General features: G+C 48.3%; 58 protein-coding genes, 1 other RNA gene and 1 riboswitch (2 of these 60 running past the window's edge). Of the genes, 5 read left to right on the forward strand and 54 right to left on the reverse strand.

Going from position 1 to position 57,671, the window contains the following annotated elements; translation table 11 throughout:
* The 3 genes in view from K0036_RS17465 to K0036_RS17475 are tightly spaced (at most 32 nt apart) and all read right to left on the reverse strand, a layout consistent with a single transcriptional unit that may run on beyond the window.
* Nucleotides 1-527, reverse strand: partial view of an energy-coupling factor ABC transporter ATP-binding protein gene (locus K0036_RS17465; RefSeq protein WP_025641666.1) — the 5' portion only. The gene continues 319 nt to the left of window position 1, outside the view; the window shows 527 of its 846 coding nt (coding positions 1-527); it begins with the start codon at nt 525-527; its stop codon lies beyond the left edge, outside the window.
* Nucleotides 512-1,309: an energy-coupling factor transporter transmembrane component T gene (locus K0036_RS17470; RefSeq protein WP_025641664.1), complete on the reverse strand. Its 798-nt coding sequence runs from the start codon at nt 1,307-1,309 to the stop codon at nt 512-514. Before K0036_RS17470 ends, K0036_RS17465 begins: the two co-directional genes overlap by 16 nt.
* A gap of 32 nt (nt 1,310-1,341) precedes the next feature.
* A complete protein-coding gene (locus K0036_RS17475; RefSeq protein ID WP_025641662.1) occupies nt 1,342-1,962 on the reverse strand; it encodes a hypothetical protein in 621 nt (206 codons plus the stop codon).
* Between the two features lie 327 nt (nt 1,963-2,289).
* On the opposite strand from K0036_RS17475, the gene K0036_RS17480 reads away from it, so the two are divergent.
* Nucleotides 2,290-3,264: a DnaJ C-terminal domain-containing protein gene (locus K0036_RS17480; protein WP_220430279.1), complete on the forward strand. Its 975-nt coding sequence runs from the start codon at nt 2,290-2,292 to the stop codon at nt 3,262-3,264.
* A 74-nt stretch (nt 3,265-3,338) separates the two neighbouring features.
* Here the strand turns inward: K0036_RS17480 and K0036_RS17485 are convergent, their stop codons facing one another.
* Together K0036_RS17485 and K0036_RS17490 are read right to left on the reverse strand one after the other, a co-directional pair.
* Complete coding sequence (locus tag K0036_RS17485) at nt 3,339-4,514, reverse strand: GNAT family N-acetyltransferase (protein ID WP_220430280.1); 1,176 nt, start codon at nt 4,512-4,514, stop codon at nt 3,339-3,341.
* Between the two features lie 100 nt (nt 4,515-4,614).
* Complete coding sequence (locus K0036_RS17490) at nt 4,615-4,902, reverse strand: hypothetical protein (RefSeq protein ID WP_220430281.1); 288 nt, start codon at nt 4,900-4,902, stop codon at nt 4,615-4,617.
* A 150-nt stretch (nt 4,903-5,052) separates the two neighbouring features.
* Here K0036_RS17490 and K0036_RS17495 point away from each other — a divergent pair, with 150 nt between their 5' ends.
* Nucleotides 5,053-5,337, forward strand: a complete 285-nt coding sequence (locus K0036_RS17495) for a helix-turn-helix transcriptional regulator (RefSeq protein WP_310593068.1) — start codon at nt 5,053-5,055, stop codon at nt 5,335-5,337.
* Between the two features lie 31 nt (nt 5,338-5,368).
* Here K0036_RS17495 and K0036_RS17500 read toward each other — a convergent pair whose 3' ends face one another.
* The 10 genes from K0036_RS17500 to K0036_RS17545 all read right to left on the reverse strand — a co-directional run bounded on the left by K0036_RS17500 (nt 5,369) and on the right by K0036_RS17545 (nt 14,119).
* Nucleotides 5,369-5,878: a helix-turn-helix domain-containing protein gene (locus K0036_RS17500; protein ID WP_220430282.1), complete on the reverse strand. Its 510-nt coding sequence runs from the start codon at nt 5,876-5,878 to the stop codon at nt 5,369-5,371.
* Between the two features lie 179 nt (nt 5,879-6,057).
* The gene (locus K0036_RS17505) at nt 6,058-6,576 is read right to left on the reverse strand and encodes a GNAT family N-acetyltransferase (protein WP_025641649.1); all 519 of its coding nucleotides are present in this window, start codon (nt 6,574-6,576) and stop codon (nt 6,058-6,060) included.
* Nucleotides 6,577-6,669: 93 nt separating this feature from the next.
* Nucleotides 6,670-8,478 (reverse strand): M14 family metallopeptidase, encoded by a 1,809-nt coding sequence (locus K0036_RS17510; protein ID WP_162148324.1) that lies wholly within the window; start codon nt 8,476-8,478, stop codon nt 6,670-6,672.
* 11 nt (nt 8,479-8,489) lie between these two features.
* Nucleotides 8,490-9,209: a hypothetical protein gene (locus tag K0036_RS17515; RefSeq protein WP_220430283.1), complete on the reverse strand. Its 720-nt coding sequence runs from the start codon at nt 9,207-9,209 to the stop codon at nt 8,490-8,492.
* Between the two features lie 224 nt (nt 9,210-9,433).
* Nucleotides 9,434-9,583, reverse strand: a complete 150-nt coding sequence (locus K0036_RS17520) for a hypothetical protein (RefSeq protein ID WP_155855056.1) — start codon at nt 9,581-9,583, stop codon at nt 9,434-9,436.
* Between the two features lie 24 nt (nt 9,584-9,607).
* Nucleotides 9,608-10,549: a zf-HC2 domain-containing protein gene (locus K0036_RS17525; RefSeq protein ID WP_025641643.1), complete on the reverse strand. Its 942-nt coding sequence runs from the start codon at nt 10,547-10,549 to the stop codon at nt 9,608-9,610.
* Nucleotides 10,550-11,059, reverse strand: a complete 510-nt coding sequence (locus K0036_RS17530; RefSeq protein WP_025641640.1) for an RNA polymerase sigma factor — start codon at nt 11,057-11,059, stop codon at nt 10,550-10,552.
* A 140-nt stretch (nt 11,060-11,199) separates the two neighbouring features.
* The gene (locus tag K0036_RS17535) at nt 11,200-11,652 is read right to left on the reverse strand and encodes a helix-turn-helix transcriptional regulator (RefSeq protein WP_025641637.1); all 453 of its coding nucleotides are present in this window, start codon (nt 11,650-11,652) and stop codon (nt 11,200-11,202) included.
* 144 nt (nt 11,653-11,796) lie between these two features.
* A complete protein-coding gene (locus tag K0036_RS17540; RefSeq protein ID WP_220430284.1) occupies nt 11,797-12,108 on the reverse strand; it encodes a DUF3784 domain-containing protein in 312 nt (103 codons plus the stop codon).
* A gap of 73 nt (nt 12,109-12,181) precedes the next feature.
* The gene (locus tag K0036_RS17545; RefSeq protein ID WP_220430285.1) at nt 12,182-14,119 is read right to left on the reverse strand and encodes an FAD-dependent oxidoreductase; all 1,938 of its coding nucleotides are present in this window, start codon (nt 14,117-14,119) and stop codon (nt 12,182-12,184) included.
* 254 nt (nt 14,120-14,373) lie between these two features.
* Between K0036_RS17545 and K0036_RS17550 the strand changes: the two genes are divergently transcribed.
* Nucleotides 14,374-15,606 (forward strand): helix-turn-helix domain-containing protein, encoded by a 1,233-nt coding sequence (locus tag K0036_RS17550; RefSeq protein ID WP_220430286.1) that lies wholly within the window; start codon nt 14,374-14,376, stop codon nt 15,604-15,606.
* Entirely contained in the window at nt 15,593-16,111 is a 519-nt protein-coding gene (locus K0036_RS17555; RefSeq protein WP_220430287.1) for a hypothetical protein, read from the forward strand. The genes K0036_RS17550 and K0036_RS17555 overlap by 14 nt, the downstream gene beginning before the upstream one ends.
* 87 nt (nt 16,112-16,198) lie before the next feature.
* Here the strand turns inward: K0036_RS17555 and lysS are convergent, their stop codons facing one another.
* From lysS to K0036_RS17735, 36 genes are all read right to left on the reverse strand, one after another.
* The gene (gene lysS, locus K0036_RS17560; RefSeq protein ID WP_420341578.1) at nt 16,199-18,136 is read right to left on the reverse strand and encodes a lysine--tRNA ligase; all 1,938 of its coding nucleotides are present in this window, start codon (nt 18,134-18,136) and stop codon (nt 16,199-16,201) included.
* 9 nt (nt 18,137-18,145) lie between these two features.
* Nucleotides 18,146-18,628, reverse strand: coding sequence for a transcription elongation factor GreA (gene greA / locus K0036_RS17565; RefSeq protein WP_025641421.1), 483 nt, complete (start codon nt 18,626-18,628; stop codon nt 18,146-18,148).
* A 217-nt stretch (nt 18,629-18,845) separates the two neighbouring features.
* A complete protein-coding gene (gene dusB, locus K0036_RS17570) occupies nt 18,846-19,802 on the reverse strand; it encodes a tRNA dihydrouridine synthase DusB (RefSeq protein WP_220430289.1) in 957 nt (318 codons plus the stop codon).
* 130 nt (nt 19,803-19,932) lie between these two features.
* Nucleotides 19,933-20,703, reverse strand: coding sequence for a type III pantothenate kinase (locus K0036_RS17575; protein WP_025641411.1), 771 nt, complete (start codon nt 20,701-20,703; stop codon nt 19,933-19,935).
* Between the two features lie 11 nt (nt 20,704-20,714).
* Nucleotides 20,715-21,044 (reverse strand): DUF6145 family protein, encoded by a 330-nt coding sequence (locus tag K0036_RS17580; protein ID WP_220430290.1) that lies wholly within the window; start codon nt 21,042-21,044, stop codon nt 20,715-20,717.
* Nucleotides 21,037-22,020, reverse strand: a complete 984-nt coding sequence (locus K0036_RS17585; protein WP_220430291.1) for a biotin--[acetyl-CoA-carboxylase] ligase — start codon at nt 22,018-22,020, stop codon at nt 21,037-21,039. The genes K0036_RS17580 and K0036_RS17585 overlap by 8 nt, the downstream gene beginning before the upstream one ends.
* 6 nt (nt 22,021-22,026) lie before the next feature.
* On the reverse strand, nt 22,027-24,120 hold the full coding sequence (gene argF / locus K0036_RS19610) for an ornithine carbamoyltransferase (RefSeq protein WP_081724505.1): 2,094 nt from the start codon (nt 24,118-24,120) through the stop codon (nt 22,027-22,029).
* Nucleotides 24,121-24,140: 20 nt separating this feature from the next.
* Entirely contained in the window at nt 24,141-25,082 is a 942-nt protein-coding gene (locus K0036_RS17595; protein ID WP_004606508.1) for an SPFH domain-containing protein, read from the reverse strand.
* On the reverse strand, nt 25,076-25,519 hold the full coding sequence (locus K0036_RS17600) for an NfeD family protein (protein ID WP_025641398.1): 444 nt from the start codon (nt 25,517-25,519) through the stop codon (nt 25,076-25,078). Before K0036_RS17600 ends, K0036_RS17595 begins: the two co-directional genes overlap by 7 nt.
* Nucleotides 25,520-25,594: 75 nt before the next feature.
* A complete protein-coding gene (locus K0036_RS17605) occupies nt 25,595-26,386 on the reverse strand; it encodes a TrmH family RNA methyltransferase (protein WP_025641396.1) in 792 nt (263 codons plus the stop codon).
* 15 nt (nt 26,387-26,401) lie between these two features.
* Complete coding sequence (locus K0036_RS17610) at nt 26,402-27,043, reverse strand: potassium channel family protein (protein WP_025641393.1); 642 nt, start codon at nt 27,041-27,043, stop codon at nt 26,402-26,404.
* Nucleotides 27,044-27,057: 14 nt separating this feature from the next.
* Nucleotides 27,058-28,437: a TrkH family potassium uptake protein gene (locus K0036_RS17615; protein ID WP_173694411.1), complete on the reverse strand. Its 1,380-nt coding sequence runs from the start codon at nt 28,435-28,437 to the stop codon at nt 27,058-27,060.
* Between the two features lie 196 nt (nt 28,438-28,633).
* Complete coding sequence (gene grdF, locus K0036_RS17620) at nt 28,634-29,941, reverse strand: sarcosine reductase complex component B subunit beta (RefSeq protein ID WP_220430292.1); 1,308 nt, start codon at nt 29,939-29,941, stop codon at nt 28,634-28,636.
* 15 nt (nt 29,942-29,956) lie between these two features.
* Nucleotides 29,957-31,243, reverse strand: a complete 1,287-nt coding sequence (gene grdG / locus K0036_RS17625; RefSeq protein ID WP_025641385.1) for a sarcosine reductase complex component B subunit alpha — start codon at nt 31,241-31,243, stop codon at nt 29,957-29,959.
* 206 nt (nt 31,244-31,449) lie between these two features.
* The gene (locus K0036_RS17630) at nt 31,450-31,674 is read right to left on the reverse strand and encodes an HPr family phosphocarrier protein (protein WP_025641383.1); all 225 of its coding nucleotides are present in this window, start codon (nt 31,672-31,674) and stop codon (nt 31,450-31,452) included.
* A gap of 147 nt (nt 31,675-31,821) precedes the next feature.
* Nucleotides 31,822-32,511 carry a response regulator transcription factor gene (locus tag K0036_RS17635; protein ID WP_025641381.1) on the reverse strand — a complete coding sequence of 230 codons (690 nt, stop codon included), beginning with the start codon at nt 32,509-32,511 and terminating at the stop codon, nt 31,822-31,824.
* Nucleotides 32,508-34,001 (reverse strand): sensor histidine kinase, encoded by a 1,494-nt coding sequence (locus K0036_RS17640; RefSeq protein WP_220430293.1) that lies wholly within the window; start codon nt 33,999-34,001, stop codon nt 32,508-32,510. Before K0036_RS17640 ends, K0036_RS17635 begins: the two co-directional genes overlap by 4 nt.
* Nucleotides 34,002-34,080: 79 nt before the next feature.
* Nucleotides 34,081-35,268: a methionine adenosyltransferase gene (gene metK / locus K0036_RS17645; protein WP_173694408.1), complete on the reverse strand. Its 1,188-nt coding sequence runs from the start codon at nt 35,266-35,268 to the stop codon at nt 34,081-34,083.
* Nucleotides 35,269-35,431: 163 nt separating this feature from the next.
* Nucleotides 35,432-35,531, reverse strand: a riboswitch (SAM riboswitch).
* A gap of 103 nt (nt 35,532-35,634) precedes the next feature.
* Nucleotides 35,635-36,846: an MFS transporter gene (locus tag K0036_RS17650; protein WP_220430294.1), complete on the reverse strand. Its 1,212-nt coding sequence runs from the start codon at nt 36,844-36,846 to the stop codon at nt 35,635-35,637.
* Between the two features lie 80 nt (nt 36,847-36,926).
* Nucleotides 36,927-38,219 carry a UDP-N-acetylglucosamine 1-carboxyvinyltransferase gene (locus K0036_RS17655; RefSeq protein ID WP_025641377.1) on the reverse strand — a complete coding sequence of 431 codons (1,293 nt, stop codon included), beginning with the start codon at nt 38,217-38,219 and terminating at the stop codon, nt 36,927-36,929.
* 141 nt (nt 38,220-38,360) lie between these two features.
* Entirely contained in the window at nt 38,361-38,861 is a 501-nt protein-coding gene (locus K0036_RS17660) for a shikimate kinase (RefSeq protein ID WP_025641376.1), read from the reverse strand.
* 126 nt (nt 38,862-38,987) lie between these two features.
* Nucleotides 38,988-39,344 (reverse strand): hypothetical protein, encoded by a 357-nt coding sequence (locus K0036_RS17665; protein ID WP_004606519.1) that lies wholly within the window; start codon nt 39,342-39,344, stop codon nt 38,988-38,990.
* A 218-nt stretch (nt 39,345-39,562) separates the two neighbouring features.
* The gene (locus K0036_RS17670) at nt 39,563-40,222 is read right to left on the reverse strand and encodes a V-type ATP synthase subunit D (RefSeq protein ID WP_025641374.1); all 660 of its coding nucleotides are present in this window, start codon (nt 40,220-40,222) and stop codon (nt 39,563-39,565) included.
* Between the two features lie 227 nt (nt 40,223-40,449).
* On the reverse strand, nt 40,450-41,823 hold the full coding sequence (locus K0036_RS17675; RefSeq protein ID WP_025641368.1) for a V-type ATP synthase subunit B: 1,374 nt from the start codon (nt 41,821-41,823) through the stop codon (nt 40,450-40,452).
* Between the two features lie 2 nt (nt 41,824-41,825).
* Nucleotides 41,826-43,592, reverse strand: coding sequence for a V-type ATP synthase subunit A (locus tag K0036_RS17680; RefSeq protein ID WP_025641366.1), 1,767 nt, complete (start codon nt 43,590-43,592; stop codon nt 41,826-41,828).
* Nucleotides 43,593-43,619: 27 nt separating this feature from the next.
* Nucleotides 43,620-43,940: a V-type ATP synthase subunit F gene (locus tag K0036_RS17685; protein ID WP_025641364.1), complete on the reverse strand. Its 321-nt coding sequence runs from the start codon at nt 43,938-43,940 to the stop codon at nt 43,620-43,622.
* Nucleotides 43,933-44,901, reverse strand: a complete 969-nt coding sequence (locus tag K0036_RS17690) for a V0D/AC39 family V-type ATPase subunit (RefSeq protein ID WP_025641363.1) — start codon at nt 44,899-44,901, stop codon at nt 43,933-43,935. The genes K0036_RS17685 and K0036_RS17690 overlap by 8 nt, the downstream gene beginning before the upstream one ends.
* Before the next feature lie 24 nt (nt 44,902-44,925).
* Entirely contained in the window at nt 44,926-45,519 is a 594-nt protein-coding gene (locus tag K0036_RS17695; protein WP_025641361.1) for a V-type ATP synthase subunit E, read from the reverse strand.
* A gap of 53 nt (nt 45,520-45,572) precedes the next feature.
* On the reverse strand, nt 45,573-46,058 hold the full coding sequence (locus tag K0036_RS17700) for a V-type ATP synthase subunit K (RefSeq protein WP_025641359.1): 486 nt from the start codon (nt 46,056-46,058) through the stop codon (nt 45,573-45,575).
* Nucleotides 46,055-48,076, reverse strand: coding sequence for a V-type ATP synthase subunit I (locus K0036_RS17705; RefSeq protein WP_025641358.1), 2,022 nt, complete (start codon nt 48,074-48,076; stop codon nt 46,055-46,057). The genes K0036_RS17700 and K0036_RS17705 overlap by 4 nt, the downstream gene beginning before the upstream one ends.
* Before the next feature lie 49 nt (nt 48,077-48,125).
* Nucleotides 48,126-48,434 (reverse strand): hypothetical protein, encoded by a 309-nt coding sequence (locus tag K0036_RS17710; RefSeq protein WP_025641357.1) that lies wholly within the window; start codon nt 48,432-48,434, stop codon nt 48,126-48,128.
* A 149-nt stretch (nt 48,435-48,583) separates the two neighbouring features.
* Complete coding sequence (locus K0036_RS17715) at nt 48,584-49,075, reverse strand: tRNA (cytidine(34)-2'-O)-methyltransferase (RefSeq protein ID WP_220430295.1); 492 nt, start codon at nt 49,073-49,075, stop codon at nt 48,584-48,586.
* Nucleotides 49,076-49,170: 95 nt separating this feature from the next.
* On the reverse strand, nt 49,171-50,076 hold the full coding sequence (locus K0036_RS17720; RefSeq protein WP_220430296.1) for an AIR synthase-related protein: 906 nt from the start codon (nt 50,074-50,076) through the stop codon (nt 49,171-49,173).
* A 22-nt stretch (nt 50,077-50,098) separates the two neighbouring features.
* Nucleotides 50,099-51,676: a VanW family protein gene (locus K0036_RS17725; RefSeq protein WP_025641352.1), complete on the reverse strand. Its 1,578-nt coding sequence runs from the start codon at nt 51,674-51,676 to the stop codon at nt 50,099-50,101.
* Nucleotides 51,677-51,838: 162 nt separating this feature from the next.
* Nucleotides 51,839-52,465, reverse strand: coding sequence for an endonuclease III (gene nth / locus K0036_RS17730; RefSeq protein WP_173694402.1), 627 nt, complete (start codon nt 52,463-52,465; stop codon nt 51,839-51,841).
* A complete protein-coding gene (locus K0036_RS17735) occupies nt 52,462-54,228 on the reverse strand; it encodes a B12-binding domain-containing radical SAM protein (protein WP_220430297.1) in 1,767 nt (588 codons plus the stop codon). The genes nth and K0036_RS17735 overlap by 4 nt, the downstream gene beginning before the upstream one ends.
* A 153-nt stretch (nt 54,229-54,381) precedes the next feature.
* Here K0036_RS17735 and ffs point away from each other — a divergent pair.
* Nucleotides 54,382-54,644: signal recognition particle sRNA large type (ffs, locus tag K0036_RS17740), an RNA gene on the forward strand.
* Between the two features lie 42 nt (nt 54,645-54,686).
* On the opposite strand, the gene tadA is transcribed toward ffs, so the two are convergent.
* The 3 genes from tadA to K0036_RS17755 form a co-directional block, all read right to left on the reverse strand.
* Nucleotides 54,687-55,160 (reverse strand): tRNA adenosine(34) deaminase TadA, encoded by a 474-nt coding sequence (tadA, locus tag K0036_RS17745; protein WP_025641347.1) that lies wholly within the window; start codon nt 55,158-55,160, stop codon nt 54,687-54,689.
* Nucleotides 55,161-55,187: 27 nt separating this feature from the next.
* A complete protein-coding gene (locus K0036_RS17750; protein WP_220430298.1) occupies nt 55,188-56,186 on the reverse strand; it encodes a hypothetical protein in 999 nt (332 codons plus the stop codon).
* 63 nt (nt 56,187-56,249) lie between these two features.
* On the reverse strand, nt 56,250-57,671 hold the 3' portion of the coding sequence (locus K0036_RS17755) for a deoxyguanosinetriphosphate triphosphohydrolase (RefSeq protein WP_173694399.1). 6 nt of this gene lie beyond the right edge of the window; 1,422 of the gene's 1,428 nt are visible here — the last part of the coding sequence; its start codon lies off the right edge, out of view; the stop codon is at nt 56,250-56,252.

A 57,671-nucleotide genomic window follows, 5' to 3' on the forward strand; every position in this document is an offset into this window, starting at 1 on the left:
GACGTAGGCTCATCGATAACCAGTATCTCCGGGTCCAGCACCAGAACGGATGCCAGTGCCACCCTCTGCTGCTGTCCACCGGATAGTTCATAAGGGTTCTTTAGAAGCAGCGCTTCAATATCCGTCTTCTTTGCGATCGCTACAACGCGCTCTTCCATCTCCTCGGGGTCTACGCCCAGGTTTTCAAGCCCATAGGCAATCTCTTCCAGCACGGTCTCTCTTACTCCCGATATCTGGCTGAACGGATTCTGCAGGACATACCCGATCATCCGGGATACCTCGCCTTCCTGGTATTCGTCAATGTCCTTGCCTTTTATCAGAACCTCTCCTTTTAATGTTCCTTTCTCGAATTTGGTGGCAAATCCGCATATCGTCAGGCAAAGAGTCGTCTTGCCCGAGCCGTTTCCCCCCACCATTCCATAGAGTTTTCCTGCTTCCAGGCTTAAGGAAATATCTTTTAGCGCCGGTGCGGAATTTAACGGGTATGTATAGGTTACATTCTTCAGTTCAATTATCTTCTCAGCCATAATATGGTTCCTCCTATCGCACAGACCACTATCACCGCAGTCACGGCCAGCGCCCTCTTTTCATACCCGTTGCGTGTGGCAGGAATCATGATCGTCTTCTGGCATTTTACCGAAAATGCCTTGGATTCCAAAGTCAGGGCCCTCTCCCCCACTTCCAGCATGGCATTTACCACCAGCGGGATTATGATGGGGACAAAGGCTTTCGCCCTTACGAATATATTTCCTTCTGTCTCGACGCCCCTGGCTCTCTGCGCGTCCATGATCTTAAAAGTATTCTGCCTCATTACATCAATCATCTTGAATGTGGAAAGGAATACATAGGCGGCCTTGTGATGCAGCCCGCTTTGCTCCATTGCCGCGCTGATTTCCTGGTAGGTCGATGTCTTGAAAAGCCAGTAAAAAATACCAGCAAAATTCAGGATGTTGAAACTAAGGGTCAATCCTTTATCCAGCCCGCCTCTGTATATGTGCAGGAACTTCCACTGCCACATGAGCACCGGATCAGTCCCTTTGATCAGAAACGCCTGTATCACAAACAGGAAGCAGACCAGAAAACTGACCATCTTTATAAAAGACAAATAATCCTTCAGCTGACCGCTCAATGCAAATATAAGCGGAATGCATAGAGACAGCGGAATCAGCAGCAAAGGCAGTCCGTATATCTGTATCATGTTTGCCAGGACGATGAGTATCACATACATTCCCAGCATCTCGATCTTGCACATCGGATATAATCCGGCTATTTTGTTCTTCTTTTTTTCCATCAATTGTTCTCGGTACATATATCCCTCCATCTGCATTGGCCGCTTTGGAATTACTCTGATTTCTTCTTAGTAAAGTTGGCTCCCAGACTGTACTTAATAAGCGTCCGGTCTGGAATAACCTTGACAACGGCAAAGGCGATAACCATGGCAAGCGCCCGGTCAATAAGGTTGATCCAGAAATCCGTGCCTACAACGGCCGCTATAATATTGGCGCCGGATGCCAGAAGGCCCGCGATCGCAACAGACTGCCCGCCGTTTCCTGATACGCCGCCAAACGCGAAGATGGTGATAGGCGATGCCGTACAGATCGTTACAAGATCCAGGACTAAAACGATAATGATCAGTTTCCACTTCTGTGCAGAAAACCATTTCTTCCTTGCGAACAGGCCGGCTGCTATACCGCAGGCTGCAGATGTAATCGCAAATGGAATCAATGTCGGATTATCGGTGATACCCATACACAGGTTGGTAAGTATTCCTGTCACCGCGGCTGGCCAAGGCCCCGCAAGCATTGCCATCAATACCGTGCCGATAACATCCAGGAAGATAGGCAGCTTTAAAAGCTGCACGATCTGGTCGCCTACCACATTGATCGCTACGCAGATGGGAATCGTCAGAATCGCCACCATTGAAAAGTCTTCCTTGATTGAATAAGTTTTTGTTTTTTTCATATTTTTGCCCTCCTTGCAAAACTTTCCTTTAAGTTGTGTTCATTATATCTTTTCGCCATCATTTTTCAATAAATGCTGGGTATCGTTATGCAATTTGCACACTCTTTTTTCAATTTTTATTATTTTTCTACATTATTTGCAAAAGATAAAAATTAAAGTTTTATAACAAACTTGACATTATAAAGTCTATTTGTTATATTACATATAGAACAACCAGGCAGCGTTGAAAGATGAATGCCTTATCATACACATTGTCCGATCACTTGCCTAAGCCAGTCAGGATTTTCGGCCCATTAGCGCGGTCAGATTTAAAGGAGGTGGTCTTTAATGGGAACTAAAAGAGATTATTATGAGATATTAGGAATAGAAAAGAATGCAGATGCGGGAAAGATCAAGTCCGCATACCGAAAATTGGCAAAGAAATATCACCCTGACACGAATTCCGGGGATGCTGTGGCAGAGCAGAAGTTTAAAGAGGTCACAGAAGCATATAACGTCCTGAGCGACCCGGAAAAGAAGAAACTGTATGATCAGTTCGGCCATGCCGGCCCAGATGGCGGTCCGGCCAATTCCGGCTTCTATCAAGGCCCGGATGGCAGTTACCGGGAATACCACTATCAAAGCGGGGATATGGATGACCTCTTCGGCGATATCTTTGGCGACCTCTTCAGAGGCCGGCAGTCAGGCAGTTTCCGCCAGGGGGGATTCCGCCAGGAGGCATTCCGGCAAAAAGGCGGCAATCTCCATGCCGATATCTCCGTCACCTTCGAAGAGGCAGCCTTTGGCTGCGATAAGGTTATCACCCTTTCAAGCCCTGAGAACGGCCAGCCGCCCCAGACTCTCAAGGTCCGCATCCCTGCCGGGATAGACAGCGGAAAGAGCATACGGCTGCGTGGCAAAGGAATGCCGGGAAGCAACGGCGGCGAGCCCGGCGATCTGCTTCTAAAAGTATCCGTTTTAAAGAAGCCCGGCTTCGAGCGCAAGGGACTGGATCTCTACGCCACCGCGGACATTCCTTTTACAGTCGCCGCGCTTGGCGGGGAGGCTTACGTACAGACCCTTGCGGGAAACGTTCTCTGCAAGATCCAGCCAGGCACCCAGTCAGGCACGAAGATCCGGCTCAGGGGCAAGGGCATTGTGTCCATGAAGGATGCTTCCGTTCACGGCGATCAATATGTCACCATACGGATACAGGTTCCAAGGAATCTAAGTCCTGAAGCGAAAAAAAGGCTGCGGGAATTCGATGCAGCCTATAACGGAACTTCCTCCGACAACGGCCGGCATGCTACAAGTTCCAATTAATATATGAATAAATGGCATGATGCCTCAGGCAGGACGATACCTGTGATCGTCCGCCTAATAGCATCATGCCATAATTATTCTGTCTCCCTTTGAGCCGAGAACGCCAAGTGGGGCATATACTTATTGTAATAGTGCTTTACGCACTTTCCCGCAACCGTCATTTTATTCCGCTTTGCGACATTCTGGGACGCGATATTGTTGTCGCGAATAATCGAATACACTTCTTTGGCCCCCAATACTTCAAACGCATATTCCTTACATGCAATTGCAGCCTCAGTCGCATAGCCCTTATGCCAGAAATCCTTCGCCAGAAGGTATCCCACCTCAAGCACCTGCTCCCCATTCAGATCCTGCCTTGTCAGGCCGCACTGGCCTATCAACTCTCCGGTCTCTTCCAGCACCACTGCCCACAGGCCAAATCCATCATTTTCATACCGCTCTAGCTGCAATTCCAGCCACTCCCAGGCCTCCTTGTCATCAAACGCATGCTCATACGCATACATGACTTCTTCATCCTTTAGCATCCTGCACAGCGCCTCGTAGTCCTCCCGGCGTATCTCGCGCAGATAGAGCCTTTCTGTTTTCAATATGGCCTCAATCGGAGAATAGATTGCATCGCACTGGTTTAAAAAGGCCCAGTAGCAATCGCCGTAGGACCAGTGCCACCATTCCGTAGGATAATTTGCAAATCCGACCTTTTCCATAATGTCGATCAATATCTTCCGATTGCTTCGCGCCTCATCGCTAATATAGTCTGAATATAGATAGGTACGGTTCTCCGGCTCAAGCGGAACCGCGTTGTATGCCGTCCCCATATCCTGTTCCTTTCCATCCTTTAGAAGCGTTAGATCAATGGCCCCGCCGGTGGGGTGTCCGGCAACCTTCACCGGCGCCACAAACTGGCAAGTCGTCTTATATATCTCCTCATCGCTTCTGTCAGGATACATCTTCTGATAATCCTGATAGACCATTTCAAAACTCTTCTTCTGCTGGGACAGCGGTCTGTAGGCTTCTTTAATCAGTATCTGATAGCCCGCCGGCAGATATCCTGCGGCCTCCTTTAGCATTTCTGCCACGGAACGCCTTGCATGACAGAAAAAATCGGACTGGTTCATGATCTGGCTTTTGCTTTCATCAACCAATATGTCCTGATGGATGCCCTTAAGAGATACTAGTTCTTCCTGGTTTTCTCTGACTGCTATGTTAGAGATCCGTTCATCATTTAATAATACCACTTCTCTATCCTCCATTCTCCTTCGTTTCATCCATTATACACTGTATTCGGCAATTAAGGAAGAAAATCAAAAGCTTCTGATATTCTAAGCGGTATCAGCCGCATCTGATTCCCTATCAGCCGTCAGGCGTCAAGAAGAAATAATCCTGGCAAGGATAGAGAAGAACTTCTGGAAACGCTATCCAAGACGGCAAAATAGCAATTTTCCTTAACTGAAAAAGCATTTTTTGATTCTCTATTATAAATTTTTCGAATTCCTGCACGCTGCCATGCTTATCCGCGTACACCATCTGACACGCGCTTTTATGATCCGGAGCCTCCCGCTTCCCCCTATCCGCTGCCTGGCCGCTGCAAGCGCCAAGCAAGAGAAATATTACCAGGATCATGCAAATATTCTTGATCATTCTCGCCCACTCCTCCTTAGTTCTCATATCCGTCTGCATTTTACATACAATATAGCATCTTTTAAACCGGTTGTCAATTTATACCATCATTTTGATAATGCAATATCATTGAGATTATTTTACCATAATATAAATAAAAAGGAGCATTCGATGATGATTGCAGATAAGATCAAACAATTGAGAACGTCACGGAATATGACCCAGAGCGATCTGGCCAAAAAATTAAATATAACCAGAAGCAGCGTCAATGCGTGGGAAATGGGACTGTCTACCCCTTCTACCGCTTATCTGGCGGAACTTTCACAGTTGTTCCACGTCTCAACCGATTACTTATTAGGGCTTTCCGGCAATGCTACCTTGGACATCTCGAACCTCTCGGAAAAAGAGGTTCAGATTGTCTACGACCTGGTACAGTACTTCCGAGACAAGAAATAAACGGAACGGGTTCCCAAAAAGTCGGGCAATTTCACACTTTCTTCCGTGTCAGGCAAACCCCAGCGATTGCTCCAATCAAGGCAAACGGCGCGATTCTAACGAACAGCCACTCAAATGCGTGGAACGCTGCTCCGGCAACCGCGGTTTCGGGGTCGCGATAATCCCAGCCCAAATAAGAACTATTTAATACTATTAGGACCGCAAAAATCGCCACTATAGCCGCACACAACGAGATAAAAAGCCAATGTAACGCTTTTTGACTCATTGCTTTCCTATGCGCAAGCTGCAGGTTTATGACTTCAAGTTTCTCGGAAATTGCTTTTAAGTCCTCAGCCTTCGTCTCGGCAATGGTTTCTCCAAGCAGTATGCTTACAGGTGTTCCAAATACCTCTGATATGGAAATCAGCATATCGGCATCTGGAACCGACAAGCCTTGTTCCCATTTAGAGATTGTTTGTCTCACCACATTCAGCTTGATTGCAAGTTCCTCTTGCGAGAGCCCTTTGGATTTTCTGATTGCTTTGATGTTTTCGTTTAGCATCAGGGACGACCTCCTTTCACCGCCATTATACGGTGGAAAGCCCGTTGCGGCAAGCAACGCAGATTAACCTTTCACTATGTTGTTTCATTCTTCTCCTTAAAGTATTTCGGATATCCGTGAATCAATCTCCAAAAATAAAATGGAACGCATAATTAATAGCGTTCCATAAACAATAAACATTATTTTTTAATAATCTTTTCAAAGGCGATCCTCAGATCCCCCTTTTCACTGCCTTCTGCCAGAACTATCGTCCCGCATTGCTGGAATCCCGCCTTCTTCAAAGCCTTCTGCATCGGAATATTCCCTGGATGGGTATCTATACGCATAGAAGGAAAGCCTGATTCCCTTGCCTTCTCACAGCCATACGCAAAGAGCCTTCCTGCAACGCCCCGCCCCTTGCACGCATCCGCGACGCAGACGCGGTGCATGGATGCATACGCTCCGTCTGTAAGCCATTTCCCGTCGATCTCATAGTAGGAAGCATCCGGAATCTCCTGGTAGGCAAATGCGCCCAGAACCTTTCCTTCATCCGTAAGTATATAGCTTCTTCCTATCTCGATGTCTTCTTCCCATATCTCTCTTGATGGATATCCTTTCTGCCACTGGTCAATTCCGATACGCCGAAGCTGCGCTTTGGCCTGTTCTGTAATCTCGCAGATGCTGTCCAGATATTTGCTGGTCGCCACTTCAAACTTCATACCCTTATGATCTCCTTCATGTATAATAAGCATAAGTCTAATATATCATCATTTTCTCTTTCGTCAAGCGCCAGCCTCAAAAAGCATACCGTTTCATTTGATCGTATCAAACTTTGGAATCTTAAGTATCGGAACAGAGATTTCCTCCGTCCTTTCCTTCTCAGAGCCAGCCTCTGCCGTTACGGTATTGCTGTAGTTCGCACGGAACGTGCCATCCTTGCTGTCAAAATAATTATCAAAGTAATTCCAGGCCACGCCTCCGTCAACAGCGGCAGGCTCGCACATCAGGGCTGCAAAGGAGCCGAAGCGCTGAGCCGTCGATATCACATAGGTACCGGCAGGAATCACAATGGACTTATCCCCATTCGCCCACTCGCCTGTTACAAGCGTCTGATAATGCCCTTCATACTCGTCGCGGGCCGTACCGTCAATCACAGCGCCGCCGCTTGTATAAGACTGGATATTATAGTGCAGATAGTCTTCCGCATTCAAAGTAATATCTTCCTTTAGCTCGGTCATTTCCACGCCGTGGAATTTCATAAGATCGGCAAACTCCTTACAATCATTGTCAATCAAATAGTAAGCGCCCATAGTTTCCACATCCGTTGGTACGAATGTGCCCCAGTACTCCGTCTCATAGTCAACAGGCTTTCCATATTCGATATCGTATGGATCGCCTTCTTCATCATATAGCCTGGTTCCTATAACCTGCCCTTCTTCATCCGTCTCGTACGACAGAACGGTAAGCTTGTCTTTCCCTTCAAAAGGCATTGGCGTCATCTCAGAATTCAAGGCTACGATATCGCGCTCGGGATCAATGCCATTCTTAGCGCGGTCCTTAGAACGCGCGTCTGCCGCGGCGATCATTTCCTTAATCTCATCCTTATCTTTTGCAACCACCTTCAGCGCGCCGTAGATGCACTCATACTGTGTTTCCACGCGCACAGGGAATTTGTCATAGGAATATACCTCCAAAAGCAGGGCAAGACGGTTGCGCAGGCCCGCATAATTGGTAGTATATCTGGCATAATCTTCAAAGGTACGCCAGCCTTCATCTACGATTCCGCTGTAATAGTATCCCCAGTTTCCGTAAGGAACAGCTACTTTATCCTTGGATTCCAGATAAGAGCCTTTGCGCAGGGCACGGGAACAGAATACATCCCGGTTATACTCCAGAAGTTCCGGATCGGTACCTGCATTCAGCCCCCAGTTATATGTTACTGCATGGCGCATATAAGAGCCATCCGTAGCATGGGCATCAATAAAAAGTATCGGATTCCAGTCATTCATCAGCTGGACAATAGTCCGTCCGCAGGCAGTTTCCAGTTTCGTCATATCACGGTTCACATTCAGTCCGTTTCCCTCTGTACGGGTTCCTACCATTTTAGGAGTAAACTGAGTCTCAATTCGATTCTTTCCCAGATCATCATTGCCATCCGGGTTACTGTTCGGAACAATCACAACGACCAGATCTTTCAAGAGGTCATCATGTTTGCCCTGAGCCACTTCCCGGGCAAATATCATCATCGCCTCTTTGCCTTCCACCTCGCCGGAATGAATATTACAGTTAACATAGACCACCCCTTTGTCCTCATCGACCTCATCCGGTCCTTTGGGTGCCTTATCACTGATAATCATATACGGAATCGGCGTGCCCGCTTCCGTCTTAAATGTTGTATCATCCAGAATGATACGGCCGCCGCTGTTATCAGCAACGGTCTTGCAATACTCCAGAACCTCTTTGGAGGAAGTCGTTCTTTCCCACTCGCTTTCTTCAGCCGGCGTCTTCAATTCTTCTAATTTCACTGTCTTGTCAGCAGAATCCTCCTTTTTCTGCGTCGAACAGGCTGCGAGAAATACGCCCATAGCCATCACCAGAATTATTGATATTATTTTTTTCATACTTTTCCCTTTCATTCTTCCCGTTCCCGACGGAAAAAACGGCACCCCTGATAGTGGACGCTGGTCAGATAACTCATTCTTTGCACCTGCAGCAATCCTTCTGCCGTAATTATCGTCTCGTTGCCATCGGTAACCAATGAGATGAATTTCTCATTACTTTCTAAAAATGCAAAAAACTTTCGGTGTGCTTCTTTAATCTTGGGTCTGTATTCTTCTTGAATGACATAGAGGCATAGCCCCATGTCTACCTGCAGCTCCTCCTTTCCCTTTGTCAGTTCGCTTTCCTTCGTCAGAATAAAGTCATCCTCCATCCTGACAAATTCACCTGCATTCCATTCCTCCAAGTCCGTAATCCGGTTGGTCAGCATCAGCAGGACAATCTCCCTGTATACATTCGTGCGCCTCTCTTTTCCGGTAACTCCAAAAAAAATCTTCACAGGTCCCAGCCATTTCTGTTCCAGCGCGCTGATGTAAGAATAGTAACAGTCAAGCCACGCCTTCTGCGCATCCTCCAGAGCTCTCCTTTCTGCATCCGGCAGGCTGTTAAGGCAAGCGCTGTACGCATATACCAATCGAGCCTCCAGATCTGTCTTGCACGCAAGAAATTCTTCCTCAGTCATGTGAAATGTTTCTGTTTCATCTGCCTGGGTATCATAAAAAACCGCCGCTGCTGCCCAATTCTGCGTTACATTCTTTCCCTCTTTTGCAAAAACTATCTCCGCTTGCTCCATGGCCAGAACCATTGCCAAAAACAGAGTTAGTATTATGCTAATTAACCACCTTCTTTTTTTGATAAACTTTTCTCTCTTCATTGTTACTTATCACTCATTTCATATATTGTTCTGATTTTTTGAACTTTATATTCTATTTTAATTGTTTATTTTCTTAATATTTTATTATTGTCTGACACTTTGATTTTACCATATTGTGGATTTTTTGTCAATCATGCTTGTCACTACTTATGCGACTGGTTATAGGAATGCAGGCTGTAGCTGACGGCAAGCAGTGCCAGCAGCGGACCATAGCCAATACCAAAAAAGTATCCTATAAAGAATAGTGCTATAATAAATAAAAGCATATAGTATTTTTTCAGAAATTTTTTCATGACTCATTCTCCTTTCGTCAAACCTTACTCTTCACTTAGTTTATAGTTCATTACCAGGTCCGTATTTTCCGTTCCCCAAGTCTCATAATAGTCGCCTTCCGCGAAGCATTCAAACTCATCTACCGCATTCGTTTTCTCTAGTTCTGCTATACATTCCTCGACATCGATTCCTGCCTTCTGCGACAGGGTAAACGCTTTCTGAAGCTTCCCGTTTTTCAGATATTCTATGACTGCTTTTCTTTCAATCTCTTCCGGCGCCTTCCTGGTTTCCTGCCCTTTTTTCCAGATCGTCAGCTTATCCTTGTCATTTTTTCCGATCACCTCGATTCTGGGGCATCGATATAGATACTCCTTTCCGGTCTTACTGGATATTTCTGTCTCCTCAGTCGAAAATACAAAGGTAACCTCCCGATATCCCAGAGCGCCCCATATGAAATTACGCGTATAGCTGATTCTCTGGGCATAGGTCAGATCCGCGTCTTCTGTATTTCGTTCGATCAAATGCTTTATCTCTGTGATCGACGACTCCGTAAGCTTTTCACTGGATTTTAAGGTACAGTAGATATCCCCGTTGGACAGCTGGTATAATTCTTCTACTTGCAGGCTGCTTGCAGGAACCTTTCTCAAATAATCGATGACGCCATGGGTGTCTGTCAGATATCCAAAAATGATGTCCGATATCACCGCCACAAACAGTACTAGCGCTACAATACAAGCCTTTTTAAAAGAGACTCCCGGCTTGGACGCCCTCTTCATGATTCTGATTGCTTCGGCTTCCTGCTCTTCTTCTGATTTCTCCTTAATATCCTCGATGTCAGGCAGTTCTTTGGCGTGTTCATATATCCTTCTGCACTCCTCGCAAGTGCGGATATGCTCCTCCACCATCTTCTTGCTTTCTTCCTTTAGTACATCGTCTTCATAGAGCACTAAGAGGTCCTGAACAACTGCGCATATCTTTTTATCCATTTATGATCCCTCCTTCATCAATTCCCTGATTTTTAACTTTGCCCGATGATATGTGACTCTGGCCCATCCCTCTTTCCGATCGAATATCTCGCCAATCTCCTTAAACGACAGATCGCCGATCGCCCTCAAGGTAAAGACCTCTTTGTAGGGTTCTTCCAGGGAATGAAGCAGCCTGTATATGGAAAGTTTCTGCTCCTTTTTTATATAGATGGCTTCCGCATTTTCGTGCTCCATGCTTTTGCTCATCTGGTCAGATGTCAGAATGTCCTGGCTTACCTCGTTTTCAGCATAAACTTTCTGCTTATCCACATAGGACAGATAGGTGTTCTTCGCAATCTGGCATAGCCACGTCTTCAGGGAACTTTCCCCTTTGAACTTGCGTATGCCTTTCAGCGCCCGGTAGAATGTTTCCTGCGTCAGTTCATCCGCTACCTGCGGATTCCTGCTCATGGATAGCAAGAAACAATATACATCATGATGGTAATGCTTATATACATCCTCGAACTGCAAGAACTCATTCCCCCTTTCCATACATGCATTAGACATTGAGATCTTAGATTCGTTACAAATTTTGCAAATCTTTTTATTTCTTTTTTATATCCAAAAAAAGAGACTGCCCTCTTAGCAATCTCTTTCTACAGCCAGGTATATTATAACCGTTTTAATTGCCGCGTAATGATCAGGTAAAGGATCGTCGCGCTTCCCATCACTGCCACGCATAAGATCGTCCCCCACGCCGGTACATGCATCTCCAGCTGGGTTCTTAGAAAAACAGAGATTAGAAGGAATATCCCTCCAATTAATTCTATAAAGCCAAATACTTTTTTTCGAAGCCCCAAAAGCGTCTTTTTCCTGGCATATCCCTGCCCGTGCCAGTATGGTAGTTTCAAATCCGGATTATCGATATCTTCATCCGAAATAAGATCATCCAGCGTTCTGCCAAATTCCATTGCCAGTTTCTTCGCCATGATCAGATCCGGACACCTCGCTCCACTTTCCCATCGGCAGACGGTCTGCCGGGAAACGTACAGCCTATCGGCAAGCTGCTGCTGCGTAAGATTATTTTCCTCTCTTAATTTCTTAATGTTCTCGCCCAATGCCATATTGTCTCAACCTCCTGTCACCTTCAACAATAAAGCATCCTTTCCCATTTGAAAAGAACTATTTGCGTCTTATATGTTTCCGCTCTGGTAACAGCCGGATTAGCGGCAGATACCCACGCCTCTTGCCTCCTTGCCTTGCCCGCTCTAAAATATGCCATGGTTATATTTGATCTGTGCGGAAACCATCATAATCAGGCCGCCTATGAAACAGATTCCAAAGGCAATCCACCCATACCCTGTATGCGTTATCTGATTTATCACACCAGTCAGGCATATGCCCGCTCCCATGACCAGCATTGCCTTGCCCATTTTCTCTGTGTAGGGCTTCCGGTCTTCTTTCTTTACTTTTGTGTAGTGGTAGTCATGAATCAAGGTTATCTGTTCCTTGATCCATATTCTGTAACCCATCCATAGAAACAGGCCTCCGACAGCCAGCAGCAAAATTAATTCAAACATGCTATCATCTTCACCTCTCATCATTTCCATTCTACCACAACCAATAGAAATTCCGATATAAATTGGGGAAAATTTATTCCTCAGCCTGCTTCACTTCCATAGAATCATCCAGATGCCGGATCAGCTGGAATCCCTCTTCCACCGCCTGCATGATCTGTCCCCCGCCATTATAGTCGCCAATGCCAAACACTTTATATGGCTTATTTGTAAGGGCATCTTTCAGAGACTGCTCTGCCTTGTAGCCCACAGCGATAATGACATGATCGCACGGAATCTCTCTTTCCCCCTCCGAGCCTTCCACTTTCACGCCATCCTCTGTAATTTCCAGAAGTTTCGTCTTTACCAGGCACTTGGCGCCGGAATTTGCGATCGCGGACGTAAGTGCAATTCTCGTATTATTCGGCATAGGCGCTGCGAGAATACGGTCGAGGAATTCTACGATGGTAACATGCTTTCCCTGATTCGTCAGATCAAGAGCCGCCTCGCATCCTACGTGGCCTCCGCCCAGGATTACTATGTCCTGCCCGGTTGGCACATTCTTCGCAAGAAGGTCAAACGCCGGTATCACCTTCTTATTCCCAATGCCAGGTATCGGCGGTATTGCGGCCTTCGCGCCGGCAGCAAGGATCACGATATCCGCGCCGAACGCGTCGATATTTTCCGGCGTTGCCTCCTTAAAACGCACCTTCACGCCACTCTGGTATACATCGGCGATCAGATGATCAATATAGCGCCGAACGTCAAACTTAAAGTCAGGGCCCGCCGCCGCATTTGCCAGGCCTCCCAATTGAAACTCTTTTTCCCAGAGGGTTACATCGTGTCCTTGCTTCGCGGCCAGAGCAGCCGTATACAGGCCTCCCGGGCCTCCGCCGACTACAAGGATTTTCCGCAGTTTTTCCGGTACTTTCAACTGGTACTCTTTCTCATGGAAAAGCACAGGATTCACGCTGCATTTTACCGAAAATACGCATTCATTGCAGCAGATGCAGTAATTGATGTCCTGATAGCGTCCTTCTTTTACTTTTTCGGGCCAGTATGGATCCGCCAGCGACTGATGCCCCAGCGCAACGAGTTCCGCCGTGCCGGACTCGACCACCTGCCTTGCCACATTCGGATTGTTCAGTTTTCCCTGAACAAGGAAGGGAAGCCTGATTCCCTCTTTACGCAGACGCTCGGCCACAAAAAGCTGGCTTCCTTCTCTGTCATATGCGCTGGGAACCGCCTGATTCCATACTTCATAGCAGCCACAGTCCAGATGCATGTAGATAAATCCCATGCCATCCATAATCTTTGCTATTTCGATTCCTTCATCTTCGAAGGTGCGCCCGTCCGGGACGGTATGTACCGGCGTATATTTTACGGATATTGGAAACTCGGGCCCCACGCCCTTACGGACTGCTTCTACAAACTCACGGAAGAAGCGAAGCCTGTTCTCCAGGCTTCCGCCATATTCATCGGTTCTATGATTCCACATTTTTGACATAAACTGATCGATCAGATAGCCTCCATAGGAATGGATCTCAATAATATCCACGCCAGCATCCGCCGCATATCCTGCGCTTCTTTCTGCCTCCTGCATGATTCCTTTGATTTCCTCTACCGTCAAAGCATGGCATCTATGATCCGGCGCCGCGAAGACCGTATTTTCACTGGAAGATATATGATTCGTAACGCCTGGAGGACCTGCATGAACCCTGCCATATCCCGGGCTCAGCTGAATCGCTACCTTCGCGCCATACTTGTGGGCCTCATCCACAAATTTCTTAAGCCTCATCCTATGAGACGGCGTTGTAAGATGCCCGCCGGAATAAAGGGGGCTCTCCCAGTTATCGGTGATCGTCACCGCCGCAGGATAAATAAGTCCAAATCCACCTTTCGCACGCTCGACCAGATAGTCTGCCTGCTGCTTTGACATGCCGCCGTCCGTATCACGTACGACGCCCATAGGCGCAACTACCAGCCGGTTCTTAAGCGTTACGCCGCCAATCGTTACTTCATCAAATAAATTCATGTTATCCACCTCTCTATTAAAACTCTACTCACATCAGAATTGTTAAATAAAATATTAACATATAGAAATAGGTCATCATGAGCAGTGATACGTTCTTTATTCCGCCTAAACATTCATATTTCTTGTCTTTCGTTTCATATTGATGTACATTTTTCCTCATATCATTCCTATATCTGAAATATCAAGCGCGGATTTCCTTGCGGGACAGGCCTGAAAATGGTACTATGTAAGCAACACAAACGGAGATGAAAATCATGATAACAACACCTTTACTGCCAAGGCCTGTTTCGCTATTTACAGATCATATCGAGGCAAAGTTTGGCAAGATACAACATTATACCTTTTCGGAAGATAGTCCCAGATTCTGGGAAGATGAATCCGTCGTCCTTTTTATCAAATCCGGCAGCGGACGCATTGATATCAATGGCAAGATGTACCCTTTGTCCTGCGGGAGCATCTGCATGCTACATGAAATACATATTTTCCGCATATTGCCGGATCTGGGGCATCCTTTGGAAATGGACGCGATCATCCTGATTACATGCGAAAATGGATATATGGATATCATTTCTCAAAAGACGCCGGAACGCTCTGCTTTGATCTATAATCTTTGTCCATGCAAACAGTTAAGCAGCGAACTTTATGACGAGGTTCAGACGATATTCGAAAGTTACCGGAGAGAAAGCGAGAGCGCTCTTCCCTTCCGTCATTACTTGCAGCTGTGCCTGCGTCAGGAACTTCTTTATCTCTACTATTTTTATGTTCCGCCTGTAAAATCGGATCTTTCCGCGCATTTGGATGACGGACGTATTCTAGGCGCACGCGTGCTGACGCACCTGTTTAGCCATAGTTCTACCATTGACAGTGCTGCTTCTGTTGCCAGACGCTTTTCCGTCAGCCACCAGTATTTGTATATTGAATTGCAGAAATTCTGCGGGGAAAGTTTTCAGAACGTCCTGCACCGCGCAAAGATTTCTACTGCCTGTACCATTTTCCTTCGGAATCTCACCATAAAAGAGATCGCCAAATATTCCGGGTTTGCAAGCCTGAGCAGTTTTTATCGGACCTTTGAAAGTCAAAAAAAATGTACTCCCGAAGAGAACAAACGGAAATTATCCGTCTTGTGCAATTGCAGTATCCAGACAACCAACCAGACACTAGTAGAGATCAGCCGATATGTATGTGAAAATTTCCAGTCTCCCATCACCGTGAAGAGTTGTGCGGAAGCGCTTTTTCTTCCGGTCTCGGCAATTGAGAACTCGATCCGCTGCTTTCATGGCAATACCGTATCATTTAATAAATACGTGAGGTCTTTCCGGATGAGATATGCAGAAAGTCTTTTGACGGTAAGCGATATGCATGTATGCGATGTGGCAATAGAAGCCGGCTTCAATTCTCCCCACACATTCACCAGATTCTTCAAGCAGCTTTACGGGGTCACTCCCTCTCAATATCGAAAGGAGGCAAAGGAACATGCCCCAGAATAAACCAGGCAACTACGAGCATCCGCTCTGGGCAAGCCGTAATTTCATACGTCCGCAGTACCTGCCGGAAGCGGCGAATATCCGGCATAAGACAATGGCATATCCCAGCAGCTATGAGAATTATCATGGCATCACTATGATCTATGTTTTGGACGGATGCGGGCAGATCAAGGTCAACAATCAGGCTATGCCTCTTAACAAGGGGAATTGCTATCTGATACATCTTTATGCGTTTTTTTGCATTGAGCCGTCTGACGGTTCTGTTTTGGAATTATACCAATGTTCCATTCCGTGCACGACCTACCATTTCATGCTGACGATCCCCGGCGCCGATTTCAAATACGTAGACTGGACGGATGCATCCTGTATGTGCCATTTCCCCGAAAGCCAGCAGGAAATGGTGGCGACTCTGCTAAATAAGATGGAGATCTACGCAAAGCCTCAGCTGCAGAGCATCCTGCTCTTTGAATTCTTTGGGCTGTTTAACCGCTGTCTTTTACAGAAATAAAGCAGAAAAAACGGGACTATCCTTTTCCTGATAGTCCCGTTCTCTTATTAAAATTTTTCTTTGCCTATATGCAAAGTTCGTATTCGATTAGTAAAGCTTAGCGCCTGCCGGGATGTGGTCGTCCACCATCAGAAGGTGAAGTTTTTCTTCCCCGCTTTCGTTGTGTACGGCGCTGATGATCATACCGCAGGAATCGATTCCCATCATCGGCCTTGGTGGAAGATTGGTGATAGCGATCAGCGTCTTGCCAGCCAGTTCCTCTGGCTCGTAATACTCGTGGATTCCGCTTAAGATCACACGTTCTTCTTCTGTTCCATCATCCAGGACGAATTTCAGAAGTTTCTTGCTCTTTGGCACTGCCGTACATTCTTTTACTTTCACAGCCCTGAAATCAGACTTGCTGAAAGTTTCAAAGTCTACAAAGTCCTTGAACAGCGGCTCGATCTCCACGTTGGAAAAATCAATTTTCTCAGGTGCTTTTTCCACTGTCTTTTCTGCTTTCTTGGAAGCATCGCTGCCACCGAGAGATTTCATGGTCGGGAATAGCAGCACGTCTCTGATGGCCGCTGAATCTGTCATCAGCATGCACATCCTGTCGATGCCGAATCCTATGCCGCCTGTCGGAGGCATGCCGATCTCCAGCGCATTCAGGAAGTCTTCGTCCGTCGTGTTGGCTTCTTCATCGCCTTGCGCCAGCAGTTCTTCCTGCGCCTTGAAGCGTTCTCTCTGATCGATCGGGTCATTGAGCTCTGAGTAAGCATTTGCCATCTCCCAGCCATTCATGAAGAATTCGAAACGCTCTACATAGTTCGGATCTTCCGGCTTTTTCTTGGTGAGCGGGGAGATCTCGATTGGATGGTCCATAACGAATGTCGGCTGAATCAGGTGCTCTTCCGCGAACTCTTCAAAGAAGAGGCTTAGGATGTCGCCCTTCTTATGCCTGTCCTCATACTCCACATGATGCTTGTCTGCCAGCGCTCTTGCTTCTTCCAATGTGCTGACTTCATTCCAGTCAACGCCTGCATATTTCTTAACCGCATCTATCATCGTAATTCTCTCGAATGGCTTTCCGAGATCCATCTCTACGCCATTGTAGGTGATGACGGTGGTTCCTAAGACCTCCTGCGCCACATGGCGGTACAGGTTCTCTGTCAGATCCATCATTCCATTATAATCGGTATATGCCTGGTACAGCTCCATCAATGTAAATTCCGGATTATGCCTGGTATCCAATCCTTCATTACGGAACACGCGGCCAATTTCATACACTCTCTCAAGCCCGCCTACGATCAGCCTCTTCAGGTATAACTCTAAAGAAATGCGAAGCTTGAAATCTTCGTCCAGCGCATTGAAGTGCGTTTCGAACGGTCTTGCTGCCGCACCGCCCGCGTTGCTTACCAACATCGGGGTCTCTACTTCCAGGAAGCCCTGTCCATCCAGATATCTGCGGATCGCGCTTACGATTCTGGAACGCTTGATAAACGTATCTCTTGATTCCGTATTCATAATCAGGTCTACATATCTCTGACGATAGCGCATATCCGTATTCGTCAGGCCATGATATTTCTCCGGAAGAATCTGAAGGCTCTTGGACAACAGGTTTACAGCAGACGCGTGAATCGAGATCTCTCCAGTCTTCGTCTTGAACACTTCTCCTTCAATTCCTACGATATCGCCGATATCCAATTTCTTGAAGTCTTTATATGAATCCTCCCCAACGCTGTCTCTTGCAACATAAGACTGGATATTTCCGCTCTGGTCAAGGATATTGCAGAAAGAAGCCTTGCCCATCACGCGCTTCTGCATGATACGTCCGGCTACGGATACCTGCTTTCCTTCCATCGTCTCATAGTTATCTTTAATCTCTGCTGCGTGAGCGGTCACGTCATACTTTGTAATCAGGAATGGATCTTTTCCATTTGCCTGAAGATCTGCCAATTTCTCACGACGGACCTTTCTTAACTGGTTTAAATCTGGTTCCTGTACTTTCTTCTCCTGTTCAGCCACGTTACCTTCTCCTTCCATCTGTATCTATTATAAGGAACGGCTAATGTCTAATACTTCATATTCCATTACGCCGGCCTGGGTCTCTACTTCCACGGTATCTCCAACTTTGCAGCCAATCAGTGCCTGGCCTACCGGAGATTCATTGGATATCTTGCCTTCCAGGCTGTTTGCCTCTGTGGAGCCCACAATCTTAAATTCCATCTCTTCGTCAAATGTCTTGTCAAACACTTTGACCGTGCATCCAACATTGATTTTATCGTAATCTACTTCGTCTTCTACAACTACTTCTGCATTCTTAAGGATGCCTTCCAGTTCCTCAATACGCGCCTCGATATCGCGCTGCTCGTCTTTTGCCGCATCATACTCTGCGTTCTCGGACAAATCTCCTTGTTCCCTGGCTTCCTTAATCTTCTGGGCAACTTCCTTACGCTTTACTACCTTTAAGTTTTCCAGTTCGTCTTCCAGCGCCTTTAAGCCTGCATAAGTAAGTAATCTTTTCTTTGCTTCCATGTGTCTCGTTTCCTTTCTTTCTCATACTTTCTTCCGTTGCCATTTATTAAAATACGTTCTAAAATGTAAAATCCCTTGCTCTGTCTATCCGTAAAATAAAGACACTTTCACAATTCCATTATTATACATAAAGCCGGCGGTCATGTCAACATTTTTCACTGCGGGATTCTGCATTGGTTAAGTATATGTAGGACAGGTCTTTTTTATTATCCAAATCCTATCGGATTCTGGCATTTAAAAGTTCTTCCAATTCCTCATATGACTCTGCCTTATTAATCTCATCCCTCAGTTTTGCCGAGCCCGCCATTCCTTTTGTATACCATGCTACATGTTTTCTCATCTCGCGGATCCCCAGGTAGTTTCCTTTGAACTCGATCTGCAGCCTTGCATGGCGGAGCATAGTGTCCTTAATCTCCTGCTTGGAAGGCCTGGGCGGAAGCGCGCCTGTTCTTTCATATCCCACAAGTTCCCGGAATATCCACGGGTTGCCCTGCGCGCCTCTTCCGATCATCACGCCGTCGCATCCGGTCTGCTCCCGCATTGCCAGAGCCCTTTCTCCGGAAGTCACATCCCCGTTGCCGATCACCGGGATGGAGACGGCCTCCTTCACCTGCCGGATGATCTCCCAGTCGGCCTTGCCGGAATAATATTCCTCCCTGGTCCTCCCATGGACTGCCACTGCCGCGCCGCCTGCCTCCTCGATGACGCGGGCGATCTCCACCGCGTTAATGCAGGAATCATCAAATCCCTTCCGAATCTTTACCGTCACCGGCTTGCGGATGGCCTTCGCGGTCTGGGAGACGATGTCATATACCAATCTCGGATTCTTCATAAGCGCGGAGCCTTCCCCGTTCTTTACCACCTTCGGAACCGGACATCCCATATTGATGTCCAGTATCTGGAAGGGAAGTTCCTCAATCTGCTTCGCCATCTCGCTGATGATATAGGGATCGGACCCGAAAAGCTGGAGAGATACGGGATACTCCTTCGGGTGAATGGAGAGCAGCGCTTTTGTATTCTTGTTCTTATACTGCAGCGCCTTGGCGCTGATCATCTCCATACACAGAAGCCCGGCTCCCTGCTCCTTGCACAGCAGGCGAAACGGCAGGTCGGTCACTCCCGCCATGGGAGCCAGAATATATGGATTTTCCAGTTTCACATTACCTATGTTCAATTTTGCACACCCCTTGAGTCAATTTTACACACCAGTTTTGCAAGTTGACACGTAACATTTTTGCGATGAGCACGTAACACTTTTGAAAAGTGTTACGTGCTCATCGCAAAAATGTTACGTGTCAACTTACCTACCGCCGGTTCTTTTCATAAATAATCCGCAGGCCTTTCAGCGTCAGCTGAGAGTCATACACATCAATCACATTCGTCTCCGGCGCTATGATCTTGCCAAGACCTCCTGTCGCAACCACCTTTGCCTCCGGATAGCCGGATTCTTTCTTCATGCGGTTGATGATGTACTCTGTCTGTCCGATCTGCCCGTAGACCAGCCCGGCCTGCATGCTGGAGATGGTCTCTTTGGCAAGGATGGACTCCGGCTTCTTAATCTCGATTGCCGGGAGCATGGCTGCCTGTCCCCACATCGCCTGGGCGGAGGTCCGGATGCCCGGCGCCGTAACAGCGGCTTCGAAGGTTCCATCCTGCCCCACGAGATCGTATGTTGTGGCAGTTCCGAAGTCCACCACGATAACCGGTCCACCGTGAAGGGTATATGCTGCGACTGCATCCACGATCCGATCCGATCCGACTTGTCTTGGATTCTCCGTCACGATGCGGATGCCCGTCTTGATTCCTGCCGATACCACGATCGGCTTGACACCGAAATATTTGATAATCGCGCTGCCCAGCGAATGCATCACATCCGGCACTACCGACGCGATGATGACCGCATTGATATCCGTACTCGACACCCCTTGGTGCTCCACCAGTTCTTTCAGCGTTATTCCGTATTCATCGGATGTCCTTGGCTGCTTTGTCGTCATACGGTATGTTCCAAGGAGCTCATCTCCCCGGAATGCGCCAAGCGTGATATTTGTATTCCCTACATCTATTACTAACAGCATGTCTTGTCCTCCTATACTTCTTCCCCAAGGAAGAATACTTTGTAATAAACCTGCAGCGCCTGAAGCAATTCCTGCTTCTCCTTCTGCAGTTCCTTTATCTTAAGCCGGCTCCCGATCTCGTCGAACATCGGATCCCCTTCTTCGGAAGTAACCTCGAAGCAAAGTTCGCCGTCTTCTTCATATGCCAGTGTCAGAATGCCTCCCACGTCATGAACGTAGAGAACGCACATAATCTTAAGTTCATTCTTCACCGTATCCGGCAGCTGCTCAAAATCCGGATTCAGATAATATTTTTCTTCATAAGAATTGGCGCCGCACAGCACTACTTTTCCATCATACATATCCATATACTCCTCTGACCGATACTTCTCCTGCAAATATCTCTTTCTCCTGTCCATCAGCCGTCTTTACGATCAGTTCTCCCGTCTCGTTGATTCCCATGGCGACGGCCTCATATTCATGGCCCGGCTCCAGAATCTTGACTTCCCTTCCTCTATTTACCAGAAGAGAATTGTACGCTTCCATCAGCCCGGATAGGTCCTCGGTCTCCATGAACTTCTCATAGCATTCTTCAAAACTTTCCATAATCGCCGCGATCAGCTGCGACCGCTGTACCTTATGCCCTAATTCCAGGCAAAGGGAGGTCGCCCGCTCCTTGATCTCCTGCGGAAATGAATCCTGATTCACATTGACGCCGATCCCAATGACTACATAGTTAATATAGTCAATCTCCGCACTCATCTCCGTTAGGATGCCGCAGAGTTTCTTTCCGCTCAGGCTCACAATATCATTGGGCCACTTAATCCTGGCCTCCAGTCCCGCCACCTGGCCTATGCCCTTTGTGGCTGCAATGGCCATCAGAAGCGTCATCTGCGGCGCCTTAACCGGCATCATATCAGGGCGGAGTAAAATGGTCATATAGATGCTGGTTCCTTCCGGCGACTCCCAAGATCGGCCTCTGCGCCCCTTGCCTGCATTCTGCCTGTCGGCAATGACCAGAGTCCCGTGTTCTGCCCCCTTTTCCCCCAGTTCTTTGGCACGGGTATTGGTAGAATCCGTCTCATCGTAGTAGACCACATGCCTTCCTGCCCATTTTGTGCTGATCAGGCTCTCAATCTCCGCCTTTGACATCACATCCGGACTATCTACAAGGCGGTACCCTTTATTGCGTACCGCCTCAATCTGATATCCTTCTTTTTTCAGTTGTTCCATAACCTTCCACACAGCCGTGCGCGATACCTGGAACTGTTCGCATATCTGCTGCCCGGACAAGTAAGTATCGCTTGACTTTAGCAAGCGCAATATCTCTGACTTCATATAAATCTATCTTTCTCCTAATGTCGCAACCATGACTGCCTTGATGGTATGCATCCGATTTTCAGCCTCATCGAATACTTTGGACTGGGCAGATTCAAACACTTCATCCGTCACTTCCATATCGCTGATGCCATACTTTTCTTCAATTTCCTTGCCAATCTTCGTCTTAAGGTCATGGAATGCCGGCAGGCAGTGCAGGAAGATCGCGTCTTCTCCTGCATTCTCCATCACCTTCTTCGTCACCTTATAAGGGGACAGTTCCCGGATTCTCTCTTCCCATACCTCGTCCGGCTCTCCCATGGATACCCACACGTCCGTATAGATTACGTCAGCATTCCTGGTGCCTTCCTCTACATCTTCGGTAAGAGTGATCGTGCCGCCGCTTTCCTTCGCGTATCCTTTGCACGTCTCTACTAATTCTTCATTTGGAAAATATGCCCTTGTCGTACATGCCACAAAGTGCATCCCCATTTTAGCGCAGGCAATCATCAGGGAATTCCCCATGTTGTACCTTGCATCTCCCATATATACCAGCTTGATCCCCTTTAATCTTCCGAAATGCTCCCGGATTGTTAGTAGGTCTGCCAGCATCTGCGTAGGGTGATACTCGTTGGTAAGCCCGTTCCATACCGGAACGCCTGCATATTTGGCAAGGTCTTCCACAATCTCCTGACCGAATCCGCGATACTCTATGCCGTCGTACATTCTGCCAAGCACGCGGGCCGTATCCTCGATGCTTTCCTTCTTTCCAATCTGGGAACCGCTGGGATCCAGATAGGTAGTCCCCATTCCCATGTCATGGGCCGCCACTTCAAAAGAACAGCGTGTCCTGGTGCTGGTCTTTTCGAAGATCAGCGCAACATTCATGCCTCTATAATGGTCAACTAATACTCCGTTCTTCTTTTTTTCCTTAAGGTCTGCCGCCAGATCAAGAAGATATGTAATCTCCTCCGGCGTAAAATCCTTCAGCGTCAAAAAGTTTCTTCCTTTTAAGTCCATTTTCCGTCCCTCTCTTACTCCTATTAATACATGTACGAACCTGGGAAGGTTCATCTGATCTCGTAAAGTTTCGTATTTCTTATATACAATATCATATAATTCGTCCACTGTGTATATCTGATATTTGGGAATATGCAATAATTTCGCGGCGGCCTCCAGCATTCCCATAAAAAGTTCCTTATCTGAGAAGCCAAGAGACAGTTTCAGTACAAATGCGATCTCCGCTTTTTCGATCTCCCTGATGCCTCCAAGCAGTTCCTCGTAGTATTCATCTTCATGGGTCTGTTCCAGATAATAGATAAATCCTTCCAGGCCATACAGCATCCTTTTGGCATCAAAATATCCGATTCGAAGATTCTGGCGGCTTCGTTTTCCAGAAAATTCTATGATGCTGCCAAGCTTGACCCGGGGAGTAATTTCGTATTTTACTCCATTCTCAGGCATCTTGACCCGTGGCTCCCGTCCAGGCCCATAGATCCGAATCTCGATGACATTTTCGTATCCCCTGCCCACAAGGGAGCTTAAGGGCACATTATTAATAACGCCTCCATCGATATATTTCTTTCCGTGGAGACGTTCATTTTTAAATCCGATGAGATACGCGCTGGCCAGCAGGAAATCCTCCAGAAGGCCCTCCGGAATATCCTCCACGCTCAAGTCCAGTTCCCTGAAATCAGACAACGAGAAGGTCAGCAGGCAGAATTCCTTGCCGCTCTTTCTTATAGCATCCTCGTCAATTACTTCGTGGATCAGGTTTCGGAGCGGGGTGATGTCGATCCCTCCGTCTTTCAGCCTCTTCCAGCCTTCATTCAGAAACTCCTTGATTGTAGTCTGCTTATGGAACAGGCGCTCCATCCATTCATCATCTACATCCATGACCGTGGAAAATGTCATCTTGCTCCAGATATCTTCCGCCTTTTCTACGTCTCCCATGCAAACGAGGGCGCCATTTAATGCGCCCACGCTGGTTCCTGCCACTGCATTGATCTTTACTCCGGCTTCCACAAGCGCTTTCCACGCGCCTATCTGGTAAGCGCCTCTGGCGCCCCCGCCGTCAAATACAAGGCCATATTCTTTTGACATGTCAATGATGGGCTTCATAAGTCCCACACCCTTTCATGCTAGTTCGGATTGTCGTCTTTTGCTCCAACTTCGGTCAAGGATTTTACCAGTCCCGCCATTCCCTGTATCTCTGATGGGATGATGATCTTGGTAGCCTTTCCGTCAGCTGCTTTCTCAAATGCTTCCAGGCTCTTGATGGTAAGGACTGCCTGATCCGCTCCCGCATCCTTCAGGAATCGGATACCATCGGCATTCGCCTGCTGTACCTTCATGATTGCCTCAGCCTCGCCTTCCGCCTCGCGGATCATAGCCTCTTTCTTCGCTTCCGCGCGAAGGATGGCTGCCTGCTTCTCAGCCTCCGCATCCAGAATCGCGGACTCTTTGTGTCCTTCTGCAACAAGGATGGTAGACTTCTTCTCGCCCTCTGCGCGAAGGATTGCCTCACGACGCTCACGCTCAGCCTTCATCTGCTTCTCCATCGCATCCTGGATGGCTGCCGGCGGGATAATGTTCTTAAGTTCCACACGATTTACCTTGATGCCCCATGGATCTGTGGCAACGTCAAGAGATGCACGCATCTTCGTATTGATCGTCTCTCTGGATGTCAACGTCTGATCCAGTTCCAGGTCGCCGATGATATTACGCAGGGTAGTTGCCGTCAAGTTCTCAATTGCCATAATCGGATTGGCAACTCCATAGCAGAACATCTTCGGGTCTGTGATCTGGTAGAAAACGACCGTGTCAATTCTCATAGTTACGTTATCCTTCGTGATAACCGGCTGCGGCGCAAAGTCCACGACCTGCTCCTTTAAGTCAACCTTCCTTGCCACACGGTCAAAGATCGGCAGTTTAAAATGAAGCCCTGTCCCCCAGGTTGCCTGGTAGGCTCCAAGCCTCTCAATAACCAGCGCCTGCGCCTGTCTGACGATCCTGATACAAGAGATCAGTACCAGAATAACAATGATCAATACAACAATTCCAATTACTCCTAATCCTAACATGTCTTCTCCTCTCTGGCTCTTACTATTAGTTTCACGCCTTGAATCCCTTCAATTACTACAACTGTATTTTTTGCAATCTTGCCGTCCAGGTCATCCGTCTTTGCCGACCATTCCTGCCCGTTGACTTCGACCCGTCCTTTTGATTGAAGCGTATCTATGTCTTCCAGTACCAGCGCCTGCTGCCCGATCAGGCTTTCCGCATTCGTCTTCTGCCTCTCCTGGTTAAAAAACTTCACCGCGATCGGCCTCGTGGCAATCAGCAGCACCAGTGACACTACAATAAAGACAATCACCTGTACCACCGTGCCAAACCCCAGAATGCCTGTGACAAATGCCACCAGGGCTCCGCCTGCAAACCAGATGGTTGTAAGCCCCATTGTAAAGATCTCTATCACCAGCAGTATTACGAATAATATCAACCAATATACTGTCTGCATAAGCCTTCCTCTCTTTTCTTAATTAGTATAGTATTCCTTTTCTACCATATTACTATACTTTAAGTTATAAAGCAATTACATATGTCTTCTTTGCCGAGCGGCTTCAAACATCAGAACCGATGAGGCGATGGCCGCATTCAGTGACTCTACCCGGCCTGCCATCGGAATTTTAATATAAGTATCTGCCTGCTGCGCGATTTCCTCATCCAGCCCGTTTCCTTCATTGCCTATCAAAAACGCGCAAGGCTTCGTATAATCAGCCTCGTCATAATCCTGCCTGCCATTGAGATGCGCGGCGTAGATGCAGATCCCTTTAGCCTTCAGATATCCGATATCCTTCTTCAAATCCTGCGAATAATAGAACGGCATCCGGTAAATGGATCCCATGGTAGAGCGGATGGTCTTCGGATTGTAGATATCCACGCATTCCTGATCCAGCAGGATTCCCGTCACGCCTGCGCCCTCCGCCGTGCGCAGTATGGTTCCCAGATTACCCGGATCCTGCAGCCGGTTCAGCACGATCATATGTGCCGCCCTGCCTGCCGCCGCTTCTTCCAGGCTATAGTCCAGCTGCCTGACCACGCACAGGATTCCCTGAGGCGTCTTCGTATCCGACACATAGCCAAAAACCGTATCCGACAGGATCAAAAGATGCGCGCCGCTGCCTTTTAGCGCCTCATCCGTCATGTGCTTCTCTTTTTTATAGAATGATTCCGAAGCATAAACTTCTTTTAGAAGCCTTTTCGGCGTTTCGCGGAACATCCGAATTCCCTCTACAAGAAATACGCCTTCTTCATCCCTTAATTTCCTCTTTTTTCTCAGATTTGCCAAATGCTTGACTTTGGCGTTCGCGGTACTGGTAATCATTGCTGTCCGTCCTTTCTATATCTGTTCCAGCGCGTCGTTAGAGCCAACCAGGATCAGGACCATGCCTGCTTCCAGAGGCTTTAATGGATCCGGGTTCACTTCCACATCCTCATCCACTTTGATCCCCACTACGTTTACATCATGGGATCGCCTGACATCCAGTTCCTGCAGGGACTTCCCTACCCAGTCTTTTGGAACGGCAATCTCCATAATGCTGTATTCGGACGACAAGGCAATCCAGTCCGCAAAATTGGCTGATACCAGATTCTTAGCTGTTCGTACCCCCATCTCCTTTTCCGGGAAAATGACCGCATCCGCGCCAATCTTTTCCAATATGGTGGCATGCAGCTTATTCTTTGCCTTTGCCATCACATAAGGCACTCCCATCTCCTTAGACACCAGGGTAGCCATAACGCTGGCTTCCATATCATCTGCCACCGCCACGATGACGCCGTCCAGATTCCTGGCTCCCATAGTGCGGATGACATCCGCATCTCCAATATCTGCCTTCATGGCATAGGATACCAAGTCGGAAATCTCCTGTACCCTCTCCATATGATTATCTACTGCCACGACTTCGCATCCCAGCCGCTGCAGAGTCACTGCTATACTTTCTCCAAAGCTTCCAAGGCCAAATACCGCATATTGCTTCTTCATTTAATCTTCCTCCATTATCCAACCATAATCCGTTCGTTCGGCAATTCCCTGATCTTGTCTCTGTAATTCGGCTTCCCCGCAAATACCAGGGCCAGCGTCAGAGGGCCAATTCTTCCCACATACATGAGTACCATGATGACCGCCTGGCTTCCCCGGGCCAGGCTAGGCGTCAAGTCTGCCGTAAGCCCCACCGTTCCTATGGCCGATGCCGTCTCATACATCACATTGATCAGGGGCACGCTGGCAGGCTCTATGATCAAGACCGTCACCGTGCCGGTAATAAACACCATGAACGCCAGCATGGCCACCGCGAATCCCGTCCGGAAGTTTTCCATTGTGATCTTCCTTCCGAAGCACTCCGTATCCTTGCCGCCCCGCACGAATGTAATGCAGGCCATCACCAGCATGGCGATCGTCGTGGTCTTGACCCCTCCGGCCGTACCTCCGGGGGAGCCTCCTATAAACATCAGGATGCAGTCAAGCAGCTTGCTCTCCTGCGTCAGTCCTGACTGGGATACCGTGAAGAATCCCGCCGTCCTAGTAGTTACTGACTGGAACATGGAGGCCATAACCTTCTTTCCAAAACTAAAGTCTCCCATAGTCTCTGGATTATGGTACTCCAGCAGAAATGTCGCGATCGTTCCAATCGCCAGAAGGATCAGGGTCGTTACGATTGCCAGTTTCGAGTGAAGCCTGAGCCTGGTAAACCACCACTTTTTCGGTACCTCATGCCTATATATCCGTTTCCCATTGGTGATCACATCATGCCATACCGAGAAGCCGATGCCGCTTAGAATGATCAGCAGCATTGTCGTAATATTGATCAGCGGATTCCCGGCATAGTCTGCAAAACTGTTGGCACCCAATATATCAATTCCCGCATTACAGAAAGCAGATACGGCATGAAAGATGGAATAGCAAATTCCCCGTACCAGACCGAATTCCGGCACGAACTGGAACGCATACAGAAAGGCTCCGGCCCCTTCCACCAGGAACGTGCCGGTAATTACCCGCTTCACCATGCCCACCATGCCTCCAAGGGAGTCCATGTTGTAGGTCTCCTGTATCACCACCCGCTCCCTTACAGTAATCTGCCTGCGAAGAATCAGAAAAAATACGGTGGCACACGCAATTACGCCCAGTCCGCCTATCTGGATCAGAAATAGTAATATCACCTTGCCAAATATGGTAAACTGTGCCGCCGGCGTTATGGTGACAAGTCCCGTCACGCAGACTGCGGAAGTCGCCGTAAATAGCGAATCCATAAAAGCAATCGGCTGCCGGTTGGATATCGGAAGCCATAGGAGCACTGCGCCTATAAATATGACTCCCAGGAATCCAAATACCAATATCCGCATCGTATTCCATCTGATATTCTGCTTTCTCTGCTGCATAACCTTATCTCCTTTGGCGCCGATCCGCCTGACTCCTTAGACTTTGCGTATTATGATAGCACATTCATTTGGTTATTTCTAGTGGTCCTTATTTAGTTTCCTGCTTACCCAAGACACAGGCGCGGGAAAAGCGCTGCAGAAGGCACAGGCCGAAACGGCCTGTGCCTTCCATCTACAATCTGTCGGAATTCCGAAATTATTCAAATACAGTCTGGTCTTCCACCGGCGTCATAAGCGCTTTAAGCGCCCGCTCCACAAGTTCCCGGCGGATCTTCTTGCTGGCCTCTTCTCCCCTGCCCGGATCGCCGAGAGGATATGGGATTCCCACTGCCGGAACGATACGGTTAGCTCCGATCGTAAGGGAGATGGGCACTACCGTCGCAATATGTACTACCGGAATGCCTGCCCGCTCGATTTCCTTCACCATTGTTGCGCCGCAACGAGTGCAGGTGCCTCAGGTGGAGGTCAGAATTACCGCCCCAATGTGGTCATCCAGCAGTTTCTTTACAAAGTCCTCTCCGAATGCCTTTGCATTTCCCGTAGAGGTTCCGGTACCGGTAGTGGTAATGAAGTAATCCGCAAGTTCTCCGATCACGCCTTCCTGTTCCATCTCCCGCAGTACGTCCAGCGGCACTACCAGATCCGGGTCTTCGGTTACGAATGCCCGATCATAGCCGCCATGGATGGTCATGAAGTCTTTCTTGTCCATATGATCCATGCCCTTGATGCTGTAGATTCCATACTTGGTGGCGCTGGATGACTCTATATGGTCAGGATTGCCTTGGGGAACGATTCCGCCGGAGGTGACCACTGCGATCTTGATCTTTCCTACGTCAGCAACCGGAGGATTCGGCGGTATCCGGTCAAATACGGGCATCGGATACTCGGTAACGCATTCCTCGCCTTTCATCTTCTTGACCAGTAGTTCTACCGCCCGCTCAGACCCTCTCTTCTCGTGGAAATAGTTGACACGGATTCCCCGTTCCAGATATCCTTCTATTTCCGGCCCGAAAATCTCTTCTCCGTTGATCAATTTCTCGCCAAGCCTTTTCATTACCGGCACTGCGTCACGCATTCCTGCCGCTGAGTTCTTGGTCTTTACAATAATTACATCCTTCTTGAACATGTCAGCTCCGGGGTTTTCCTGGTACATTCCTGTGATGACCGGAATTCCAAACCGCGCTTCTACCGCCTTGGCGATAGTTCCACATGCCACGCCGTATCGCCCGGCATTGAAAGCCGGACCTGCGATAAATAGCTGAGGGCCTACCGGCTCCATCATCTTAAGGATCTCTTCCTTCGCCTCTTCCAGATGCTCGCCAAAATAGTTGTCTCCACAGACGATCGTGGCGGCGATCTCATATCCATCGCCAAATTCCTTCGCAAATGCAAGGCCCGGACCGATCGCGCCTTCATGGAATTCGGGCTTCATGCCTGCCGCTTCCTCGCCGCCTGCGCCTGCAAAGAAGTTATTGATATAATGGACAATTTTTATTTTAGACATTATTGCGCCCCCTTCCTAATACGTGCGCGCCGTCAGATGATTGTATCCGTTGGCAATGGTGGATGCGATGATAATCTGCAGTTCTGCCTCAATGCTCCCATCCGGCTTCATGCTACCTTCAAATCCCCCGATCATAGTTTCCACATAGTCCAAAGTCCCGATTACCTTCTCCATCGGCGGGAAGTGGATGATGATATTGCCCTGCCCGCAGGATACTACCGTATCCGCCTCCGGCACCACGTCCGCCAGCGACTGGGACTTTCCGTCCCGTCCCGGGAACTCGTCGGTGATCAGCACGACCTTTGCTCCTGCCAGCGTGGCCTTCTTACAGTTCATCATCAAATCCGTATCCGGGTTGCCATATCCTTCTTCTGTAATGATCACCCCGTCCAGCCCCAGGAATTCTACCAGTTTCCCGACCATATCCGAAGACCGCTCCTTATCTGCCAGAAATACATTTTCGTTGGTCAGTATGACTCCGATAAAATTCAGGTCTTTCCCATGGTGTTTATACAGGTCCTCAATCACCGGATTATTCAGGTGATGGAAGGTGGTCACCTTGTCACAAGGTGCCACGCAGTTGCCGCTCACGATAGCGCCGTCCATGATCTCCGTGGGGTACATGAAGGTAGGGATGAACTTCTTGGCATCCACGCCATAATAATAGGTATCATGGAGAAGTCCTTGCGACTGCAGCATATGGATATATCCCACCTTAGGCAGATCCGGATACTGCGCCGCCTGTTCCAAATAGGGCCGGGTCTCGTAAGTTGCGATCTCATCCGGGACAAGTTCCCTTGCCGCCTCCCCTATGTAGGCTGCTACTTTAAGCCCTGCAAGCCTTCCTGCCGTCTCATGCTCATGGGCATCGATTCCATCCTTGGCATGGAAGATGACGCACACGTTGTTGGTCTTGGAAAACGGCGTGTACTTTGCCGTCTCTCCCGCCATATCGATGATTCCTTCCTGGAATCCCACGATCCTTCCCGAAGTCACGACCGCCGCGCCAACCAGGGCATGGGTCCTGCCCTCTCCTACCTGCTTTACCTTATTGATGATTCCCGGGAATATGCCGCCACTTCCGTCAACCTTCACCCGGGGCTCGATCACGTCCTTCACCGGAGCAATCCGTATCGATTCCCCGGGTCTCGCCAGTTCTACTTCCGCCGATACCAGACGGTCATCCGCAAGTACCAGATCGATGATCTCCTGCCGGCAGACATAGAGTGTCCCCTTCTCCACATATGTCCGGTCAGCAAACTGAACATCATGGATAAATATCTTTCCCAATTCCAGTTTCAATTCTTTCCCTCCTTTTCACAAAAAGGGAACATTAAGAATAATGTTCCCTTAAGCAATAAATTTACCGTCAATTTTCTTATATCTATATAATAATCTAAAAATTAACAAATAACAAGCCTAAACACAGCAAAAGTGCATCAGGCCAATTTAAAACCTGATGCACTACTATTTCTTCACGGGGAAGCGGATATATAAATCAATATTCATTATGCCATAAATTTTTGCAGATCGTGCCTTATCTTATCGTTCGGCTCATCATGCACCACCAGCATCAGCTCTTTCTTAACGCCCAGTCCCATGACTCCCATAACAGACTTGGCATCGACATGATGGCATCCAGAGATCAATTCTACATCACAGTCGTATTTTGACACTTTATCCACCAATACCAATGCGTCCTCCGCCGAATTTAGTAAGATATTAAATTTCATGTCTTTCTCCTCCTTCCGTATCTGTCTGCATCATACATATATATTCTACAACTCAAATCGGTTAAAGCAGTATCAACATCCGCTGAATTCCAGCATACTAAAGTAATTGCGGCCTCCCCTAAAAAAATAATCAAAATATGTTCCGTCCTATACCTTGAACCGGTACCCCACTCCCCATATCGTCTCAATATACTGAGGATTGGAGGTATCCATCTCCACCTTCTCCCGAATCTTCTTGATGTGTACCGTGACCGTAGCGATATCTCCGATGGACTCCATGTCCCATATCTCCCGGAACAGTTCTTCCTTCGTATATACATGGTTTGGATGGCTGGCGAGGAAGGTGAGCAGGTCGAATTCCTTCGTGGTAAACGTCCTCTCTTCCTCATTTACCCACACTCTCCGGGCCGTAGTATCAATCTTAAGGCCACGGATCTCAATCACCTTATTGGCCTCCACCGCGCTTCCTGTCAGGCGGTCATACCTGGCCAGATGAGCCTTCACCCGGGCCACCAGCTCGCTGGGACTGAATGGCTTTGTCATATAGTCGTCCGCTCCAAGCCCAAGGCCGCGGATCTTGTCAATGTCATCCTTCTTGGCGGACACCATGATAATAGGCGTATTCTTTACATCCCTGATCTGCCTGCAGATCTCGAATCCATCAATTCCTGGAAGCATAAGATCCAGGATAAACATGTCAAACTCCTCGCCCAGCGCCTTCTTAAGCCCCGTCTCGCCGTCATTGGCAACCTCCACCTTGAATCCGCTCAATTCCAGATAATCCTTTTCCAGATCTGCAATCGCCTCTTCGTCCTCTACAATCAATATCTTACTCATGAAATCGGCACCTCCTGATATTTTCTTAAGACAAAATACATGGTCGTTCCAGCCTCTTCCCTGCTGGTTGCCCATATCTTGCCGCCATGCTCCTCTATAATCTTCTTGACGATGGAAAGCCCTATGCCGCTTCCTCCTTTGGAAGAATTCCGGGAGGCATCCGTCCGGTAGAACCTGTCGAATATATTGGGCAGATCCTTGGCGGCGATCCCTTTTCCATTGTCTTCCAGTTCCACCTGTATGAAGTCTCCTACGTCTTTCACCCTGAGATTAATCTTCCCTTTTGGCTTATCCATATACTTCAGGGAATTATTTACAATATTGTGGATGACTCTCTTAATCTGCTCCGCATCCGCGATGACCTTGACGCTGCCTTCCACATAATTGAAATACCCGAACTCCACATTCTTTGACTCCAGCTCTATGGAAAGATCTTCCGCGCAGTCGTCAAAATAGGCATTTACCGACAGTGTATTAAAGTTATAGGGTATCCTGTTGGTGTCAATCTTGGTATAGAGAGTCAGCTCATTGATCAGCGTGTCCATCTCATTGGCTTTATTATAAATGGTACGGATATATCTTTCCATCTTTTCCGGCGTATCCGCCACCCCGTCCATGATTCCCTCCGCATAGCCTTTGATCGCCGTCACCGGCGTCTTCAGGTCATGGGAGATGTTGCTGATCAGTTCCTTGTTCTCCCGGTCGAATTTGATCTTTTCTTCTGCATTATCCTTCAGCCTGCAGCGCATCTGTTCCAGATCCTGGCATAGGCTTCCAAGCTCGTCTTCGGATTCCGGTTCCAACTCAAAGTCCAGATTCCCGTCCCGGATATTCTTAGCCGCCACCTGCATCTTCCCCAGCGGCCGCATGATCGCCCGGTAAATCCAGAATATCAGCAAGGCGGCCGTAAGTATCAGCACGATGATGATCCCAAATACCATATCCACAAAGAATTCTTCCACTTCTGGAATCATGTTGCTCACATCCGTGACGATGAAGGCACTCCCTTCCTGGCCGTCTGAATAATGGAAATCCACCTGCTTGATGAGCGCCTGGGCTTCTCCTCCCAGATAAATCCCATTTTCCGAGGTATTCTCCGATTCCCCATAATCTGGAAGCTGTCCGATCACATGGTTGGCCTCTTCCATATCCGTTCCCACATAGATAATCGTGCCTTCCTTGCGAACCAGCAGGTACGCCTTCTTCTCCTCCAGCTTCTGGTTGAATTCTTCCAGGCAGGTGGCATCTTCCATCTCCTGAGGATTCGTCTTTGCCATCTTGGACAGTTCATGGTATGGCTTCTCTGTCAGCCTGGACATCACAAGAACCGAATTGGAGAAACTCTTTACCGTAGTTCCCGAAATTTCATATGTTTTTTCTATAGCACTGATCTGATACCGTCCCAGCAGGCAAACCATCGTGACGGTCAGAACAATTGGAATTAAAATAAGCGTCAGAAAAGCGATGCTTAATCTTGTCTTTAACTTCATTCGTTTATACCCTCCAGGAAAAGTATAGCATGAAAAAGGGCGCTTCACATCAAAGCGCCCATAAACTTTTCTAAAATTTTTATAAATACTTCTTCAGTACTTCCACTTTATCAAGCTTCTCCCACGGAAGGTCGATGTCCGTACGGCCGAAGTGGCCATACGCCGCCGTCTGCTTATACAGCGGACGTCTCAGATCCAGCATCTTGATGATGCCTGCCGGACGCAGGTCAAAGTTCTCGCGGATGATCTCTACCAGTTTCTCATCGTCAATTCTGCCGGTTCCGAAGGTATCTGCCATGATAGAGGTCGGATGTGCCACGCCAATGGCATAGGACAGCTGGATCTCGCATTTCTTGGCAATCCCTGCCGCCACGATATTCTTGGCTACATAGCGGGCAGCATAGGCTGCGGAACGGTCTACCTTCGTGCAGTCCTTGCCGGAGAATGCCCCGCCTCCATGGCGGGCCATTCCGCCATAGGTGTCTACGATGATCTTGCGTCCTGTAAGGCCGCTGTCGCCATGGGGCCCGCCGATCACAAAACGGCCTGTGGGATTGATAAAGAACTTCGTCTCCCCGTCAATCATCCCCTGCGGAATCACTGCTTCGAAAACATGCTTCCTGATGTCTTCATGAATCTGCTCCTGGCTGATATCCGGATCATGCTGGGTCGACAGCACCACCGCGTCCAAACGTCTTGGCACGCCCGCCTCGTCGTATTCTACCGTCACCTGGGTCTTGCCGTCCGGCCTTAAGTAGGGAAGGGTTCCGTTCTTCCTGACTTCCGTAAGTCTTCTGGCCAGCTTGTGCGCCAGGGCAATCGGGTATGGCATCAGTTCCGGGGTCTCATCCGTGGCGTAGCCAAACATCATGCCCTGATCTCCTGCGCCGATTGCCTCGATCTCTTCTTCAGACATCTTATTTTCCTTTGCCTCCAGCGCCTTGTCAACGCCCATGGCAATATCTGAGGACTGCTCGTCGATGGCCGTGATCACGCCACAGGTATCCGCATCAAACCCAAACTTCCCTCTCGTGTATCCGATCTCCCTGACCGTATCCCTGACGATCTTCTGGATGTCTACGTAAGCGTTGGTGGTGATCTCTCCCATGACAAGCACAAGGCCCGTGGTGGTACATGTCTCGCATGCCACACGGCTCATAGGATCCTGCTCCATAAGCGCGTCCAGGATGGCGTCGGATATCTGGTCGCACATCTTGTCCGGATGGCCTTCTGTTACTGATTCTGACGTAAATAAAAGTTTTTCCATAGCATTCTCTCCTTTTCTACTGAAAGGGGCTTGCCCTTTCGCACACTTTCTCCCTGGATGGATTTATTTGGGGCTTGCAGCGTTTCAGAGATATGCCACGCAAGGCCCACTCCAAAAAACAGCCCGCATAAAGCGGACTGTTTTATATTATCATAAACCAATCCTCTTATTGTTCGATTACTCGCTCAGGTTGGCACCTTCCACACACCGGGGGTTGCCGCAGCTTCACAGATCCTTTGTATCTCCACTGCTCTGAATAAGAGAAAGTTTGCATTATTTAATTAATGGTTCTATGTACGAATAAGACTTTACACTCTTTTCCTCTAATTGTCAACCTACACTTTATGGAATCTGTATTATGCCTTGTTAAAAGTACCTGGTTCCCCACACTCCTGCTGCACACGCGATCCCGGCGATGAGAAATGAAGTATTAAGCCCCGCAACGTCTAACAGATACGGGCACAGAATGGATATCAGGCCATAGCCCAGCATGACCGCCCCGAAGTTCATGCCTTGATACTTCATTCCGAAATGATCCGATACCAGTACCGGAAATACGCTGACCACGCCTCCATACACCAGGCATACGATGGAGATCAGCAGGATGAACAGGCCTCCTCTAGCAGCAATCAGCCCCACCACGGATACCATAGCCAGCACATACATGACCCGGATCACCGCCTTGCGCCCGGTCCGATCCGACAGCCAGGGCATGGCAAACCGACCGATGATATTGGCAAAGGACGCGATCATGACGCCAGCCAGCGCTTGCGCGCTGGTAAGCCCTCTCTCCATTCCCAGGGACTTCATCAGAGGATTGACCAGCACGTATGCCGGAACCGCTAGGGCCATGGTGATGGCAATGGCATAGAATACTTTGGTATGCATCATTTCCCGGGTCGTATACTGCCTCTGGACCGCAGCCTCTGCGCCTCCCTCAGGCTTTGTGCCTGCTTCCGGCTTTGTGCTCCCATCCGTCTTCGCCAGCACGCTGCCCTGGCTTGCCAGCTCTTCCGGGGCTTCCTCGATAAAGAAGGCGCCCAGGCAGAGAACCGCATAGACTGCCGTCACCAGCAGCATGGCAGTCCGGTACCCATATGACGCAAGGATGGAATCGCACAATGGATTCATCAGCACGCCTGAGATTCCGATGACTCCTACTGTAATTCCCGTGACCAGCCCACGCTTGTCCGGAAACCAGCCCTGGGGCACCGCCACCAGCATGCTGAACGCACAGCCCGATCCCAGGCCTCCTAAAGCGCCATATCCCAGCGATATAAGCCAAGGCATATGACTTGGCGCTACCGCGGCCAGAAAGAATCCCAGGCACATCACAAGGCTTCCTGCAAGGATCGTCTTCTTCGCCCCTATCTTATGCTGCAAGTACCCTCCCAGCATGTTTCCAAGAGCAAATATCCCGATAATGATCGTGAACGGCTGGCTGGAAGCGGCCAGGGACAGACCGTACTCTTTCCTTACATAGGGCTGGAATACCGTCCATATGTAAGGGTTGCCATGCACGAAGTTCACAATGGAAGCAATCGCCAGAACTGCATACCTGTTCTTACCCTTCTTCATCCTCGCACCTCTCCTTTCCCCTGGAATAAAATGTCGTAATATAAAACTAGGATGGAATTTTTCAACTCCATCCTGCCTGACTAGCTCACTTTCAATTTGAACTTCTGGATATCTTTCTCCGTCTCCACCTTCTCGATGATTCCTCCGATACCCCTAAGCTTATCTTCAAATCTTTCATATCCTCTCTGGATATATACGATATCATCCACGATCGTGATTCCATCTGTGGCAAGGCCTGCAATGCAGAGCGCAGCTCCTGCCCTCAAGTCTGGCGCGCTCACCCTTGCGCCTGTAAACTTCTTCACGCCTTCGATCGTTGCAGAGTTGCCTTCAATCTTGACGTTGGCTCCCATTCTAGCCAGTTCATCCAGATACTTGAACCGGTTCTCGAAGATGCTCTCCGTGATCGTACTTGTCCCCTGGCACAGAGCCAGCGTCACACCGATCTGGGGCTGCATGTCTGTCGGGAATCCCGGATAAGGCAGCGTCTTCACATGCGTGCTGGTTAAGTCTCCTTTGGAAACCACGCGGACAGCATCATCAAACTCTTCCACTTCGCATCCGATCTCGACCAGCTTCGCAATGGTCGCCTCCAGATGCTTTGGAATAACATTCAGTACGGTTACGTCTCCCTTTGTTGCCGCTGCCGCGAACATGAATGTCCCGGCCTCAATCTGATCCGGAATCACAGAATACTCCGTACTGTGCAGGCGCTGCACGCCGCGAATCTTGATCACGTCGGTTCCCGCGCCTCTGATGTTGGCCCCCATGCTGTTGAGGAAATTGGCAACGTCTACCACATGCGGCTCTTTTGCCACATTTTCCATGATGGTGAGTCCCTCTGCCATCGTCGCGGCCATCATGACATTGATGGTAGCGCCAACGCTTACCACGTCAAAATATATATGCTTGCCCACCAGACGGTCTGCTTCAGCCATAATCTTTCCATACTCGATATCCACATCCGCGCCCAAAGCACGGAATCCCTTGATATGCTGGTCTATCGGCCTGCTGCCAATATTACATCCGCCCGGAAGCGCTACTTCCGCCCTCTTATACTTTCCAAGCAGGGCGCCCAGAAGATAATAGGATGCGCGGATCTTCTTGATATAGTCGTATTCTATGTTAACATCGTTAATGCCTTTGCCATTAATCTTTACGGTATGCCGGTCAACCCGGTGTACATTCGCGCCGATGCCTGATATGGCATCCAGCAGTACATTGATATCGTTAACGTCCGGAAGGTTATCAACCAGTACTGTCTCATCTGTCATTATTGCTGCGGCAAGAATCGCCAGGGCGGCATTCTTTGCTCCGCCTATTTCTACTTCTCCAACCAGCGGATGGCCGCCTTTTATAATATACTGTTCCATACTGCACCTCAAATTTACTATCTATTCACTCTCATCTATCCATCTTTTTCTATTCGCATTCTTCGATATTATACCATAGAATTCGAATTTGTAAAATATTTTTTACAATTATGTAATTTATCCGTAATATTTTCCAGGATTTTACTCTTGACCGAGAGTCTCCAGAACCTTCTGGATCGTATCTTCCAACTTTAATCCGTCTTCACAGACGGTAATATCCGCATATTTCTCAAAAAGGCGCACTCTTTCATCATACAGCCCCTTCAAAGTCTGGCCTTCTTTCAGCACGACGCCTCTGTTTTTTGCATTCTTCAGCCTTTTATTTATTGTGTCAAAAGATGCCTGCAAATATACTATTTTCCCAATCTCTTTATAATGTTTCATGGCATTTTCGCAATATACTACGCTGCCTCCCGGCGATATTACCGTATGCCACGTATCTACCTTCGCATTTACACGGTCTTCCACTTCCAGAAAACCATCAATTCCCTTTTCCGCAATAATATCTTTCAGCAGTTTTCCTTCTTCTTCCTGAATCAGAATATCTGTATCCACAAACTGGTATCCCAGGCGTTTTGCGATTACAACGCCTATCGTGCTTTTACCCGCTGCTGGCATGCCAATCAATATGATATTATCCATATCCGGCTGTCCTCCCCTAGTGTCTTTGGTGAGTATTTTAACACACAAGGACCTTTTTTGTCTACCCTCCTGCAAATCCAAAAGGAGTCAGACCCTTTTATCCCAAGGTCTGGCCCCTTTCTTTCATTAGTAGAATTTTCTTTTGAAATTCCTGTATTCGCTTCGCCTGTTGCATAATTCCTGATATGCCATCACCTGAATCAGATCCTTCAGCCATTCGCCCGGATTCTCCTCCTCTTGTGCCACTTGGTCATAAATTCTTCTGCACATCAGCCGAAGCTGCAGCTGATCCGGATATTCGTCATACATCATGCTTCCTTCATATTCCAGCCGGTCGCATTCTTCTTCGATATATGGGATCAGACGTTTTGCCGCCGCAGGATAGAGGCTTTTCATGTAATCCAGGTCCCTTCTGGCAATCCTGTCGTCATCATAGAGTAAAGGCATCGGGTAAGCCATGTAGTAAGGCAGTCGATCGTCCATGTACGCACGCTCCTAAGATAAGTATCTATCTTATCATATGCGTTAGGAATCACAATGTTACTTGCCCTACTTTCCTTGCATTCTATTCTTGTTATAATCATATTGGAATTTTAAATTGCTTTTCCTCAGAACTAAAAATCCGGAACCAGGCGAAAATCTAAAACAATAAGCATACAGGCGGATGACATACGCCATCCGCCTGTACCTGCCTTTATATATCAGGCTCTCTCACTGTAATGATGCGCCTCTTCAAGCATCATATCTTTTACTTTCATCAGACGAATCTGGGAACTTCTCTCGTTCTCATCCAGCTTCATCGTAATATACTTGATGTTTTTCTGTGCTTCCGGAATAATAACGTGTTCCAGCGCATTTACACGGCGTCTCGTCTTCTCGATTTCGACTGCCATAAGCTGGCACGCTTTTTCCGTCTCCGCAAGTTTCAGCATATCCGGCAGAATATCTGCCAGTGACTTTACGGCGCCGTCCAGATCGCTGGAGGTAAACGCGAAGCCGTAAGAGTAGATGTCATTGGCGTCCGCCGTCCTGGTCTTCGTCTCAAAGACCGGGATATTGACACTCATGACATTCTTCTTGCCTACCTCAAGGTTTACTTCCTGCTTTGGCGCCATTAGCGCTGTATTCAGCGTAGCTTCGTCCATTCCGGCCTTGGCTATGACAAAATTCTTATTTGCAGAGCGGATTCCGGCTTCTACTTTCAGTCGCAGTTCCATGTTCTCACGGACCAGGTCCAGGAACTGGCGCATCAGTTCGTCACGCTTATCTTTCAAAAGCTTATGGCCTTTGACGGCAGTGACTAATTTTTTCTTTGTCTTGGTCAACTCCATACGGGTAGGAGTCACCTGCGTAGATGCCATCTATCATCCACCTCCTTATTCGCTTCTTCTCGCTGCGGGCTCGCGCCCTATGCAGCCTCTCTGTAAGCTCCATATAAGCACGGCTTTCGGGGGCTTTTCTGGCCCCGCCGTGCCAGCTCGATTCCGCTTCGCTTCTTCTCGCTGCGGGCTCGCGCCCTATGCAGATGACCGAAAGCAGCCGCTTGCAAGCTTGCTTGCGCGTCTGCTTTCACTCATCTGCGCACGGCTTACTGCTTACCATAATATAAATCTAAGAATTTGTCGTCGATTCGTTTTAGTTCGGCTCTTGGCAGCATGGAGAGGAGCTTCCAGCCGATTTCCAGCGTCTCTTCGATGGAGCGGTCGGCGTTGTAGCCTTGTGATACATACTCTTTTTCGAATGCATCGGCAAACTTCGCATAGAGGAGGTCAATTTCCGTCAAGGCGGCCTCGCCTAAGATGGTCATAAGTTCTTTCGCATCCTTGCCTCGCGCATATGCGGCGAAGAGCTGGTTCAGCGTATTGGAGTGGTCAGCCCTAGTCTTTCCTTCGCCGATACCCTTATCTTTCAGACGGGATAGCGAAGGCAGTACGTCGATCGGCGGCTGAATGCCTTTTCTATACAGGTCACGGCTTAAGATGATCTGTCCCTCTGTAATGTATCCCGTCAAGTCAGGGATTGGATGGGTCTTATCATCCTCAGGCATGGTAAGGATCGGGATCATGGTGATGCTTCCCTTCTTGCCCTTCTGACGTCCCGCTCTCTCATAGAGGGATGCAAGGTCCGTGTACATATATCCAGGATAGCCACGGCGTCCGGGAACTTCCTTACGCGCGGCAGATACTTCACGGAGAGCGTCTGCATAGTTGGTGATATCCGTCAGGATAACCAGTACATGCATATCCTTCTCGAATGCCAGATACTCTGCTGCCGTCAGCGCCATACGAGGCGTGGAAATACGCTCGATAGCCGGGTCATTTGCCAGGTTGATGAACAATACGGTCCTGTCAATAGCGCCTGTTTCTTTGAATGATTCAACGAAGAAGTTGGATTCCTCGAAAGTAATACCCATTGCCGCAAATACAACGGCGAAGTTCTCGTCTGTTCCGCGAACCTTGGCCTGTCTCGCAATCTGTGCTGCCAGGTTGGCATGCGGAAGACCGGACGCGGAGAAGATCGGAAGTTTCTGTCCACGTACCAGCGTATTCAGTCCGTCGATAGCGGATACGCCGGTCTGGATGAACTCCTCAGGGTAGCTTCTGGCTGCCGGGTTCATAGGCAGGCCATTGATATCTCTTCTTTCCTCGGGAAGAATCTCCGGGCCGTCATCGATCGGGCGGCCCAGGCCGTCGAATACACGGCCCAGCATGTCGCCGGATACTCCCAGTTCCATGCTTCGTCCAAGGAAACGCACTTTACTGTTGCTTAAGTTGATACCGGTAGCGCTTTCGAACAGCTGAACCAGGGCATCGCTTCCGTTGATCTCCAAAACCTTGCAGCGGCGTCTCTCTCCGCTGGCAAGCTCGATTTCTCCCAATTCATCATAGGCTACGTTCTCTACCCCGCGCACCAGCATCAGAGGGCCGGCAACTTCTTGTATGGTTCTATATTCTTTTGGCATAATTAGAAGTCCTCCTTCCCGAATGCACCTGCGATCTCGGTATGCAGTTCATTTAATATCTTTTCATACTCTGTCTCAATATCAGCGTCCAGCGTATATTTGTAACGCCCGATTCTCTCTCTTACTTCCATGTTGATCAGGATCTGCATAGAAGCGCCTTTGGTCAGCGCCTCGGAAGCCTCCTCATAGAACGCGAGAACCAGCTTCATCATCAGGTATTGCTTCCTCAGAGAGGTATAGGTGTCAATCTCATGGAAAGAGTTCTGGTGCAGGAAGTCCTCACGGATGGATCTTGCCGCTTCCATCTTAAGGCGGTCTGTCGGTGACAGCGCATCCATACCTACCATCTTAACGATCTCGTCAAGTTCTGCCTCTTCCTGCAGAAGGCTCATCATCTTCTGGCGGTCTTCCATCCAGTCCGAAGCAACCTCGCTGTTGAACCAGTCTGCCATATTATCGACATATAGAGAATAACTGGTCAGCCAGTTGATCGCCGGGAAGTGACGTTTGTAAGCCAGCGCTGAATCCAGTCCCCAGAATACCTTGACAATACGCAGGGTCGCCTGGGATACAGGCTCGGAAATATCGCCGCCCGGAGGGGATACTGCTCCGATTACGGACAGCGCTCCTTCTCTCTGGTCTTTGCCTAATGAAATTACATGTCCGGCTCTTTCATAGAACTGCGCCAGACGGCTTCCAAGATATGCAGGGTATCCTTCCTCGCCAGGCATCTCTTCCAGACGTCCTGACATCTCTCGAAGGGCCTCTGCCCACCGGGATGTGGAATCTGCCATCAGGGCTACAGAATAGCCCATATCACGGAAGTATTCCGCAATCGTAATACCTGTATAGATGGATGCCTCACGGGCAGCAACCGGCATATCTGACGTATTGGCGATCAGAACCGTCCTCTGCATCAGTGACTGGCCTGTCTTCGGGTCTTTCAGTTCCGGGAACTCGTTCAGAACGTCCGTCATCTCATTTCCACGCTCGCCGCAGCCGATATATACTACAATATCTGCCTCAGCCCATTTTGCCAGCTGATGCTGGATTACGGTCTTGCCGCTTCCGAAAGGTCCGGGAACAGCGGCAACTCCGCCTTTAGCGATTGGGAAGAACGTATCGACAACGCGCTGTCCCGTTACCAATGGCTTCTCCGGCGGAAGTTTCTTTACATAGGGACGTCCTTTACGAACCGGCCATCTCTGAAGCATCGTAAGTTCTTTGTCTCCATCTTCCGTAGCAACTACTGCCACCACGTCTTCTACCGTAAATTCGCCTGATTTGATCTCTTTTACCGTACCCTTGATTCCATAAGGAACCATGATCTTCTGCTGAACGACGATGGTCTCCTGCACGGTGCCTAATATATCGCCTGCTTCTACCTCGTCTCCAACTTTTGCAACCGGGACAAATTCCCATTTCTTGTCTCTCTTCAGGGAAGCAACCTCAACGCCACGCTGCAGGCTGTTTCCTGAAACCTTCATAATATCGTCAAGCGGACGCTGGATACCATCGTAAATGCTCGCGATAAGACCAGGCCCAAGTTCAACAGACATCGGAACCTCCATAGATTCTACCGGCTCTCCCGGTCCTAAGCCTGATGTCTCCTCATATACCTGAATTGATGCCTCGTCCCCGTGCATCTCGATAATCTCTCCAATCAGTCGCTGGTTACTAACACGCACAACGTCGAACATGTTGGCATCCCGCATTCCTTCTGCGATAACCAGCGGTCCTGCTACTTTTTTAATCGTACCTGTACTCATTTGGACGAATCACCCACCTTTCCTTCTTTATTCGTTTCCAAAGATAATATCAGATCCTACCGCCTGTTCTACAGACTTCTTGACGCCTTCTACGCCGGCTCCGGTATTGCCGGATATTCCTGGTATCTGGATAATCGCCGGAACAGCCAGTTCCTGATATTTCTCTATCTCATGTTTTAATTCTGCCGCCAGAGCCTCGGTAACATAGACTATCCCATAGTCTCCAAGGGTGAGCTGATGCAGTTTTTCTCCGGCTTCCTCACGGGTGCTTACTGGAAATGTATCAAGACCCAATGTAGCGAAACCGTAAATACTATCATAATCGCCTAGTACTGCAATCTTATACATACATCTCCCTTACCCTTTCTCGGATTGAATCGTCCGGTAAGTCATTAAGTTTGCCGGAAAGAATGATTCGTACCGTCTTTATTTCGTTCTGTCTCGCAATTACATAGGCAATCACCGGCCCTATGGTAAATGCATTATATTTCTGTGGACTGATAGTCTGAATAATCCGGTTATCGCACCAGCGCTCGAATGCTGACGGCGAGTCGGCTAACGCCTCCGCGCCTTGTGCATAAGCCGTTCCCAGCAGGTATTCGCGGATCGCGTCCATTCCCGCCAGGGCTGCCTTTGAAAGCTGGTCTACATTGATACTGTCACATTCAGCCATTGCCCGCTTCATAAAATCTATCGATTTCGCGGTTTTCTGTGAACGCACGGCAATCTTGATATCTGCAACTCCTACCGTGGATTCCGCATAGTCGCGGATGATATCCGCCTTTGCTTCCTTCCCGGCCGCATAGATTGCCTCAAGCGCTGCCTTATCGATAATGACATCGCACAGCTGTCCGTCTCTGGTGTGAAGAAGCGATTCATATGCTTCTTCCGCCGCGTGCTGCATATTTGCAGGAAGTTTTCCAAAATCCTTCTCTTTTATGATCTCCATCATGGCACTTCCTGGAATCGGCACATCTTCATAGAATATATGCCTGTTCTTTTCCTCCGTGCACACTTCCTTGATTGCGGCCTTCAGATTATGGAAAAGCTTTGGATAGGTAAGCACGTCAAAATGTTCCATCCCGATGGACAGTTCCTTAACGACCTCCCATATCTTTTCTTCTTCTCTGGTCAGCATAGCCTCTGCATTACCGGATGTCTCGGTGTCTCCCCAGCCTTTCTCTTCCAGGAACTGAATACACTGCTCATAGTTCTGGCATGCAATCAGCTGGTCAATGGTGCTGTTGGAGAATAAAGAGACTTCCAGGGCACGTATCCGCGCAACCGCGTAGGTATATTGTTCACTCATGCTGCTCCTCCAATCTACTACGCTTTATAAGAATAATAAGTGATGAACCTTATCGGACAACTCATCTCTTTTTGCATCAAACATTGCCTGTAATGTGCAGTTCTCTTCTATACCGCCATAAGCAAGAATGAATCCATTCTCTATATTCCTGCCTTCTTCAGATACTGTCAGGCTTCCGTTCTTTGATTCGGCCGCCTTTTTCACCTCATCCTGGAATCCTGCAGGCATTCTCTTTAAATCCCTGGCTGAAAAGAATATCTCTCCATCCTGCGGCAGCGCATACTTGCCAAGCATCTTTAGCAGCATGGCAAAGTAAGCATCCGCTTCCATGCCAGTCAGCGACTCATACGCCTTATTCAGGACTTCTTTTATGACATCCTGCTTTGCGGCAAGAACCTTGGTCCTTCTCTGTAAATCGATCGAAGACGCTACCCGCTCTTTATAGTTTGCTATTTCCGCTTCGGATTTCTGGGAGATGCTGGCCTGTTTCTTTTCCGCTTCAGCCTTTGCCTGGCTCATAATCTCTTCGGCCTGGGCCTTTGCTTCTGCAATCTTGCTGTCAGCCACTGCTTTCGCTTCATCCAGGATCTGACTTTTCATTTTTTCTAATCCGGTCATCGCCCTTGCACTCCTTTTCTTGATTTCCTAGTTTTTACCGTGTATCAGATATCCTATACCTGAATTGCTGTTACTGATAAGATGGAAATAAGAAGTGCCAGGATTGCGTATGTCTCAACCATTGCCGGGAACAGCATGGCTTTACCAAACTGGTCCGGCTTCTTAGCGATGATTCCGATTGCCGCTGCCGCAGTCTGTCCCTGGGATCTGCCGGAGATCAATCCAACGATGCCGATCGGGAGGCATGCTGCCAGAATCAGAAGTCCTGTCTGCACGCTGATCTCAGCTGCTCCGCCTCCAAGAAGGCCGATCTTGGACAACGTGATGAATCCAACCAGCAGTCCATAGATTCCCTGCGTACCAGGAAGCAGCTGCAGAATCAATACCTTCGCGAATTTGCTTGGGTCCTCTGTTACAACTCCTGATGCTGCCTGTCCGGCAATGCCTACTCCAAGTGCTGATCCTGCTCCTGCCAGGAAAACTGCTACTGCTGCGCCAAGTAATGCGTATACAAGTCCTAAATTACTCCAAATACTCATGATAAAGTTTCCTCCTTAATATCTACATATTTTGTATCTGATTGAAATGGTTCGAAAGGTCTTCCTCCGCCTTCATAGAATTTGCCAAAAAACTCTACGAACTGCAGACGATTCGTGTGCACATACGCGCCCAGCAGATTGATTGCCAGATTCAGCGTGTGTCCAACTATAAAGACGACAACAAATAGGATTGCTCCCACAACGCCTTTTCCAAACATGCTTCCCATCTGGTTTACCACGGAAGCGATAACTCCTGTGGCAAGGCCAAGTGCCAGCAGACGCGAATAAGACAGAACATCGCTGAGCCAGCCGGTGATGTTATAGATGTCATATGCTCCAAGCGCGATCCTAAGCGCCGGATTCTTGTTGGCCCTTCCGGACATCAGAAGAAGTCCCAGTGCTCCTATGATCGCCAGGCCTTTTGCAAGCATGCTGACAGCCGGCGGGAACACGATCTGCGTCTGTGCGATTGATGCAAATATATCCGTAGGGAGCAGCATCAGTATCAGGCCGATCAAAAATGCGTACCAGAGCACGACATCACAGAAAAAGTCTAAGATCTTGCCGTCTTTTACCAGCATATATCCCTTGATGCCCAGTCCTACGAACAGATGGATCAGTCCAAATGTCATAGAATAGATCAAAAGCCTCATCGGATCATTCAGTGGCGCAAACCACAATGGCTTGATGGTAACCGTCTTCCCAAAGAACGTACGGGACACCACGTCCACCACGTCTCCAAAATATCCTCCAAACAGGACGCCCCAGACTATCGTCGAGATGCCGCAGAACATAAACATCTTGATTGACTTATGCATACCCTTGCTCATCCGGGGGAATTTCTTCAGAACCACGAAACAGGCAATTGCGATAATTGCGCCATATGCGGCATCAGATAACATCATTCCAAAGAAAAATACATAGAAAAATGACATGATCGTCGTTGGGTCGAATTCACCCTTATGGGGCAGTCCGTAAGATTCCAGGACGCCTTCCACGCTGGATGAAAATGCGTTATTCTTCAGGATAATCGGCGGTTCTTCATCTTCTTTTAAATCTTCTACATCCAAGACACAGTCATAGCGTTCCCCAATGGCTTTTTCAATTGCCGGCACCGCCTTTGCCGCTACATAGCCGCTCATGACAAATGTCCTCTGCGACTGCGGAAGAGTTCCCAGCACTTCATACTTCTCTGCTCTCATGCGGAAGTAGTCTCCTACCAGTTTCAAATCCTCCCTGCTATCTGCATAGCTCCTGATCTCTTCCTCAGTTTTTTCAATCTCATTATTCAGTTTTTGAATCTCTGCGATAAGATCCGCCTTCTTCTTAGCAGGCACCCTATCCGTAACCTGCGAAGGCCTTGCGAATCCTCCTGCCCTCAAAGCCTCTTCTACTGCAGCTGCTTCTGCCCTAAGACAAAAAACAGCCAGGTAAGCCGCATCCCTGTCACTGGAGATAATCTTAACATCCATAGCCTCGATGTCAGGATTATTCACGGCAACCTGCTCATAGACAGATTCCAGGGTCGTCTCCGCCGGCATAGTTCCAAGCAGCATCGACACCTTCCCCGTACCTTCGAAATTCATTGGAACATCCAAAGAAATCCAAGGTTCAAGCGACTCAATCTGGTTTTCCAGTTTCAGAATACCGGCTTTGCTCTCCGCTATCTCTTTATTCTTCGATATCAGCAGATTGGCTTTTGAGACAATGGCCTCTTTTTCCGCAATTGCTTTATCGAATTGCTCCTGTTCGACTAGTTTCTTGCCTTCCAGGCCTGATAGCATTGAATGCTTCTCCGGAGCGTAAGTTTCAAGAACTGCCAGCGCCTGATCCGAAAGCTGCGCCTTCTTCTCAAATCTCTGTCTGGCATTCAAGGTATCCATCTTCTCGAAGCCTTCCTCGCCTTCGGCAATCTGGTTCATTTCCATGACTCCCATTGACTGGATCTTCTCCAAAATGGCCTTACGGTCTTTCTTTAGCGCGCAGATACTAATTCTTTGCATCTGCAATACTGACATAGCCGCATCCCTCCTTTACTCTTATTCTTTTTGCCTAAATATGCAAGTATCAGACGAGTTCTGCAATCACGGCAGATACCGTCTCTTCTTCCTTCGCCAGCGCAGCCTCCCTAAGAGATGCAATTTCCTTCTCCACATCGGCCAAAGCCTCCATCGTCGACTTTTCCCCAATTTCCTTTGCTGCCTTTAGACTGGCTTCTGCCTTTGCCTTTGCATCTGCTTCAGCCTGTTCTTTGATCTCCTTGGCTTTTGCAGAGGCTTCTTCAAGGATTCCGGTACATTCGGCGTCTGCTTTTCTTACGATTTCCTCCGCCTCATTTTCCGTCTCCTTGATGGTTTTAATGGTTTCTTCTACCATCTGTTCACCACCTCTCTTGTTGTTGTAACTCTCCTGTAGTTACGATTATAATATGATTCCAAATAAAAGTCTAGAAATTTATTGTTTTTTCATAGTTCCCAGACCGTACCGAGCATACAATTAAATGAATAATCATACAATTGCCTTTTTTACCATTCCAGCCTATGCAGATGCCCTTCCAGATCCATCCCCGCAAACGAATTCTGCCTAAGTGCCTCATATAAAACGATTGCCACCGAATTTCCAAGATTCAGGGAACGGATATCCGGAACCATCGGAATCCTTATACAGTCATCTTTATGTTTTACCAGAATCTCTTCTGGTATTCCCGCACTTTCTTTTCCAAACATAATATAGCAGTCTGGCTCATACTTGACATCCGTGTAGGCTTTCGGCGCTTTGGTCGTGGCCATATAGATCTTCGCGTCCGGATTCCTCCTGATGAAATCATCATAATCAATATAAGTAGTCACATCCAGCTTATCCCAATAATCCATTCCAGCCCTCTTCAGATTCTTCTCATTCAGCCTGAATCCTAATGGTTCAATCAGGTGAAGCCTTGTGTTCGTAGCCACGCAGGTGCGCCCGATATTTCCTGTATTTGCAGGTATCTCTGGCTCATGCAATACAATATTCAACATGCTGCAACCTCCTTTACGTTTTATTTTAAAGAAAACAGATAAGCCAGTCAATATACACTTTTGGTAATGTTGTATTCATATTTTCCTAATTTCATCTAGTTTTTAATTATTTTGCCCAATTCAGCAGAATCAAATAGTTTCAGAATCTCATCCGGCGCCGGACGATCAATATACCGCACGTCTTCCCCATTATGTATAACCTTATCGTTATTATCCGTCAGGCTTCCGATCACGGATGCCTGAATATGGCTATGATTCAATGCCTCTGCCAGCGCCTCCCCGTCATCCGTCACGATCAGCAGGCTCCCTGCGGAAGCAAGCTGATAAGGATTGAGCCGGTAGTGCTCGCAGACCTCTATGGTCTCCTGAAGAATGGATATCTGCTTCATATCCACGGAAATCCCGGACGAGGCTTCTTTTGCAAGATTCCACAAGGCTGCCAGAATCCCCCCATCTGCGATCTGGTATATGGCGGATGCGCCCTGAGCCCTCGCTATGCCGATTTCTCTTTGGGCAAATAGATTCTCCCTGTAAGACAAGATCTGGTTAAGGAATGCCGGCGCAAACCGTTCTTTTAATTCCAGTTCCCTTTCCTGTACAATCTGAAGCATCCCATCCATGCCCGCCCATTTTGTAAGGACGATCTCCCCGCCCGGCTCTAGCGCGCTCCTGCTACGGAGCGTATCGCCAGCCGCTTCTGCGATACCGGTTACGGTCACCATCGGAAAATGAATTGCCGGGTTCCTTGTGCCCTTCACCTCAAGCAGCTCGATCTTACGCTCATGGCAGGTGCTTTTTATCATCTTTTCAATTGTGTGTATCTTGGATTTATATGCGTAAGGCGGCAGCGCGATCTGCACGCCCACGCTAAGATGTGATGCGCCTGCCGCCGCCAAAGAGTTGGCGGCGGAGGCAAGCGCATGGATTCCGATATATTTTGACTGCCCATATACAGTAGCCGTCTCGCTTAGCAAATATCCCGTCTGCGTTTCAAGTTTCATGTCTCTATCCTCTGCTTCTCATCTATTGCTGGGCCTGCTGTTCCTGGCCAGTCGATTCCTGGGCCTGGCTTTGCTGCGTCCCTTGTGCCTGCATCGACTGGGCCTGGCTGATAGCAGCGTCGATCTTGCCTTTGTCCTGGGTAGCAATTGCATTCTGCACCAGAACCTTGGCCTGGGCGTTATCAGTTCTGGTCCCTATCTCAATAATCTGGTCAGACTTCTCATAAGTGCTGTTATTGATCACATCCCTGCTCACCTGCTTTCCATCCTGATAAACGATCTTCCACAGCTGGGCCGTCTTGCCTGTATGCGGGCTTCCGGCATAATTCATGCTTCCGAGCGCCGCATCCGAGTTCTCTTTATAGGTGACTCCATAGTCTTCCGTGGTCAGCGTCTCGCTCTCAAACTCCACGGTCCGCCCCGGCGTCCTGGTCTCCTTGCCATAGATGGTGAAGCGCAGCTGGTTGGAAGCGTCAATCTCTCCGGCAATAAAGATCGGGGTTTCATAATTATTCTGAAACACGAAGTCCAGGTAGTCGCCGGCAATCGCCGCATCCCTGGACGGGTCCACATATGCTACCAGCATGGAGTGCGGATATCGTTCCACCACTTCCAGTTCTGCATAAAGCACGGCATTATATAGAGTGGTAGATACCTGGCAGATGCCTCCGCCGAAGGAATCCACTACCTGGCCATTCTCGTAGGATCCGGCCGGCACGTATCCGTGCTCTTCATCATAAGGCGCGGTCCTGTCATGGACGGATAGCTGCTCTCCCGGCATCAGCACGGAGCCATTCAGAAGATCCACGCCCGTCTTAAGATTCTGCCAGCGCTCTCCTCCGCCTGCATCCGTGGAAAATGCCCCCAGTTCATCTTTTATCGTGCTCAAGTCCTTCTTCGTCACGGAAGGAGATTCTTTTATCAGGGTCATCTTCATGGCAATGTCTTTATGCTTCCATTTTTCATTCAGATATTTTTCCAATTTCGCTGTCGATGCTTTGATATCTACGGTCTGGCCGTCCTTTTCCTTAGTAATCTTAAATCCGTCGCCGTCTTTTTTAATCTTGGCATCCACCGCGTGGCTGGCAAGCGGAACCACCCGTTCCTCTATGACAGCCTTTGACTTTTTATGATCCAGGACAAAATCCTCGCCCAGCACCATCTTTTCTTTGGATAGTTTCCTCAACTGACGGTAACGCACCCATAGCCTCCCCTTCTTCCCATAGGAGACAGCCTTTTTGGCTACCTTGTCAATGTCATTATAGCGAAGGCCCAGTTCTTCCAGCGTCGCTGCCGCCTTTTTGTCGTCCACTTTCATAGTCACGCTCTCTTTGCGGTCATCCTCCAGATGCTTTTTCAAAGCCTCCTTGGCTTCTTTTCCTGTCATGCCTGACACATTTACGCTTCCGATATAGATATTGTTGCAGATCTTATCCGCTGGAAACTTTGATACATAACGGTAAAGCACTCCATAAGATATGGCAAAGATGATACATACGCATACGAAAACAAGACCAAAAAGGACTTGCCTCCTTCTTCGTCTCATCCTCGACATCCGTTTGCTTTTTTTATTTCCCTTTCTCTGACTTCCTGCAGCCATCTTATTCTCCCATACCCCTTTGCTTTATGGCTATACCATAAGATACGGCACTACCATAGTTGCGATCATTGCAATAATCACTACCATGATCACGATTGCAATGATTCTTCTTGTCTTCTTATTGTTAAAATTCATCCGACTACCTTCTTTTCATATATTTCTCTACATTTTATACTCTTTACAATATTTTTGCAAGAAACATTCCTCACATCTTGGACTGCGTGCCGTGCATATCGTGCGTCCAAACGTAATGATCTGTATATTATATAGGATCCAATGGTCTTTCGGCAGTTCCTTCATCAGATCCTGCTCTATCTTCTCCGGATCCTGATTCTTTGTAAGGCCCAGCCGGTTCGATATCCTTTTTACGTGAGTGTCCACCACTACGCTGGGCTCATGATAGATGTTCCCCCTTATGACATTGGCCGTCTTTCTTCCCACTCCCGCAAGGGACGTCAGTTCCTCTAGGCTCTTTGGAACTTCGCCGCCATATTTATCCATAATATCTTTCATGCATGAGATGATATTCTTTGCTTTATTATGATAAAATCCGGTAGGCTTGATATCCTGTTCCAGCTCTTTTAAGTCTGCGTTGGCAAATGCGAAAGCAGATGGATACTTCTTAAAAAGACTTTCGGTAACGATATTCACCCGCGCGTCCGTGCACTGGGCGCTCAGCATAGTGGCTATCAGCAGCTGCCAAGGCGTCTCGTAGTTAAGATAGCATCTATATTCCGTTCCATACTGTTCATCCAGCATGTCCAGTATCTGGCGTGTTCTTTTCTTCATCTTATCTCCTCGCCGCTTCTAAGAAATTCTGGTTCTATCATACAGGTTCTTGCTTCCTGATTCAACGGATTTCTTTCTTTATAGTCAAAGAGGATGTATTTCCCGATAATGGAAAAGTACTCCATATGGGTCATCTTGCGCATCTGATTCCTGTCATACGGCCCGTAGGACGGAAGATACTGCCGGTTTCTTTCTTCTGCCTCATAGAAATGCCTCAATACTTCCTTGGACACTTTATATTCTCCCGCGAATTCCGGTCGGGTCTTGGCATTTTCCCTCAGATAATAATCGTACGTCAGCAGTTCTCTATAATAGTCTTCCCTATCCGGGTGGCTTTTAACAATAAATTCCAGTAAAATAGCATACCTTGCACTTCTTTTATGCTGGATGCCTCCCAGTCCTTTCTCTTCATAGAATTCCTTCAGCTTATCATACAAATCAAACGCGGAATCGTACGCTTCCTCCAGCGCATCCAAGGTGTGGGTAAACTGCCTGCTGTTATAATAGACCTCCACCATCTCTTCGATACCTTTCAGGCGGATCACGTCCTCATAGGAAAGCCATCTGGTGCAAAGCACTTCGTAAGGAGGCCTGCTTTTGTGCAGCAGACCGTAAGATTCCTTGTGTTCCTCCATATAAGAGCCCTTCAGCACCTTTAAGAATCCCAGCTGCAGCTGTTCCGGCTTAAGAGCATACACCTCATCAAAGGAGCGGGCAAAACGATGGATGTCTTCATAAGGCAGCCCCGCGATCAGGTCCAGGTGCTGATGGATATTCCCATTCTTCTGAATCCTTTCAACGACGTATTTTACAGTTCCAAAATCCATCGTCCTGCGGATTGCCCGTATGGTCTCCGGATTGGTTGATTGAACGCCTATTTCCAGCTGCACCAGCCCCGGCCGCATATGTTCCAGTATCTCTAACTCCTCTTCATTCAGCAAATCTGCCGCTATCTCAAAATGGAAATTCGTAATCCCCCTATCGTGCTGTGCAATATATTTCCATATGCGGATGGCGTGATCATGCCTGCAGTTAAAGGTACGATCCACAAACTTTACCTGAGGCACTCCCTGATCGATAAAAAACTGCAGTTCCTTCTCTACCAGCCCGGCGTCCCTGAATCGCAGACGCTTGTCCACGGAAGACAGGCAGTAGCTGCACGAGAAGGGGCACCCCCTGCTGCTCTCATAGTAGACGATCTTATGCTCGAATGCTTCCATGTGGCGGTAGACAAAGGGAACCTTGCTAAGATCCATTGCCTGGCGCCATGGATTCTCGACAATCCTTCCATCTTCTTTCCGGAAGGTAATTCCCTCCGTCCGTTCAAGTCCCTTGTCGCCTTCCTGATCCTGCCAGATTCTAGACAGTTGGGCAAATGTCTCTTCTCCCTCGCCCTTCATGACTCCCTTTACCTTATGAAGCCGCCGCAGCACGTCCACGGAATCGTAGGACACCTCCGGCCCGCCAAGCCAGATGGGCATATCCGGCCTGATCTTTCCCAGTTCCTCTACCAGTTCTTCCACATAATCCAGATTCCAGATATAGCAGGAAAAGCATGCAACATCCGGCCTGCGCCTGTAGATATCCATCAGTATGTTATCTCTTTGCTGGTTGATCGTATATTCCGCCAGCTCGATCCCTCCTTGCTCCGGCTTATTCCCCCGCCAATCCATTGACTTTGCTTCCGCATAAGCCTTCAGGCTGTATATTGCCAGATTCGAGTGAATGTACTTGGCATTGACTGCTGCTAATAATATCTTCATCTTCTATTCTCCATTTATCCCGTCGAACTATCCCGTCGACTTTTTCCACCTTTCTTTCGATCCTGTTCATTACCTTATAGTCATTATAGCACGCCCTCCACGCATTATCGCATGGGGATTGACAATTTTTCCAAAATAGGTTAAACTTAAGACTCGTGCAGCCGGGGTGTTAGCGGTACCTTGTACCTGCAATCCGCTATAGCAGGGGTGATATTGCGCGAAGGGCACAGTTCTGTAGAGCTGCCCTTGAAAAGTGGCGTTGATGCCTGGGTCTTACGCGACGGAAATCCATGAACCGTGTCAGGTCGGGAACGAAGCAGCACTAAGTGGAACCTTCCGGGTGCCGTGAGGGTGCCTGGGCTGAGCTAACTGTCGAGGTAACGTCTATGGGGCTGGGTTCGAAGCGCAATGCACGAAAAATAAGGCAAATACAAAAGGAGTCATCGCTTTCTCTGCGATTACTCCTTTTTTGTTCTGCGGCTTCGTAATTCTTTGAAGAAATCCTTCATCATCTGGCTGCATTCTTCTTCCAGCACGCCGGTTGTCAATTCTGCCTGATGGTTGAATTCCTTCATCTGCAGCAGATTCAGGATAGATCCGGCACACCCTGCCTTTGGATTCATGCATCCGACTACCACTCTGCTCATCCTGGACTGCACGATCGCGCCGGAGCACATCTGGCATGGTTCCAGCGTTACATACATCGTGCATTCTTCCAGCCGCCAGTCATCCATCTTTCTGCTGGCTTTTCTGATGGCGATCAGTTCCGCATGAGACAGCGTATTCTTATCGGCCATCCTCCGGTTGTATCCCCTTCCAATTATCTTATCCTTATAAACAATTACGCAGCCTATAGGAACCTCCCCTATAGCATAAGCCTTTCTAGCCTGCCTGATTGCCTCTTTCATGTATTTCTCGTCAATACTCTGCATGCTTTTCTCTCCGTCTTTCTACAAGGATCATCGACTGCCAGGTGTCGCTGGCCTTTTCACATACCGGCACCAATAGCCGAATTGCTCCTGCCCATTGTCCTCATCCTCCGCAAGCTCGATGTCCAGATCATCTCTGCGGATGAATTCCGGGAATCCGAATGCCGCGGCAGCTTTGGCTTCCTGCGGATGATAAATCCCGGGAACGCCAAGCCTCAGTCTCTCTCCGTCATCAATCATCGCCAGATGGTGATAGTTATAGTATCCATGAAGCAGGAAATTATTGTTGGAAAGCCTCCACTCGCATCTTGGAAGTCCGGCCAGCTCGTTTCTCTGGATCTTCTTGCACTGGAACCGCGAGGCTGGCATCTCCTCTTGCGGCATTGCCTCTTCTGCCTGTAATTCTTCCTGCACTGGCTCTATCCCGACTATTTGTTCCTGCGGCTCTTCCATGCTGGCCTCTTCTTCCTGTGTTTCCTCCGCCTGTACTTCCTCTATCTGCTCCGCCCGCAGTTCCTCTTCCTGCTCTGCCTGTACTTCTTCTCGCTTTGCCTGCGCTTCTTCTGCCTGCACTGCCTCAGCGCGAAGTTCTTCTTGCTCGTTGCCGGCATCTTCCCCCTCTGCCGGGGCCTGCCGGACCTCTTGAGGGGACCATACCTTCATGTTATTTACATTCACCGGCATGTCATCCCACACCACGGCGTATTTATGGCCGGATTCATTCTCCAGAATGACTCCGTTGATGCGCCGGAAGTTCTCCGGAACTCCGGTATCTTCTTTCGTGTAGTACAGTTGATAATTAATAGCAGGGTTCACATTGTCCACGGTACCCTGCCAAATTCCTACACATCCGTCTCCTTCTTCGTAGAACAGATACAATTGCAGTCTTTTTTCCCCTTTCATATGCAATCCTTTGCCGTGAATATGTATCACGCAATCTTCGTCTCCCTGCTCTACCTTGACAAATCCTACGTTGCGTAGTCTCCTTCCCTGTTCATATTCGTATAAGTAACGAATAAAACGCTTCAATCTTCCACTTCCAATCCTGGTTATTTATCACAATCTATTCCCCAGGATTCCAAAATATGATAGTTATATAATTGCCTTTAACTCCTGATACAGCCTTTTTGCATAACTGTCCGTCATGCCGCATATATAATCCGTCACCAGAAGAAGTCTCAGATATAGTTTTTCTACCTCGGACTTTCCTTCGGCATGGTAATGATATGCCTTTTTATAATTACTGGATATGAAAGATACCATGCGCTCCCCGATAGAGTCCAGCTTGCGCGTCTCGTCATCATAATAGACGATGGCTTTCATAAACTTGTCCATCAGGAAGTCAATCATAGCAGCCTCCGCTACTTCCATCCGATAGATCGTCTCCGTCAGGAACACTTCCTCAAAGGCCATGCTTCCCAGAAGATCCATTAACTTTTCCGCAAACGTCCCTTGAAACAAGTCATGCCTATACCCGCCCTCCATAATTTCATTATAATGAGAGGTAAATCCATAAGTCGCACAGTTGATCAGGAAGCCCTGAACTTTGATGATCCAGTTCTTGATGGCATACTCTTCCGGCTTTTGTACCTGCATTTCCCTGCCTCTGGCATATAGCTGCTCCAGTTTGTCAGCCGGACGGAAGCTTCCCATCTCCTCATCCGGGTATCTTTCCTGCAGCGCGGTCAACTCTTCCAGCAGTTTATGGTAACTGATGAATCCTTTGATAAATGCGTCCTCGATATCCGCCGTCTTATATGCAATATCGTCCGCTGCCTCAAGAATAAATGTGAGTGGATGGCGTCTGCCATTCGTCCCCGTCTCCGCCGCTATCTCTTCAAATATCTCCTCATCGGCAAAATAATATCCCATCTTCTTATCCTTAATGTCCCCGGACTTCTCATTGATACCGGTAGATGGCACCGGATATTTTACGATCGTGTTTAAAAGCGCATACGTCAGATTCATTCCATTTTCATCTACAAGAAAATGAAGCTTTGTCACCAGCCTAAGCGCCTGGGCATTTCCTTCAAAATGATAGAAGTCTTCCCGCATCTGCGGGGTCAGCGCCTTGTCAACCGTCACGCCATGGAACTCCATTCTTGGCAGATTTCTCTCAAACCATTCTCGAATAGCGCTCTCCCCAAAATGTCCGAACGGCGGATTTCCGATATCATGAATCAGCCCCGCGCACTGAAGGATGCTGCATATATCTTCCTTCATCCTGGGCGTGAAACTCGGGTCTTTCTTATATACCAATATATTTTCCCCGATATTCTGGCCCAATGACTTTGCAAACGAAGATACCTCCAGCGAGTGGGTCAGCCGCGTCCTGATAAAATCGCTTTTGTCCAACGGAAAGACCTGCGTCTTGTCTTGCAGCCTCCGAAATGAGGCGCTGCCTATTATACGATGGTAATCCTTCTCGAATTCGCTCCGCAAGTCTGTGTTCTTTCCATATCTATTCTTGCCGGAACTTCCCCGGCTTCTCTTTGTCGATAATAACTGTTCCCA

Source organism: [Clostridium] scindens (assembly GCF_019597925.1).
Classification (GTDB): domain Bacteria; phylum Bacillota; class Clostridia; order Lachnospirales; family Lachnospiraceae; genus Clostridium_AP.

What these genes read in the sequence shown, in the direction of transcription:
- K0036_RS17470 (WP_025641664.1), bottom strand. Translation starts at nt 1,309, where the DNA reads ATGTACCGAGAACAATTGATGGAAAAAAAGAAGAACAAAATAGCCGGA.
- K0036_RS17475 (WP_025641662.1), bottom strand. Translation starts at nt 1,962, where the DNA reads ATGAAAAAAACAAAAACTTATTCAATCAAGGAAGACTTTTCAATGGTG.
- K0036_RS17480 (WP_220430279.1), top strand. Translation starts at nt 2,290, where the DNA reads ATGGGAACTAAAAGAGATTATTATGAGATATTAGGAATAGAAAAGAAT.
- K0036_RS17485 (WP_220430280.1), bottom strand. Translation starts at nt 4,514, where the DNA reads ATGGAGGATAGAGAAGTGGTATTATTAAATGATGAACGGATCTCTAAC.
- K0036_RS17490 (WP_220430281.1), bottom strand. Translation starts at nt 4,902, where the DNA reads ATGATCAAGAATATTTGCATGATCCTGGTAATATTTCTCTTGCTTGGC.
- K0036_RS17495 (WP_310593068.1), top strand. Translation starts at nt 5,053, where the DNA reads ATGATGATTGCAGATAAGATCAAACAATTGAGAACGTCACGGAATATG.
- K0036_RS17500 (WP_220430282.1), bottom strand. Translation starts at nt 5,878, where the DNA reads ATGCTAAACGAAAACATCAAAGCAATCAGAAAATCCAAAGGGCTCTCG.
- K0036_RS17505 (WP_025641649.1), bottom strand. Translation starts at nt 6,576, where the DNA reads ATGAAGTTTGAAGTGGCGACCAGCAAATATCTGGACAGCATCTGCGAG.
- K0036_RS17510 (WP_162148324.1), bottom strand. Translation starts at nt 8,478, where the DNA reads ATGAAAAAAATAATATCAATAATTCTGGTGATGGCTATGGGCGTATTT.
- K0036_RS17515 (WP_220430283.1), bottom strand. Translation starts at nt 9,209, where the DNA reads ATGGAGCAAGCGGAGATAGTTTTTGCAAAAGAGGGAAAGAATGTAACG.
- K0036_RS17520 (WP_155855056.1), bottom strand. Translation starts at nt 9,583, where the DNA reads ATGAAAAAATTTCTGAAAAAATACTATATGCTTTTATTTATTATAGCA.
- K0036_RS17525 (WP_025641643.1), bottom strand. Translation starts at nt 10,549, where the DNA reads ATGGATAAAAAGATATGCGCAGTTGTTCAGGACCTCTTAGTGCTCTAT.
- K0036_RS17535 (WP_025641637.1), bottom strand. Translation starts at nt 11,652, where the DNA reads ATGGCATTGGGCGAGAACATTAAGAAATTAAGAGAGGAAAATAATCTT.
- K0036_RS17540 (WP_220430284.1), bottom strand. Translation starts at nt 12,108, where the DNA reads ATGTTTGAATTAATTTTGCTGCTGGCTGTCGGAGGCCTGTTTCTATGG.
- K0036_RS17545 (WP_220430285.1), bottom strand. Translation starts at nt 14,119, where the DNA reads ATGAATTTATTTGATGAAGTAACGATTGGCGGCGTAACGCTTAAGAAC.
- K0036_RS17550 (WP_220430286.1), top strand. Translation starts at nt 14,374, where the DNA reads ATGATAACAACACCTTTACTGCCAAGGCCTGTTTCGCTATTTACAGAT.
- K0036_RS17555 (WP_220430287.1), top strand. Translation starts at nt 15,593, where the DNA reads ATGCCCCAGAATAAACCAGGCAACTACGAGCATCCGCTCTGGGCAAGC.
- lysS (WP_420341578.1), bottom strand. Translation starts at nt 18,136, where the DNA reads ATGGAAGGAGAAGGTAACGTGGCTGAACAGGAGAAGAAAGTACAGGAA.
- greA (WP_025641421.1), bottom strand. Translation starts at nt 18,628, where the DNA reads ATGGAAGCAAAGAAAAGATTACTTACTTATGCAGGCTTAAAGGCGCTG.
- K0036_RS17575 (WP_025641411.1), bottom strand. Translation starts at nt 20,703, where the DNA reads ATGCTGTTAGTAATAGATGTAGGGAATACAAATATCACGCTTGGCGCA.
- K0036_RS17580 (WP_220430290.1), bottom strand. Translation starts at nt 21,044, where the DNA reads ATGTATGATGGAAAAGTAGTGCTGTGCGGCGCCAATTCTTATGAAGAA.
- K0036_RS17585 (WP_220430291.1), bottom strand. Translation starts at nt 22,020, where the DNA reads ATGAAGTCAGAGATATTGCGCTTGCTAAAGTCAAGCGATACTTACTTG.
- argF (WP_081724505.1), bottom strand. Translation starts at nt 24,120, where the DNA reads ATGAAGCCCATCATTGACATGTCAAAAGAATATGGCCTTGTATTTGAC.
- K0036_RS17595 (WP_004606508.1), bottom strand. Translation starts at nt 25,082, where the DNA reads ATGTTAGGATTAGGAGTAATTGGAATTGTTGTATTGATCATTGTTATT.
- K0036_RS17600 (WP_025641398.1), bottom strand. Translation starts at nt 25,519, where the DNA reads ATGCAGACAGTATATTGGTTGATATTATTCGTAATACTGCTGGTGATA.
- K0036_RS17605 (WP_025641396.1), bottom strand. Translation starts at nt 26,386, where the DNA reads ATGATTACCAGTACCGCGAACGCCAAAGTCAAGCATTTGGCAAATCTG.
- K0036_RS17610 (WP_025641393.1), bottom strand. Translation starts at nt 27,043, where the DNA reads ATGAAGAAGCAATATGCGGTATTTGGCCTTGGAAGCTTTGGAGAAAGT.
- K0036_RS17615 (WP_173694411.1), bottom strand. Translation starts at nt 28,437, where the DNA reads ATGCAGCAGAGAAAGCAGAATATCAGATGGAATACGATGCGGATATTG.
- K0036_RS17630 (WP_025641383.1), bottom strand. Translation starts at nt 31,674, where the DNA reads ATGAAATTTAATATCTTACTAAATTCGGCGGAGGACGCATTGGTATTG.
- K0036_RS17635 (WP_025641381.1), bottom strand. Translation starts at nt 32,511, where the DNA reads ATGAGTAAGATATTGATTGTAGAGGACGAAGAGGCGATTGCAGATCTG.
- K0036_RS17640 (WP_220430293.1), bottom strand. Translation starts at nt 34,001, where the DNA reads ATGAAGTTAAAGACAAGATTAAGCATCGCTTTTCTGACGCTTATTTTA.
- metK (WP_173694408.1), bottom strand. Translation starts at nt 35,268, where the DNA reads ATGGAAAAACTTTTATTTACGTCAGAATCAGTAACAGAAGGCCATCCG.
- K0036_RS17650 (WP_220430294.1), bottom strand. Translation starts at nt 36,846, where the DNA reads ATGAAGAAGGGTAAGAACAGGTATGCAGTTCTGGCGATTGCTTCCATT.
- K0036_RS17655 (WP_025641377.1), bottom strand. Translation starts at nt 38,219, where the DNA reads ATGGAACAGTATATTATAAAAGGCGGCCATCCGCTGGTTGGAGAAGTA.
- K0036_RS17660 (WP_025641376.1), bottom strand. Translation starts at nt 38,861, where the DNA reads ATGGATAATATCATATTGATTGGCATGCCAGCAGCGGGTAAAAGCACG.
- K0036_RS17665 (WP_004606519.1), bottom strand. Translation starts at nt 39,344, where the DNA reads ATGGACGATCGACTGCCTTACTACATGGCTTACCCGATGCCTTTACTC.
- K0036_RS17670 (WP_025641374.1), bottom strand. Translation starts at nt 40,222, where the DNA reads ATGGCATCTACGCAGGTGACTCCTACCCGTATGGAGTTGACCAAGACA.
- K0036_RS17675 (WP_025641368.1), bottom strand. Translation starts at nt 41,823, where the DNA reads ATGCCAAAAGAATATAGAACCATACAAGAAGTTGCCGGCCCTCTGATG.
- K0036_RS17680 (WP_025641366.1), bottom strand. Translation starts at nt 43,592, where the DNA reads ATGAGTACAGGTACGATTAAAAAAGTAGCAGGACCGCTGGTTATCGCA.
- K0036_RS17685 (WP_025641364.1), bottom strand. Translation starts at nt 43,940, where the DNA reads ATGTATAAGATTGCAGTACTAGGCGATTATGATAGTATTTACGGTTTC.
- K0036_RS17690 (WP_025641363.1), bottom strand. Translation starts at nt 44,901, where the DNA reads ATGAGTGAACAATATACCTACGCGGTTGCGCGGATACGTGCCCTGGAA.
- K0036_RS17695 (WP_025641361.1), bottom strand. Translation starts at nt 45,519, where the DNA reads ATGACCGGATTAGAAAAAATGAAAAGTCAGATCCTGGATGAAGCGAAA.
- K0036_RS17700 (WP_025641359.1), bottom strand. Translation starts at nt 46,058, where the DNA reads ATGAGTATTTGGAGTAATTTAGGACTTGTATACGCATTACTTGGCGCA.
- K0036_RS17705 (WP_025641358.1), bottom strand. Translation starts at nt 48,076, where the DNA reads ATGTCAGTATTGCAGATGCAAAGAATTAGTATCTGCGCGCTAAAGAAA.
- K0036_RS17710 (WP_025641357.1), bottom strand. Translation starts at nt 48,434, where the DNA reads ATGGTAGAAGAAACCATTAAAACCATCAAGGAGACGGAAAATGAGGCG.
- K0036_RS17715 (WP_220430295.1), bottom strand. Translation starts at nt 49,075, where the DNA reads ATGTTGAATATTGTATTGCATGAGCCAGAGATACCTGCAAATACAGGA.
- K0036_RS17720 (WP_220430296.1), bottom strand. Translation starts at nt 50,076, where the DNA reads ATGAAACTTGAAACGCAGACGGGATATTTGCTAAGCGAGACGGCTACT.
- K0036_RS17725 (WP_025641352.1), bottom strand. Translation starts at nt 51,676, where the DNA reads ATGGCTGCAGGAAGTCAGAGAAAGGGAAATAAAAAAAGCAAACGGATG.
- nth (WP_173694402.1), bottom strand. Translation starts at nt 52,465, where the DNA reads ATGAAGAAAAGAACACGCCAGATACTGGACATGCTGGATGAACAGTAT.
- K0036_RS17735 (WP_220430297.1), bottom strand. Translation starts at nt 54,228, where the DNA reads ATGAAGATATTATTAGCAGCAGTCAATGCCAAGTACATTCACTCGAAT.
- tadA (WP_025641347.1), bottom strand. Translation starts at nt 55,160, where the DNA reads ATGCAGAGTATTGACGAGAAATACATGAAAGAGGCAATCAGGCAGGCT.